The organism is Rossellomorea sp. LjRoot5, assembly GCF_964253455.1.
In the GTDB taxonomy this organism is placed as follows: domain Bacteria; phylum Bacillota; class Bacilli; order Bacillales; family Bacillaceae_B; genus Rossellomorea.
Genome location: NZ_CAXUQN020000001.1, coordinates 2,409,401 through 2,467,071 on the forward strand (window position 1 = coordinate 2,409,401; position 57,671 = coordinate 2,467,071).

The following is a 57,671-nucleotide window of genomic DNA, read 5'->3' on the forward strand; positions in this document are numbered from 1 at the left end:
CTTCCCTTTGAATCTGAAGGAACTCATCCTGTATCTTCTCACGGATGATCGGATCGAGTGCCCCGAACGGCTCATCCATCAACATGACGGGAGGATCTGCTGCCAGCGCGCGAATGACACCGATTCTTTGCTGCTGTCCACCGGATAATTCATGGGGGTATCTTTTTCCGAATTTATCCCCGCTCAGCCCGATCATATCCATCAACTTGTTGAAGCGTTCCTTTTTCTCTTTCTTCCCCCACCCTAACATGTCAGGAACAATCATAACGTTCTCTTCTATCGTCATATTCGGAAACAGTCCGTTGCTTTGAATGACATAACCGATTTTTCTACGGAGCTCAATCTGGTTTAATTCCATTGAATCCTGTCCGTCGATGATGATTTTCCCATCGGTAATCGACTCCAGTCGATTCACCATCCGTAATAAAGTCGTCTTTCCGCAACCCGATGGTCCAAGCAGTACGACGATATGACCTTCTTCCACAGTAAAGTCGACACCTTTAACCGCCGTCACTCCGCCTTCATATGTCTTTGTAGTCTGATCAAACGTAATCATCTCTTCACCTCTTTTACTTTATGCAATGCTTTTTGGTGTATAGCGTTTTTGTATCCACAACAAGATCGCGTCAGCAATCATGGCAAGTATCGCAACTGCAACAGATCCGCTGATGATCAAGTAATTGTCGCCTCTGGAAATCCCCTGAGTGATAAGAACACCGAGTCCTCCCGCTCCTATATAAGCTGCGATTACACCAATTCCGATATTCATGACAACCGCAGTACGTATGCCTGCCATAATAACCGGAAAGGCATTTGGAATTTCAACTTTTAACAGACGTTGGTGGGTCTTCATCCCAACCCCTTTCGCTGCATCTCTCATCTCGGGATTCACATTCCGGATCGCCGTATATGTATTCCTTATAATCGGAAGCTGGGAATAGAGTACCAGTGCCACAAAGGCAGGAACAAATCCAATTCCCTGATTGATGATAGAAAAGATCGGAATCATGACTCCAAACAAGGCAATACTCGGAATTGTCAGCATAACAGATGCAATCTGGAGCACCGTCTCCGCAAGATAATCGTTTGTCGTTAAATATATCCCTAAAGGTACCCCGATCAATAATGCTACGATGATGGCAAGTCCTACGAGAACCGCATGCTCTATCGTGAGATCAAGTATCCGAGGGGCATTGACCTCGAGGAATTTCATCCATTTCTCCACAATTTCACCCTCCTCAATATATGTATTTTTGGCCAAAACAAAAGCCGTCCAGGATCTATAATCATCCTGACGACCCACGGAGTTAGTATTACCGTAAAAATGCGCCAACATTCCTTTACCCTTATTGTCGATTTTTGAAACATTTTGTAATGAAATAGAAATAAAGATAAACCAATTCCTTATTTATTGACCATCCGCTCATCCAAATGGACCAGAAAATAGTCCGGGAAATGCTTCCTCCACAAAACAGCTCCTTCCCAATCACTCGGGAAGGAGCTGTTTTTCTAACTCTTCAGCTTCCATTCTTAAATCTTCCGTATCCATTAATAACCGGAATAATCCTTTCAAGACCAATTTGTCAGGATCTGATTCCCTGCATTCCCCTGAAATCCGGTTTGCTATGTCCATGTAATAACCACTATTATCCATACCGTTGATCTTTCCATACAGGGATTTCCAAGCTTTCTCCCTTTTCTCAAACGATATGAAGGCTCCTTCCCTGTCCATACTGACAGAAAAGGATTTCATCATGTCATCATTCAATTGCGGAGAGCTTTCCCCAATTAGGAAGTCATTTGCAAGAAGTGTAATCTGCCTTACTAAATGTGTCCCAAGTCGTGAGGGCTCAAGGGTATCATCCTGTGATATCATCAGCATCATATAAGACGCATAAATGGACTGAGTCATCCACATCAGATCCCATTTGTATGGCCTGATTTCTTCCCCGTATACATCCAGGAGATTTTGTTCAAGCCAGCTGAACAGACGTCCCCTCATTCGGTGCTCCATGGCCGCCAGTTTTTCACTATTTTTCGTGGACTCCCCTCTCATGTGCATCTTCATATAAGACTTGTACTCCAATATCCCTTCGAATTGCACTTGGAACTGTTTCGCGAATCTCTCCATAGGAGACAGATTCCCATCCAGTCCTACCACGAATGCTTGCTCAAATACAAGCTGTTGATAATGTTCATAGATGGATATGATCAAATCTTCCTTCGATTGAAAATATGAGTAAAGGGAGCCTTTTGATATGCCGACACTTTCAGCGATTTGTTGCATAGACGTCTGATTGTAACCATGAGCTCCAAAGAGTTCCACTGCTGATTCGAGTATTGCATTCCGCTTATCCATTTTCTACACCTCAATATCCAGAGAAAAATATCCCTTTCTCATTTTAACCATAACCAGTAAAAATGAGAAGAGCATTATTTCTTGACTAGATAATTTTTTTAGGTAAAATGACTAGTGAGTCAACGAAACAGATGACTGTTATATCAATGATTAAACTCTTATAAAAATGAAAAAATGACCCACAAGTCAAATATTATCAAGGGAGGATTAAACCATGTTAAAAGCTATTTTAAATCGTTCGAAAATCGTACTGATCTTCATCTTATTATTTGTGATTATCGGAATTTTCACCTTTTTGCAGCTGCCACAACGGGAAATACCCGAAACCAGTGTCAATATCGGTACAGTAACAACTGTTTACCCCGGGGCTACCGTTGATTCCGTTGAAAGGACCATTACAAATCCGATAGAGTCTTCCCTTCAATCCATTGGAGGCATTAAAGAAATCAGCTCCTCATCTTCAGCCGGTTTCTCTACTATTATTGTAGAGGTTGAAGACGGGGAAGACAAAAAAGAAGTGTTCGGTGATGTGCGGCAAGCCGTCTCAGATGCTTCCACCTCGTTTCCTGAAGAAGTGTTCGATCCTGAAGTCAATGAATCTACCGTTAAGATGCCTATCGTATCATACCATTTGATCAGTGATGATAAGGAATCACTCCTTGATATGGATGATGAGGTAAAAAGATGGGAAGAGGAAGTAGAGGATTTAACCGGCGTTTCGAGTGTCACGGTGAAAGGACTTCCTGAAGAAGAAATTATCATAGAATTAAAGAAGGATGAACTCAAAGCATCAGGACTTAATCCTTCTACGGTCATGAGTGCCATCAATGACGAATATTACCCCACTCCCTTAGGAAAACAAGAAGTGGATAAAGAAGTGGTCCAACTGACTGTTGATCATTTTACCACGCTGGATGAAATGAAGGATCTCTTTGTTGGGAAGAATCCAAAAGGAGAATCGATCCTACTCGGAGAGATTGCAAATGTGAAAGTTTCTCCTAAAGAAGTCAAAGATATTGTGACGTTTGAAGGAAAACCTTCTATATCATTTACTGCTTTTGTTCAGCCTGGTGAGGATATCCCAACGGTCGATGAAAGAGTCAGTGATAAAGTGGATGAACTGTCAGACTCGCTTCCAGCCGATGTAGAACTTGTACCTTACTATTCTCAAGCCTCAACTGTAACGGACATTTTCGATGGATTGTTTAAGTCCCTGGGTATTTCCGTTGTGGCAGTTATCCTGACTACAGCTCTTGGACTGACAATTTCCGGTGCTTTTGTAGTGGCTCTTGCCGTACCTATTTCCGTTTTAATGGGGCTGATCCCCCTCCCGTTTGCAGGAGTGGATCTCAATCAGATTTCGGTTATCGGAGCCATCATTGCCCTCGGGATCCTGGTCGATGATTCCATCGTTGTAAACGATAATATTCAACGCAGATATAAACTCGGAGACGGTGCGCTTATGGGCGCCATTACCGGTGTGAAGGAAATATGGGTCTCAATCGTGACTTCCTCCCTTGCCATTGTGTTCACATTCCTTCCGCTCATATTCTTATCAGGCGGAAACGGGGCGTTCATCAGGGCTTTACCAACAGTGTTGATCACAACCATCATTGCATCCACATTGGTGGCTCTGATATTCGTTCCTATCATGAGATACTTTCTTTATAGCAAAACGAAGAAAAAAGTTTCCGATGCTCCAGGGTTATTGGGAAAACCTTTAAATAAACTTGCGGATTTCTATGCCGATACTGTGCTGAAGAAATTCTCGAAAAGGCCGTTCGTCGTGTCTGCCCTAGGCCTCGTGTTCACGACTGCGATCTTTGGTCTGATCGCTCTGACACCTTTTGAATTCTTCCCCTCTGCCGATCGTGAAGAAGTGACAGTCGATGTTACGTTACCGATCGGTACGCCGATAGAAGAAACATCAAATACTCTGGAAGAAATAGAAAAGATATTAAAAACAGATGAAGGTGTCTATGAAACGTCTTCCTTTGCAGGTACAGGATTACCGAATCTGTTCAACAGTTCATTATCCAATTCTGGTCAAAATACTGGTCAATTGGTTGCAAGGGTTGATCGAAAAAACCAGACTGCCCAAGGATTGATCGATGAGTGGACGGACAAATTGCGTAAAGAGTATCCTGAAGCCAAGATCTTCATGGAAACAATCCAGCAAGGTCCGCCGGCAGGGGCTCCTGTCACGGTGACTGTCTCAGGTCCGGAAATGGATCGATTAATTCAGCTCAGGGATACCATTTCCGATAAGATCGATTCGTTGGATACAGAATTAGTCGTTGATAATGTAGGGGAAATGGAACCTACGATCGTGTATGAGCCTAACCGGGAGAAACTTGAAGAAAATGGCATCACAATTAATGATGTCAGTCAGCAGCTGCGCTTGGCTACTGAAGGCATCCCGATGAAATCTTTCGATAATGGTGTGACTAAACGCGATATGACTCTCTTACTGGAAGGAAACGAAGGTGAAGTCGATCTTACTTCCCTGGAAGTTCCTGCTGAAGCGGCTAACCCTGCCGGACCACCGAAATTGGTTTCACTTGATGAACTGGTGACTCCTGAGAAGAAGGAAGAGCTTCAACTCATCCCTCATAAGGATGGAGAGCGTGCCATTACGATACGCGCCTTCCCTGGTGAGGACGAAAATTATAAAGAAAATGTACAGGAAATCGTGAAGGAAGTCAGGAAGAATCTTGATGACAATAACTACTCCATTACATTAGGTGGGGAAAATGAAGCACAAAATGATTTCTTCGCCGAAATCACCATCCTGTTTATCATCGTGATTTTCCTGGTGTATTTATTAATTGCGCTTCAGTTCAATTCTTTATCTCTGCCATTCCTGGTCCTGGTTGCGGTATACCTGGCGATCGCAGGTGCGATTCTCGGATTATTCGTCACTCAGACTCCAATCAGCTTCCTTGCCGTGATGGGGATGGTTTCCCTAACCGGAATCGTCGTACGGAATTCAGTGGTGTTAATTGAGTTTATCGAACAAGGATTACAAAGCGGAATGAGCGTGAAAGAAGCAGTCGTTGAATCTGGTCGTACCCGACTTCGACCTATCCTGCTCACCGCCCTTACCTCGATTGTCGCACTGATTCCAGTGGCAGTCAGTGGTGATGCATTATTCACCCCATTGGCCGTCACCATCATATCAGGTATTTTGTTCTCAGCTGTATTAACGCTGATTATCGTTCCTATGATGTACATGGTTTTTCATCGCTTCAGAAGAAAAAATGTGAAGCATAATTAACAACATCCTGAGGGGAGACACGGTCTCCTCTCCTTTTTATTTTTGGGATGATTGAAAAAAACGTCTTATGTATCCTTTATTAATTGATACGTGACTCTTTAGGATGACTTAAACTTTCCGCTTGAGATATTTCCTATCATCAAGCATTATAGATAAGTGTTACATTTTATACTTATTTTTGGAGGAACAACATGACAAATAAACTAAATTCAAAAGCAATCCTCACAACCTTCATGATCGGTGCTTTTTTTGCCATATTAAATGAAACGTTATTAAATATCGCCCTCACAGAATTAATGGCCGTCTTTAACGTGGATGCCCCCACCGTTCAATGGCTTGCGACAGGTTTCATGTTGGTGATGGGTGTGTTGATGCCCATCTCTGCCCTGTTGATTCAGTGGTTCACAACAAGACAGATGTTCATCGGTGTCATGAGTGTATTTCTCCTCGGCACAGTCATCGCAGCCTGCGCCATTAGCTTTCCCATGCTCCTTATAGGAAGGATGATTCAGGCTGTTGGAACAGGTTTGTTGATCCCGGTCATTATGAACGCCCTGCTGTTGATTTACCGTCCGGAAGTCCGCGGGAAAATCATGGGTACCTTTGGTTTGGTGATCATGTTCGCACCAGCCATCGGACCGACTCTGTCTGGAGTGATCGTCGATTTCCTTGGGTGGAGATGGTTGTTCATCACCGTCATTCCATTTGCCGTATTTTCCATTTTGTTTGCTATGAAATACTTACAAAATGTCGGTGAAGTTTCCCGTCCCGCTGTCGATGTATTTTCAATCATCCTCTCTTCCATAGGGATCGGCGGGATCGTATACGGCTTTAGCGCGGCAGGCGAAGAAGAAGCAGGATTTACGTCGGTGAAAATCATTGCCATCATAGCCATATCCGTGATCAGTGTCGTTCTCTTTGTCCTTCGACAATTGAAGCTTGATCAACCTCTCCTTGATGTGAGGGTATTCCGTTACAAGAGCTATACGAGGGGTGTAACCATCTTCGTCATCGTCATTATGGCCATGTTTGCCTCAGAAATTGTGATGCCGATGTACCTCCAGGGTCCTCTGGGGTTCTCTGCAAAAGCAGCTGGATTACTGCTGCTTCCTGGGGCATTGCTGAATGGCCTGATGTCTCCTACCATGGGCTCCCTTTTCGATAAATACGGCCCTAGGAAACTCATCATACCAGGCACGCTCACCTTGTTGGGAGTCATGATTTTCTTTAGCGGCATCAATCCGGCTACACCGATTTGGTTATTTGTACTGGTCTACATGATTCTCATGTTGTCGATATCCGCTATTATGATGCCTGCTCAAACCAATGGATTGAATGAACTCCCAAAGCACTTATACCCACACGGAACCGCCATTGCCAACACCTTGCAGCCGGTTGCCGGTGCACTTGGAGTTTCCATCTTTGTCAGCATCATGACCCAAAGTCAGAAAGGATACATCGAAGAGCAAGCAGGTGAGGTAACGGAAGGAATCCTTCACAATGCCATGACCTATGGTGTTCATCATGCCTATTGGTTTGCCCTTGCATTGGCTGCAATTGCATTCCTGATTTCATTGTTTATCCGCAAAGCGATTGCACCGGATTTTGACGAAGTGAAGTCAGAAGCTTAATAGATCGAATATCAAACGAACGGGAAGATCGCTACATAGGCGGGCTTCCCGTTTGTTATTCCTACTAATCAAACACGTAAAGTGCTATTACTGTACGTAACCCCTCTCCAAGAGTAAAATGAGCTTGAACGAAAGTATGAGGAGGATTTTGCATGGAGAAAGAAATAAAGATCATTGAAGATATTCGTTCTGAATTATTAAATAGTGTGAATGACTTAACAGACGAGGAATGTAACCAAGAGTTGGAAGAAGGTCGTTGGACGATCATGCAGGTATTGGATCATCTTTATTTAATGGAGAGATCCCTTACTAAAACGATTCAGTTGACCCTTGAAAAAGGCGAAGAACAGCAGGTGGACTCTAAACCGGTTCACTTTGCGGTAAATCGATCGACCAAGGTAGATGCCCCTCCTTTTGTGGTTCCTTCAGAAGAAATGCAGACTCTTCAGCAAATGAAGGAAAAACTGGAAGCGTCTCGAAAAGATCTTCTCAATTTTCTTGGAACAACGAGCAAGGAAGATTTACAGAAAAAAGCGTATCCTCACCCTATTTTCGGGCATATCCGTTTAGATGAGTGGGTACCGTTCATTGGTTATCATGAGAAGAGACACTTAGAACAAATTGAAGAGTTGAAATCAAAATTACAGACCTGTATGAATAGGATCTGTTTCTGTTTGAAACAGATCCTTATTAATTAAACCGATCTCTACAATTTTAGATCTCGTTTTTCAAAAAATAAAAATGTCGCAAAGCTCAAAATGACGATCAACGCTAATGATATCCCCACATAAGCAGAACCCAATCCTCCTCCATACATTACACTTTCAGCTTCAAAGTACTTAAAGGGTGTGAGATATTTTAAAGCCTCGATTTTTCCGTTCAAATCAATGGCGAATGACAGAATGAATGTCAGTAATAATACGCCAGTTGCGACTGCTGCTGATTTTCCAGGCTTTTTACTATAAGCTGCCACCGCCGTTCCAATCAATAAAAATAGTACTTGTAATATAATCATTCCGACTACCGTTACTCCAATATCAAAAGCTACCGACACATCACTATAATGACCTACAATCAACAAGGAGGAAATCCATGTGATCAATGCGAGTATCCCGATTTGAGTGAAGGCTGCTGCAAGCTTAACCCCTATGATTTTCTTCCTTGTAAGGGGTTTGACAAATAGAAACTCGGCGGTTTTATCCCTCTCTTCCTTGGAAATGATGGTCGCACCGGTCAAGGCTGCGTGGATGGTTGCAAGTAATAAGATATAAAGAAAGAGCACTCCGTAATATCCACTCGCTGTCGCCATATCAAGAGTACCAATTCCGAGAATGGCTTGCATAGGCTTAGGCAGCCCCTCCATCAATTCGTTCATGGATTGACCTGACGACGAGAAGCCTGCATACTTCCCCAGCCCAGATCCAATCAATGCAATCATTCCTGTGCACCAGATGATTAGGGATTTACGATGAGCCCTCATTTCTCGTACATATACATTCATGACATCCCCTCCTTTTATACCGTATGAATGTCTTTTTTATTATAAATGATGAAGCTTAAGACCATGGCGACGACGATCAGTGTGATCCCTGCCACAAGGAATGACCACTCATACGCAGCGTGAACCATAATATAAGTGTAGTCAAAGTACTTAAAAGGTGTAAAATAACGCCCTGCTTCTTCTGTTGCAGCTACCATACTAATAACAAAAAAGGCGAATACGATGCCAAGTGAGAGCGTAAGGACAGATTTTACCCTTGACCATACGACCGCGATGATCATTCCTAAGGCAAACATGATGAATTGTGTGAGTAAGAGAGTAGTTGAAATCAATAAGAATATAGTAAGACTGAACCATTCCACCTTTACCAGGTTGGCGACAATGATCGCCGAAATCACGTAGACAATATTCGTAAGCAGGAGAGAAACAAGAGCTGCCAATACTTTCGAGTAAAGAATCTTCGTCCGGGTCACAGGCTTAGTCAGAAGAAAGTCCGCCGTCTTTTCCCTGATTTCCTTCGAACCAATCGAAATGGCCAGATTCATTGCCTGTATGGCACCGCATAATGTTATATAAAGAAAGAAATACGAATAATAACCGTTTAGGGATCCTATGCTATCAATCTGTATTCCCAATGCTTTTCGAACCCCCTCCGGAAACCCCTCCAGGAGCTTTTTGAATTCGTCGATTTCTTTAGAAATGGACGGAAACATGGACATGAACACAATCATCAATGAAGTAAGGGCCAAAGTCCATAAAATAGTCGACTTCCGATAAGACTTAAGCTCATAAAGAAAGATATTCATAGAGCATCAAGCCTCCTTTTTATAATAGTGCATAAAGATTTCTTCTAAATCAGGCTCCTCGATCCATAGATTCGTTATTTCAATATCAGCAATCTTCTTCATGACCTTGTTGATATCCCCCCTGAAGAGGAAGCTGATTTGGCGATCATTTATTTCCAGTTTACTTACGCCCTCCACCTCAAAGTAAGAAGATTCGTAATCCCCTTTCGTCTCTATCTTGAATTTTTTATGATTCTTTTCTTTTAGCGTACTGATTTTCTCAACTTGAACGATCCTTCCTTCTTTTATGATTGCGACCCGATCACACATTCGCTGAACTTCACTCAATATATGTGATGAAAATAAGATGGTAGCTCCTCTCTTATTTTCATTTTGAAGCAATTCAAAGAATTTCTGTTGCATGAGGGGATCCAATCCTGAAGTAGGTTCATCCAATAAAATCAGCTTAGGTTCATGAAGCAAACCCTGGATGATCCCGACCTTCTTCTTATTACCAAGGGATAGATCATCAATCTTCTTCGTTACGTCCAGATTTAACATATCGGCCAATTCCTTGATTCTTTTTGTACAATCCTTTTTATAAAAGCTGGCAGAATACTTAAGAAGATCCATCACTTTCATGTTGTCATAATAAAATACTTCAGAAGGCAGGTATCCCACTTCCTTTGCAATTTCAGGGGCAAATTCAATGCAGTCCATACCGAAGATCGTTGCGCTGCCTCCGGACGGATGGATCAATGAAAGCAAGGTCCGGATGGTCGTTGATTTCCCCGCGCCATTAGGCCCGATGAAGCCAAAGATCTCTCCTTCTTCTACATGAAAACTGATGTCGCTGATACCCCTGGATTTCCCATAGTTTTTAGTCAAAGAATGAATCTCAATCACATTCATCACATTAGCCTCCCTTTATCTTTCTATTTATAAAAAGAAATCTTCAACAATTCGATGTAGGCATCGATTTCCGCCATCACTTCTTCTTGATTGATTTCATCTACCGATAGTGATATCGCTTTCTGCTGTTGTTGATTGGCCATCCCTTCAAAGGTCCAATAAATAACCTGGATCGATTTATTTACGTCGATCCCTTCTTTGAATCTGGAGGTGTCGATGTTGGAGAATAAAGTGGCAAAGCTACTCTCCACCATCCTCGTTTTATACTTCTCAATTTCGTCTTTTACTTCGGGAGCCTCTTCTGAGAAGGCGCTGGTAAGGAAATTGATCAGATCAGGATAGACAGAAAATAATTCAAACTTGATCAATGTCACTGAACGGATCGTAACGAAAATGTCATGTTCATTCCAGTCGAGTCTTTCATATATTTTTTCTGTGAATAATTCCGAGAGATGTTCATAAAGAGAAATATACAGTTCCTTTTTACTATTAAAATAATGAAACAGGATCCCCTTGGAAATCTTCGCTTCCTTTACGATGGCATTTGTCGAGGCTTTCTCATAACCATTTTCGGCGAAAACCCGGGTTGCGGCTCTAATGATTCGATCCTCTTTCTCTGAATCGATTTTCAACGACTTAAACAATCTTGTTTGACCTCCTTTTAAAGGATAAGTGTTTGACCACTGTGGTCAATTTCATTTTAATCCTTTTGACCATTGTGGTCAATACTATTTTTATATAATGGCTGACTTCGCTAATTTACTTCTTTTTACCCTGAACAATATGTAATCTTGGATTAAAAAAAAGCTCAGGTGAGTACCTGACCTTCTTAGTGAGTTATATTAACCTATGAGTTGCCGTCTCTTCTTTACACCCTGCCTAAAGCCATTCCCCCAAAAGCGAATAAGATACCAATTGAATAGCTGAGCAGGAGATAAGTAATCAGGGGCTTCCATTTTTTATCGGAATGAAGTTGAATGTTTTCCAATTTAAATGTGGAAAATGTCGTAAAGGATCCAAGAAAACCAGTCCCAAGGAGAAGAATGCCTGTTTCTGCGATCTCCGACCCGATTAAATATCCAAGAAGAAAAGACCCAACCAGATTAACGAATAAGGTAGCGTATGGAAAATCAGAGTGATCATATTTCTTGAACAAACGGCTGATCCCAAAACGGGACATTGCCCCAAAGAACCCTCCGATTGCGACCATCATACCCTGCATCATCATCATTAGACCCCCTTTCGCTTATACAGATTCAATTGCTGCTTTCCAATCGTAAAGCCTGCCCATGACATAAACAAACCACCGAACATGCTTCCTAGTACATAAACAAGTGCCAGAACCAAATGTGAATGAGTAAGAAGGTCTACGGTTTCGACACTAAATGTGGAAAAGGTTGTGAAAGATCCAATCATCCCGGTCCCAATGGCTGTAGCTGCCATTGAATGGATCTTCTTCATTTGAAATATATATGTTGTTACATATCCCAATGTGAAGCTTCCAATCATATTGGCCAGAAATGTCCCCATTGGAAACGTATAATCCCACCATCCTCCGGCAAATATCCCAAGATAATATCTCAGCAGGGCACCCACCATACCGGCTGCACCGACTAATATATAGATCATATTTTTTCACCTCTGACATACTATTTCATTCATGAAAGAGACTCCTACCGATACATAAGTCTCGGTAGGAGCCTTTCACTTTTAAGTCGTAAAGCTAACTCCCTTGACGTTCACTGACTATTTTACCACAAGAAATATGTTGACCAAATCCGTTACATCAATTTTGTAATAAACATGGTGGCAATTCCAAAATAGATAAGAAGGGAAAGAATATCATTAATTGTGGTGATCAAAGGGCCGGATGCAACGGCAGGATCTACGTTAAACTTATACAATATGAGGGGGATGATGGTTCCTGCCAATGTCCCAATAATTAACGTAATCAGTAATGAGCTTCCCACCACGAGTCCAAGAACAATATTGCCCTGCCACACAAAGGCAATCAGGGCGATCATGACAGCACAAGTCACACCGATGATGATGCCTACCCATAGTTCCCTAAAAACCAGCTTTATGACTTGTTTTATATCCAAATCATACGAGACCAGTCCTCTGACGACGACGGCCAATGATTGCGTACCCGTGTTCCCGGTCATCCCCGCAATCATCGGCATAAAGAACGCAAGTGCGACAACCTGTTCCAAGGTTGCAGAGAATCTGTCAATGATACTTCCCGAAACGAGTCCGATGAACAGCAGTAAAACTAGCCATGGAAGACGGCGATAGGCTGCAACAAATGGTTTAGTCGTAAAGTCGATGGATTTACCCGATGCAGATAACTTCTCAATATCTTCATTGGCCTCTTGAATGACAACATCAATGATGTCATCGACAGTGATGACCCCGACAAGCCTTCCGTCTTCTTCAATGACAGGAAGTGTGATGAAATCATAGCGGCTGATCAATTTGGCCACTTCTTCCTGATCGGTATGGACATCCACCTTAACCACACGGCTGTACATGATATCTTCAATTTTATCTACTAATTCACTAAGTAATAAATCCTTGTAGGAAATGACCCCTAACAATTTCTTTTCGTCGTCGATGACATAGAGATAGTTCAAATATTCGGCGAGTTCTGCGAAATGCTTCAGTTTATCCACCGCTTCACGGACCGTATAATGTTTAGGTATCCAGACATACCGGTTGTTCATGATCCGGCCGGCTGTCTCCGGTTGGTAGGTCATGAGGTTCTGTACGACCTGAGACTCTGCCTGATTCATCTCTGATAGCAATTCCTCTATCTTCTCGGGCTCTAAATCCGTCAGCAATGTGGCCAGGTTGTCATTTTCCATCAAGTCGAGAACCTTTGTAGATTTCTCAATCCCCAGTTTTTCCAGTACGAGCAATTGGTCTTCCCTTTCTATCTCCTGAATGAATTCCGTTAGTTCTTCAAGAGGTAAATACAAAAGGAATTTATTCCGGTGCTTGGACGGGATATGTAGATATTGCTGAGCGATATCGTATGGCTGAAGCTCTTCGATGATATCTAAAAAAATGCTTTTCTTCCCATCTTTCAAACTTTGGATAATAGCAAGGGTGATTTCATTTTCCGTCATGGCTAATGTCATTGAGGGTGCTCCTTATCATATGTTTCTTTCAGATGGCATGAGGAAATACCGAGAAGGGTACTCACCACCCTACTAGTATCTCCCGAATCCTGTGTTCATGCCAATTTCTATTCAACTGTTTGTTGATCTATGGATAAGATTTCCTTCAACTCCTCTTCGGTTAAGGTTTGTACCATCTTTTCATCAGGGGTCATGATATCCCGGATCAGGTGCCTCTTTTTATCCTGTAGCTCGTTCATCTTCTCTTCGATTGTTCCTTTGGCAATCAGCTTCATCACTTTCACCGTATTTTCCTGTCCCATCCGATGGGCCCTGTCCGCTGCTTGTTCCTCTACTGCAGGATTCCACCATGTATCATATAGAATGACCGTATCGGCACTCGTTAAATTCAGCCCCGTTCCACCTGCCTTGAGGGAGATGAGAAATAGATTCCGTTCTCCTTCATTGAATCGACTGCACATCTTAACCCTCTCTTCTGAAGGAGTCGCTCCATTCAAGTAAAAATAGGATTGCCCTTTGATTGTCAGCTCTCTCCCGATCATCTCAAGCATTTTCGTAAATTGTGAAAAGACCAGGACCCTTCTGCCTGACAACCTGGATTCCTCCAACAACTCCATCAGCTCTAAGAATTTTGCTGATGAGCCATGATAACCATCTACAAATAATCCGGGATGGCAGCAGATTTGTCTTAGGCGGGTCAATCCGGCGAGAATTTTAATTTTGTTTTTCCTCAGCGTGTCCTTATCCAAATGCTTCATCGTATCGTGTTTCAGCTTGGCGAGGTAAACTGCATACAATTCTTTCTGCTGGGGCAGGAGCTCTGAATAATGGGTGATTTCTTCTTTTCCGGGAAGTTCAGATAACACGTCTTCTTTCATTCTGCGAAGAACGAATGGTTTGATTCTTTTCGCTATATCTTTTCTTGTTAAGCGGCTGTAATCCTTAAGTCCCTTGAATAATCCAGGAAATACAACGTGGAAGATGGACCATAATTCTTCAAGTGAATTCTCTACAGGTGTTCCTGACAAGGCGAAGCGATTATTCGCTTCTATCTTCTTCACACTTCTTGCCGTTTGGGTGAGTGGATTTTTGAAGGCCTGTGCCTCATCAAAAAAGACCGTATGGAATTTCTGTCGTTCATACCATTTACTGTCGCTTCTCAGTAAAGGATAGGAAGTGATGATTACATCCGCATCCTTCATACCTTTCTGTTTCTTCTTTCGTACAGCCTGATTACCGTCCATGATGAGGACATTTACGTCGGGGGCAAATTTCCCACATTCGCTTTTCCAGTTATACGTCAGGGAAGAGGGACAGACAATCAGGGCCGGAAGCTTCTTTTCCCTGATTTCTTCAAGAACCGATACGATAAACGTGATGCTCTGAACCGTTTTCCCAAGCCCCATATCATCAGCGAGGATCCCGCCCAACCCATAATGGGAAAGAGTCTTCATCCAGCGAAAGCCTGTCTTCTGGTAGTTTCTCAGCTGCTCGTCTAATAGGGAAGGCACCGAAATCTCCCGGCTGTCTGGGTTCATAAGATGCCCGTAAAATTCATGGAAGGAATGTTCAAGAGTAAAGGAATGCCCCCCATCAACTGTATCCAGCAAATGTAGGCTTTGATGCATTGGTAGTTCGAGCCCCTTTACGAGATCATTCTTCTCTGCCTGTGAGGTATGCATGAAGCGCTGAATATCTTGAAATTCCTTTGAGTCCAGTGACAAGAGTGATCCGTTTCGCATCCTGTAATACTTCCGTTTTTCTTCCAGTGCCCCGAGGATTTCCATTACCTGTCTATCCGGGATGCCATCCATTTCAAATGTGAATTCCAACCAATTCATTCGTTCCTTTTTTACTTTGACCCTTATTTTTGGATGATGATTCCCTCTGGAAATCCTGTTTCTTACGGCGGTGGTGGCATAAATTTGAACATCCTTTTGAAGCTTCGTCACTCCATAGGTTAAAAACTCATATTCTAACTCTTCATGGTGTAAGTAGTAACCACCTTCTGTTTTTCCGAAAGAAAACTCGTCCATCCATTCCAGAATGGTATTTTCTTTCTCTACATTTCGTATTAGAAGAGAACCTGATGGCGCTTCCCGATTTTCAAGAGGATGAATAACGATTTGATCATAATGGAATTCAAGTCCTGCTAACAATCGGTTTTTCACCCGATCGAGATAAAGCTTCGCAACAAGTGGAGCAGTTTCCAGCTTTTCTGCAATGTCCTCTGATATTTGTACTTCCCCTAATTTCTTCAATCCAACAGCCACTTTTTCAAGGAAAAAGCCGATCTGATCTGGAGAAATCGGGATGTACCGTGCCCCTGAATGGTCCAACAGTCTCTTTAATTCAGTTAGTCTTTTACCATCCATGCTGCCAACCTGGGTAAAAATACCATCATGAATGACGGTTTGATATTCATCCATGACCGTCATATCATTCAGTCCAGAGATGTATAACCTGTAACCACCTGCGTCGGCATGCTTAAATTGGAATTGTATTGGAAGAGGCAGTTCCCCTTGCCTAAACCCTTTATGGACTCTTGCATTATGTTGCACTTTAACGTCTTTAGCACGTAAAAGTAATGAACTAACGTCCTCCCATGACGCTGGAGGGATAAGCAAATGGTCATCATCGTTTTTTTCCATTACTGAACCCTTTGACACCTTCACTAGATATTGAATGACAGCTGCCGTATCAGTTTCAAAATAATGAAACTCAGGATTGAATATGAATGATTCTGAAACATGAAAGGGTTTCCCTTCATTTATATATTCCAAAAAGGATCGAATCGGCATTACCATATTTCCATCTATCGTACATTCAATTCCAAGCATGTATCCCCCGTCTTGGGTAGATATGGGTTTAATAAGAAATTCACATGGCACAATCTGTCTGTTTTCAAAATGGCGAAGCTTGGCGGGGGAACGAAAGGTTTCCTCCTGGAACAATGTGAAAAATTTGTCTGTTACGCCTTCTTCATTCCTTTTTATTTTTTGCTCTTCATTCTCAAGTTTCAAAAGCACAGCTGCTATATGCTGACAATCCTTATCAAATGAAGCAAGCTTGGGGCAGCTGCAACAAGCTTCGATTTCACCTTTTGCGTCCTCCTGAATGGTAACGTGAAATTCTTCTTCCCCCATCACAGTTCCTCGACAATAATGTCTCGAATATTCGTCTAATTTCACCTTATTGGAGCGGTAATATGCCTCTCCCCGTTTGAAGGAAACGGTACCGCAGCGTTCTTTTATAAGTTTTTGATGTATAGCCTTCAAGGATCTGATTCCTTCCATGAATATGTATAGTAATGACCGATCAAATTTTTTGCGTTGAACATTCTAATGATAACAACAATTTTCGGATTTAGAAACATCCTGAGAGGATTAGTATTTTCATAGAAACGTATAAAGAAGAATAAAGCCACATAGAATATAAAGGAAACAGAAAAAAATCCGCACTATGAGGCCAGTCATAGTCCGGAAAACGTTCATGTCTTTTTCTACTTATCGATGTGGTTCAGTAACGAAATGAAGAAGCTGCCGGCTTGAAAAATGAGCATGAAAATGAAATATTCTTCCATCCTTGTCACCTCCTGTTGAGGGAAGATATTTGTCCCCACTTGATATCTATGTAAGATTGACTCAGTTCATGCGTTATTTTGTTGTGAATTGGATATTCTGATAGGGGAAAACAAAAATCCCGGATGATCATTCAATGATTATCCGGGATTTTGTATGAAAGTTTCGCTTACATGATATTTTCTATTGCATACCCACACTTTTTTATGTAAATTAGTCAAGTATGTTTAATAGGAGGTATCATCATGAATCACACACAAACCACTCAACGGGTTCAGATCACGACAGCTGATCCATCCGCACTTGGACTTTTCGGACTGGCTATGGTCACCCTTGTAGCTTCTTCTGCCAAACTTGGATGGACTGACGGTGTATCGTTCGTCTTGCCTTGGGCGATTTTCCTCGGAGGCATTGCTCAATTGATGGCAAGCTTTGGAGATGCAAAGCACAATAATACATTTGGTATGACCGCATTCGGTGCGTTCGGGTTATTTTGGCTGGGGGTTGGGACTTCCTGGTTGATTTCATTCGGGGTCTTCGGAGAAGCCGCAGCGGCTGCCATTGATCCAAGTCAGCTTGGCATTGCATATATCGGCTATCTGATATTCAGTATCTTCATGACAGTTGCTGCCATGGAGACTCATAAGGTCTTATTCATCATTTTTGTCCTGATCGATTTCTTATTCATCGGTCTTTCCCTGTCTACACTGGGAGTCGCTCCTGAAGCCACGCACAAATTAGCAGCGATCTCTGAACTGTTCATTGCCCTTTTCAGCTTTTACGGTTCAGCTGCAAGTGTATTGAATACACACTTCGGGAAAGAAACGCTTCCTGTTGGAAAGCCATTCGGAATTTTTAAATAAGCACAAAGAAGAGATAGATGAGTGACTCATCTATCTCTTCTATTTCACTATGGGGATCAGAATATTAGTGGTCTTGTGGTCTTGCTAATCCTCTCTCAAATGCAGCTAAATGATTCTGTGAAGCATTTCTCAATTGTGTGAAGACGATCCTCACATCCTGAGGCAGATTAAATGTCAAAAACCGATCATACATAGCGATATTATCAATCTCCCCTTGAACCCCTGCTGCATAGGCACTTTTTAGTGAATCCGGAGTGGTCGTATACGATTGGGATTGATCTTCAGGCAGCGCCAATCCGTAGCGTTGGAACAAAGTCTGCAATGCGGTAATATGGCGCCGCTCTGCTTCTTTAATCTGTAAAAATGTCCTTACATTCCCGAAATTCTCTAAAATCCGATCGTATCGTGCCTGGGCAAGGTATTCGTCCTGCATGGCATAATTGAGCATCTGGGGAACTGAAAGGAGAGAGGCAGCAAGTGCCCCTTTTGCACCGTAGTCCACTTGTCTTAATGCTCGCCTGCTTCCTTTATTCTGCATGATATAATATAAAAACCATACGGCGTGATTCTGTTCGTCAAAAGCTGCACGCCGAAATGTCTCTTTTATAAAGGGATCCTGTACCTCATCTGAAACGCTATGATAAAAATCCACCGTATCCTGCTCATCCCGAAAGGCAAATTCCAATCCCTTTTTATACGAGTTTGGACAGCCTTCCTGTAACCCAGGACTAGACTCCATCCCTGTCAAATTTCTATAGATGTCAGTGAATGACTTCAAATGTCTTTTTTCGTCCTTACGAATTTCAAGAATCCGTTGTCTTTCATCCTCAGTAGGGGCCAATTTCGCAAGTTTTTCATAACAAATAATGGCGCTATATTCACCATTGATGGCTTTTTGAAGATTTGATTCCAAAGATTGATTCCCTGGTGTCCGGGAATAGCCATCAAGATAAAAAGGTTTAAATTGACGGTAAAATTGATATGGGTTCATTCTAAGTAACACCTCTTTTATTCAGTCAATACATATGATATGTCTGACTGAATAATGGGTGTCTGTATAGTTTATTCTTTCTTTTCCCCCTGGAACGATCTGTACGCTTCCATAAGATCTTCCACTGATATGCCATTGATCTTCATACCGGTTACATCACTGTTTGAAATTTCAGCATGGTTCAAATTGCAGTTATCAAACTTACTACCATGAAAGTCGCAGCGTTCAAACCTGATTGGCTCATTTTTTTCTCCGAGGTTTGTGTCATGAACGTGAACGCCACCCAGTGTGACATGACCCATTTCACTTTGAGACAAATTAAGGTCTGCAATTAACGCTTTTTGCAGATTGATATTTTGAAAGCGGGATTCACTGAGATTGCAATTGTTGAACTGGACACCCATCAGGTTGCTGTTGCTAAAAGTGGAGTAACTTCCATTGATTCCATAGAAATCGATGTTTTTCAGGTTGCTATATTCCACCTGTAGTTCAGAAAGGTCCCCTTCGTTTAATGTATCGCCATGAACGGTAATCTCCCTTGACTCACCCTCTACAACAACCCCTTCTTTCATTTTTTTCTCATAGCAGAATTCATCATCCGCTTCAAAGATCTTTTTGTACCCCATTTTCTCATAAAAATGGTGATTATTCAGTTGTCGACTTGAGGTTTCAAGCTCCCATGTCATCACTTCTGGATACTCAGATTCCATACATTCCATAACCTTAGAGCCGATCCCTTTTCCTTGGTATAAGGGATCGACGAATATCCGGTCTACTCTTCCGTGGCGTTTGCCGACCACTGTTAGAATCAATCCCCCTACAAGTATCCCTTCATAATGGATCTTAAAATAATTCAATTCCCTGATCATGTACTTAGTCATTTCGATTGAATCATACCCTGGTGGCTGGATATTAAAATCAACGATATCTTCCTGACCCCGTAGCCACTTTTCTTTTTCCGTGTCGAAAACGTTCTTTTTTAGTCCGGTAAGGATTAAAGCATCTTCAATATTAGCCTTTTCTATGTTAACAGTGCCCATTGTTGTTCTCCTTTAATCTATTGAAATAGCTTTCTATCAATTTCATAACAGCGAAAGCCCCTGAGCTCTCGTTTGAGAGAATAACTGTCTTTATATTCTTTTCAGGATAATAGGCAGAATGAAAGCTCACCCCTGGGTCATACCCCATCACGTGATGCTTATAGGGTAGATTCAACCACATTCCATACCCATAGTTCACACCTTCTTTGACTCTAACATGGGGTTCTGAAATGAGCCTTGTACTCTCTTCATCAAGTAGCTTATTTGATAAAAGAGCCTCCCAAAATGAAAGCATATCAGGACCCGTGACATATGCCCCACCGTCCGCCCCACCCTGGATGGGAATGGAGTACATATTGGTTCTCCATGAGCGGCCTGGCTCATCAATGTACCCGTAAGCCGTATTCTCAGGTAATTGATCCAGACGAAAATACCCAGATGCGTTCATATTCGCCGGTTCAAAAATATGCTTATTGATGTACTCTTGCACCGTCATCCCAGAAAGCTTCTCGATCATCAACCCCAGAATGATGTATCCTGCATTGTTATAATGAAACCTTTCACCAGGAGAAAATTTCATATAGCTATTTTGAAAGAACGGAAGAAAATCTTCCCCTTTTCTCATTAAGTACATTGGGGTCTGCTTCCACAAATCTTCAAAGTCATCCATCTCTTCCTCATCAAAATAGTCTGGAATCCCCGAGGTGTGGGTAAGTAAATGATGGATGGTCACATTGTCATCTAAATGTGGGAATGTGAAGTTCAAATATTCTTTTATTGGCGTATGAAAAGAAGCCTCTCCCTTTTCTATAAGTTGACAGATGGCTACAGCAGTAAATAATTTACATCCGGATGCAATACCAAATCGTGTATCTAGGGTATTTTCTCTTTCTTCACTGCGATCGGCAGACCCAAATGCCAATTCTAAGAAGCTCTCGCCGTCTCTCTTTACCATAATTGTTCCAGAAAAATGCTCCGTTTCTGCATGTTCTTTGATCATGTTATGTAGTTCATTCATCGTAAACACCCATTCTATTATTGTCTATGTGGAAAATTATAGCATATATAATTAGCCATGAAGAGTCCCCCCTTGACTCCCCATGACCATGTTTCCAGCTGAGTATCATTATCAATCTTACATTTCTTCTTGCACTCTTAACCGTATGAACTTTCTCTTCCCTACCTGCAAAACCATCCCATCTTTAATCTCTACGTTCGACTGTACATCCAGAACCTTTTCTGAATTGATCCTGATGCCTCCATTTATTATCATCCGCCGTGCCTCACTTTTAGAGCTTTGCATGTTTAAGGCTACAAGGAGATCGACTACCGACATGTTCTCTTCTCCCGTCCACTCCTCCTCGGGGATATCTTCAGGAAGTGCCCCTTTTTGAAAGACCTCTTTGAACTGATTCTCTGCCTGTTCCGCTGCCTCTTTTCCGTGATAGATCCTTACAATCGTTTTTCCCAGAAGAATTTTGGCATCCCTCGGGTGAAGGGCACCACTCTTTACTTCAACGGCTAACCGCTCCTTTTCTTCTAACGATAAATCGGTGATCAAATTGAAGTATTTTGTTATCAGCTCATCAGGGATCGACATCGTCTTCCCAAACATTTGATTGGGATCTTCATCAATTCCGATGTAATTATGTTTCGATTTAGACATTTTATCAACGCCGTCAAGCCCTTCAAGTAATGGCAATAATATGACCACTTGTTTTTCCTGGTTGTAATGCTCCTGAAGATGTCTCCCCATCAGGACATTGAACTGCTGATCCGTACCCCCAAGCTCCACATCACTTTCGAGGGCGACGGAATCATATCCCTGCATCAAAGGGTAGAACAGTTCGTGAAGTGAAATCGGTTTTTTTTCTGATAACCGTTTGGAGAAATCGTTTCGCTCAATCAATCGCGCGACTGTGATCTTTGAAGACAAGTGAATCACATCTTCAAGGTTCAAGGATGATAGCCAGCTTGAATTGTAGTGAAGCTCCACTTTTTCCTTGTCCAGGACCTTTCCGAATTGTTCAAAATATGTCTGGGCATTTCTTTTCACTTCTTCATCCGTCAGTTGCTTCCTTGCAACAGATTTCCCTGTGGGATCACCGATTTTACCCGTGAAATCCCCGATAATCAGCTGGACGATATGTCCGTTTTCCTGAAACTGTCTTAATTTATTCAGTACCACTGTATGTCCGATGTGAACGTCTGGAGCAGTTGGATCCAGTCCCAGCTTGATTTTCAAAGGATGGCCAGAAGAAATTGATTTCACCAGCTTTTGTTTCAACTCTGTCTCTGGAATGATTTCATGCACTCCATTTTTATATTGCAGGAGCTGCCTTTCGACTTCGAGCTGTTGAACTTTTGAAAGAGATTCCCATTTGTGATCCATTATTGTTCCTCCTTGATTGATGATGGAAATAAGCAGTTTTTTGGATTCACCGTTATAACGGAATATCCGCCAATAAACCAACTGATCTACTCCTTCCATTTCATAATGTTTAAGCCAAAAACAAAAAACCACGCCCCTTAATAAAGGGACGTGGTTTACGCGGTACCACCCTCATTGAAGATCTCTCTTCCACTCGATTCGGATAACGGACCGGCCGTTCTCTGCTACTTTTATGTTCACAAAGAATGTTCAAGGAGGTAATTCGCGCTTATCTGTGTGCTGATTTCCACCAAGCATCAGCTCTCTAAGACAGGGAGATAAGTCACTACTGATTCCTATCATGACATGTATGATTTAGAATTTTCATTTATTTTACAGAAAAAAGGTGATCATTACAATAGAATTTATATCTTTATCTCACTATCCCCATTACAAATCCATCGTACCCCTTCGATCCGACTGTTTGAACGACTGTTGAATCGATTCTGTCTTCTTGAGACAACATCTCGGCAAATGACCTGACACCTTGAACGCTTTCATCTTCACTGTTTTCGTCAATCACCCTCCCGCCACGAACCACATTATCTGTAATGATAACTGTCCCAGGCTGGGCCAGTTGAAGTGCCCACTTTAAATAATTGGCATTGTTTTGTTTATCGGCGTCTATGAAAATGAAATCAAATGAACCTTTAAGAGATGGCAGTGTATCAAGAGCCGCACCCACTTTGATCTCCACCTTATCTTCTACCCCTGCATTGCGAATATTTCGTGCGGCAACCTGCGCATGTTTTTCACTGAACTCAAGGGTGACCAGACGTCCATCTTCCGGCAGGGCCCTGGCAAGCCAAATCGTGCTGTACCCACCCAGAGTCCCTATTTCAAGAATGCTTTTTGCCCCTTTAAGCTGGGCAAGTAATGATAGGAACTTCCCCTGATTCGGAGATACATCAATCGCAGGAAGTCCGGCTTCACTATTTTCTCTCAGGACAGAGTCCATAATGGAATCCGCTTTTTGTAGTTTACTAGCATAATATTGATCGACTTGTGTCCAAGTATTTGTTGACACTATTTTCTTCACTCCCTTTAAAATCCTCTTGTTATCATAGCATAATTTTCCATTTCAGGATATTAAATTATGTGCATCTCTTATTAAATTCATCAGCAGCTAAATTTTGTAATTGGAACAAACTCATTCGGGAATAGTAAGAAAAACGTGTCTTGGAGGGTTCTTTCTTGGAAACAAATGAGCAGGGTTTGACTATTTTTGCACTGGGTGGACTGAATGAAATCGGAAAAAATATGTATGTAATTAAATATGGTGATGATATCATCATCATTGACTGCGGGGGGAAATTCCCCGATGAAAGTCTCTTAGGGATCGATTTAATTATTCCCGATGTTTCCTATCTTGAGAAAAATAAAGACAAAATCCGAGGTCTCATTGTCACGCATGGTCATGAGGATCATATTGGCGGGATTCCCTATCTCCTCAAAAAAATCAACATCCCTATTTATGCTACTCATTTTACATTGGGATTAATTGAATTAAAGTTAGAAGAACATAAGCTCATCCGGGATACAAAACTTTTAACGATTGATTCTGGGAGTTCAATCCATTTGGGATCCATCGATGTATCTTTCTTCAAGGTCAGTCACAGCATACCCGATTGTCTGGGGATTGTCTTTCATACGCCAGAAGGGAAGGTTGTACACACAGGCGACTTTAAATTTGATCTAACTCCTGCCAATCACCAATATGCAGATATTCATAAGATGGCGCGGATTGGCGATGAAGGTGTCCTGGTACTGCTTTCTGAAAGCACAAATGCAGAACGGCGCGGGTTTATGCCTTCCGAACAAATGGTAGGTAACCATATGGATGAAGCATTCTTTAAAGCACTTGGTAAAATCTTTGTTTCCACTTTTGCTTCCAATGTGAATCGTGTACAACAAGTGGTGGACTCTTCCATCAAGACGAATCGGAAGCTGGCATTATTAAGTCGAAGCATGATCAATGTAGTATCTGTCGCTTTGGACCGAGGGTATTTGACGGTTCCTGAGGGCATGCTGATTGATGCAGGTGAAATCGATGCATTACCTCCAGAGAAAGTAACCATTTTATGTACAGGGAGTCAAGGGGAAGCCATGGCTGCACTCGGCCGATTATCGACTGGGAATTTCCGCGGGGTATCCATTTATCCTGATGATACGGTCATCCTTGCAGCATCACCCATACCCGGTAACGAAAAAGACGTCTCCCGCATCATTGATAACCTCTTCCAACTGGGTGCCAACGTCATTTATGGAAGTGGAAGCTCTACAGGAATGCATGTTTCCGGTCATGGTTATCAGGAAGATTTAAAACTCATGCTGACATTGATGAAACCAACTTACTTTATCCCCATTCACGGTGAATATCGGATGCTTCACCATCACCGTTTACTTGCCGAATCGGTGGGAGTGGAGAATGGGAAGACGTTTATCATCAAAAACGGGGAAGCCGTGGATATTAAGAATTCCATCGCTCGTCAAACTCGATCTCATCCAGCAGGTGATACCTATGTGGACGGCTTGAGTGTCGGGGATATCGGATCCATTGTTTTACGTGATCGCAAGCAGCTTTCAGAGGATGGGATGCTGATCATCTTCGTTACCCTCAATAAATCGGATCATACCATTATTTCAGGTCCTGATACGATCTCTAGGGGATTTGTATTTGTTCGTGATTCAGAGGAACTCCTTAAAGATATTAACCAGTTAGTAAAAAAGGTAGTCGATGATTTGACCGAAGCGAATATCCGGGATTGGAAAGAAATGAAACAAGCAATCAAAAAAGACGTTGGTCAATTTTTATTCAAGCAGTTAAGAAGAAAACCTGTTCTATTGCCGATTATTATTGAGATTTAGTTAAGAGGCACTTTTATAAATATAAAAGCACCCAGCTCATGCCGGGTGCTTCTCAAGTAAGTTATTATTTTTCTACCTTATTTCCCTCATATATCTTCACATCTAAAGGAGCTGCTAAATACTCTGGTGCTCTTCCAACGAATGATGTGAAATGTTCGCTCGTATTATGACTCTCAACAGCAGATGGGTCTTTCCATACCTCTACCATTGTATAGACACTTTCTCTCTCTGTATCCTTCATTAAATCATAAGAAATGTTGCCTTCCTCCGCTCTGGATGAAGCGACAAGTGGGCGGATCTCTTCTAAAAATGCCTGTTCTTTCATTGGATTGATCTGAAATTCTGCGTGTATAATAATCATGTCTTTTCTCCTCGTTTATTTATTTCCATTCTGCAATGGATTCGATTGGTAATCTGACTGATTTGTACCCCGCATCGGCAGCTTTCCCGATAGAAATCAACATAACCGGATAATAACGTTCTTTGTCCATGCCATATGCTTCAGCAATCTGATCTTTTTCATATCCACCTATCGGATTGGTATCATATCCGTGGGCACGTGCAGAAAGCATCAATTGCATGGATACTAATCCTGCATCAATAAGATTCATTTCCCTGAACTGATCTGCAGCCATCGTTTCAAGTAAACCTTTAATGGCTGGCAGTTGTCTGTCTCTTACTTCTGCAGGCATTAGTCCTTCTTCGACAGCTTTATTGTAAATTTCATCTGCATAACCAAGGCTGTTCATATCAACAAATACAGCGATGACTGCAGAAGATGTTTTCACTTGGGTTTGATTAAATTTGGCAAGTGGTGCAAGGGTTTCTTTTCCTTCTGCACTGTCGATTACAACAAAACGCCAGGGCTGCAGGTTAACAGAAGACGGTGCAAGTGTTGCCTCCGTAAGAATTTCTGTCATTTCTTCTTTACTGATTTTCACGGATGGGTCATAGTTTCGGATGGAACGGCGACCTGTGATAATTTCATTGAAATCATTAATTTTTGTTGTATTCATGATGCATTCTCCTTCATGTGTTTTGATTAGTATTCGATTTCTTGAACATTGTCCTGAATTCGATTCAGCATGCCCGATAAAATCGAACGTTCTTCTTCAGTGAATTTCTTGAAGACTTTAGAGATGAAAATCTCTTTCTCTTCCCTGTAAGCCTCAATCTTCATTCTTCCTTCTTCTGTCAGTCGAACATAAGTAAAACGGTTGTCCGCAGGATTCTTACGACGGGAAACCATTCCTTTTCCTTCAAGTTGTTTCAAATGCCTGGTCACGGCGGCACTGTCAATATTCACTTCACGTTGAAGGGCGGTCTGGCTGATTTCTTCCACTTCAAACAGTCTGTGCAATAGGTCCAGTCGCGATTGACTGATACCTGTACAGCGCTCAAATTTCGGACTCATTTGCTTATATATATCATTGAGTTGAACAATGATCTTCTCTTCCTCACGGCACGAGTTGGACAAAGCATCCTCCTCCTATTAATTAAATGATTGACAGGTCAATTATTGACCCGTCAATTAATATAATATATTTAATACTGAGAGTCAAACATTTAGATCCAGACGAAAAAAAATGCCGGCTAAAAGGATTTCTCCTTAGCCAGCTTACTTCGTTTCTACACTGATTTCACTATATGCAGATGTCAATTCCCTCAACTTCCTAATAATTTCCCCTTCATAATCTCCTGTAAGTGGGATTTGTTCATCAGCAAAGCTCGAAAGTCCTTCATGGTACCCTATCATGACAGCATGTCTTGCTTTCTGGAACATACTGATATCATTGGCATCATTACCAAAAGCAATAAAGTCTTCTTCATCCACTCCAAATCGCGAGAGTGCGCTCCACTTATGAATATTGGAAGGGCTGATATCCACTACGTTTTCATTCGTATGTATGTTTACGACGATATCCAAGTCTTGCAATTCATCAATTAATCCCTGAAAGTTAGATGCTGATAACAATAATATCTTCACAATTGAGTTCAGTGAAGCGACTGGATGCCTCTGGGCAAGATTGTCAGGATCAAGGAAATCAAGGATTGGATGATCGGCAGCACCTGTATAAGCGTAATCCCACTCGCTATCGATTAAATAGGTTGCCTCATATTGATGGATGAGGTCATGGATCCTCTTAAGGTCTTTTTCATGGAAAGAAGTTGCATCAATCACTTTTCCTTGATGATAAAGAAGAGAACCGTTCCCACCAATCAAAGGAAAAGAATGCAATCGATTATCCAGTACAGGGATCATATCCCGAATCGGTCTGGCAGATGCAAAAATCACTTCGTGGCCATTCGATTTCAGCTCAAGTAAACATTGGACGATTCTTGTTGAAATCGGTTTTCCTTTAAAGCAAATGGTTCCGTCTAAGTCAAATACGAATTTCATATATGTACACCCTTTCACAATATGTATGATTTTACCATATAAGATAAAAGCGAAGAACCATTTCATAAAAAAAAAGACTTACTCCTTTGGTAAGTCCAATGCCTGATACGCAGCCTGAAATTTCCCACCATCCGCAACTTCCGAATGATACAAGGCTTTAAGGGCAAATGTTCTCTCTAAATTCATGTCTTCCATCAATACTTTCAGTCTTCCTTGTAATTCTTTATTATCTCTGACTAACAGTTTCATTTGTGACTTCATATATCTCATACGGCTTTTATTCCTCTCTTCCAGATGCTCATTCCATCAAGTATATCACTGATACCCATAGGACTAAAGGGATTTCTGTTTGAACATCAATTTTCGTGGCATTTCCTGCTGGTACACATTCTTCATCTAAAAATAAAATCACTCGATACAGGTTTTTCCCTGATCTCCCTTGCCCACACGGATAATTGCCCGATATGATGAATTTCATGGGTGACGACATGCTGCATTATTTTTTTGTATGTAAAGGTATACGTTTTACCTGACTTTGAAGTCATATTGAATTCTTTCTTATCATAGGCTGGTGTCCATAAAGATAGAAAGCTCTCGGTTTGTTGCCGTGTCAATTCCGAAAATGCGATGACTTCTTCCAGTGTAGTAATAGCATGGATATCTTTTTCCATGGGGGGAATCCCCTGCAATTGATTCATCCATATCTGTTCACAATCAGCTACATGAAAAAGATTTTTCAGAATGCTCCCCATCCCGCCTGTCCTCTCTTTATTGAGTTCTACAGAGTTCATTCCTCTACACCATTCAAACCAATCATCCCTCACTTGCCAGTTATATGAAAAAAGTTCTAACATCTAATCAACCTCCCCTTCATATATAATGTATTTAACTATCTGCTTATTCTTTTTCTATGGAAATCTAGTACATTTAAATCATCTTTATAACATCCCTAACTATAGAGTGATAAAACAAATAGGAGTCCATCGACTACTGAGAGACATACTAGCGTGATCAATAATCTTTTTCTCCCCCACGTTTTTTTAAAATATAAATATAGCAATCCAAAATAAACGAATCCAACAGTGAACAAGCATAAAAAGAATTCCCTCATAATCTTTCCGTTAATATGAATGCCATTCACATGAACCCATTCGAATTTTTCATTAATATTCAATGGGACTGTGAAGAACATAACCCCCCACCCAAAGAAAATAAATATTCCCAGCAATCGAAGGAAAGAATACATACTCACCTGCTGTTTGGTTTGATTGTATACTTCCTCCTCATAATCAATACCGGTTTGATTTACTCTCAATCCCATAAAAAAATCCTTTCTGTCTGTTCTTTTCTACTAATACGAAAAACAGGCAAAAAGGTTTCAATTTTTCCTAAATTTATCATTTATTGGAAGCCTATCGACCGAAATATTTCCCTAGATATACACCGCTTGCCGCGGCCTGCGACAGGGAATGAGTTTCTCCCGAACAATCACCAATCAGAAAAAGATTTGATATATCCGTTTCAAAGTTTTCATCCGTAGGTAATTTCGGTTCATGAAATTTCGCATCCAACCCGTACAGAAGCGTATCAGGGTGGATCGGTTCCCCAATAAGGGTTTCCATAGAAACTAAAAACTCGATAAGCGCCCTCCCATACAATTCCGGGACCTCTTTTCGCATATTTCCGCATTCCGCATTGAGGGACGGACCTATCAAATTCCCCTCCAACGATTCAGTACGTCTATGGAGTTTAAAGTCTTGCAATCTCTGAACGACAATCCTCCCTCGTCCTTGATTGATTCCACCTATGATGTCCCCTGCATATTTCATTGAATCATCATGGGATTGAAAATAACGCGGAATGAATAAGCTGAAGTTCAGGTTCGCACTCGGTGTGTCCTCTTCACGGGCATTTTGTCCGTCCGGCATCACTAAACCATGCTGGTGCTTCCGGATAATCCGCCCTTGTGGATTCATACAGTAGGTCGTGGCATTGAATGAGTCCCTTTCGATCTTAAGCTTTGTTTCAAAGGTATCTTTTAATATCGATTGAAGTTGATCACCTTTCATTTCTAGGCGTATCCCCATATCCAGACGCGTTTTTCCCGGAAAAAGTCCAAGTGATGCTGCTTGTTCTTTAAGCCATTTGCTTCCACTCATTCCTGTGCCGATCACCAATTTTTCTGTGGTGAATTGACCGCTAGTCGACTTTAAAAGAAAGTCCTTTCCCTTTTTTGCAATGGTCTCGACATGTGTTTCAAAACTGAAAGTAACACGGTTTTGAAGAATCTCAAACATCTTTTGAAAAATCTCGCTCGACAGCCGTGTTCCTAAATGACGGACCTCCGTGGAAAGAACCTTCAAGCCCGCCTCATTGCCCCTACTTGAAAGCTTCTCATTTTTCGTACTATATGTGTGAATGGTATCACCGCCAAATTCACAGAGAATATGGTCTACTTCCTTCATCAAGTCAAGCGTGTTTTGCTGTCCGATTTTCCTGCCAAGTTCTCCGCCAAAATCAGTCGTATAATTAAATTTGCCCTCGGATTTCCCTAGGCCTGCAAACCCTATGTATTTACTGCACACACCTTCACACGTGCAGCTTCCTCCCTCATCCAATCCACATGTACGTTCACTCAGTTCCTTGCCGAGATCAATCATGTGGATGGAAACATGTTCATTGAGGTTCATCAAGGTATAAGCAAGAAAAATACTGCTTACTCCTGCTCCGATGATGGTGATCTCATGGTGATTCGATTGCATCCCCTTTTCCCCTTTCTACGTTCCCCGTTATTTCATAACGATTAAACCGATTTTATTCATTACTATCTCAATTATATGCTATTCCCATCCTACCATAATGAACTTATGAGGTCCGTCCCTCTTCTAATCTTTCAAACTATGATGGAGGTAGGGGATGGAGGCGAGTGTCGAGATCGCACCGGCAAGCACGATGGTGAGGTTGGTTCCCATTGCTTCTGCCAGTATTCCTGCCAGAAATGCGGCGATGGGCATGAGGACCCACGTCATGAGACGACTCGTGGCCTGCACCCTCCCCAATAAGTGATCGGGGGACAGCGTTTGTCGGATTGTAATGATGCAGGGACTCATTATCGAAGCACAGAAGGTCCCTACTGCGTTCATGATAACGAGCCAGAAATACGATTCCATCAACCCGAAAGAAAGAATTGAAAGTCCTCCAATCATAGAGGCCGAAAATAATATGCTTCTATAAGAAAACCGTTTCCGCAAGAAATTCGACGTCACCGCACCTATAATCGCACCCACTCCGCCAGCTGATAACAACCAACCTATCATAACCGTATTTATATTCAGGGAATCTTTTAAGTGAAACACTAATAATGTAAGGAACAACGTTGTTCCGAATACGGAAGATACCATGGCCAGATTTGTGTACAAAATTGGTTTGGTCTTTAGAACGAATTCAAATCCCTCCCTGATCTCTCCCCAAATGGAAGCTCTTGATGAATCTCTCTCATTCCGCATCATCCTGAGACTCGCAATGGCAAGAAAGGATACCAGAAAGCTGACGCTATTCACCAACAGGGCATATCCTGGATTTAAAAAAGAAATGATTAATCCACCTATACCTGGTGCTAAAAAAACAGCTGAATTAAACATCCCCGAATTCAGTGAATTCACAGCTTGAAGGTCTTCTCTTCTCACCAGATTTGGAACTGAAGCAAATTGAGAAGTATTATAGATTTGACTTAATGATCCAATACCAAACACCACGGGGTATACCATCCACATCTCCAGAGTACCGATTATAAATAGAATCCCGATCATCCCGACAAGTATGCACCGTCCTAAATCGCATAAAAGGAGCAGGCGCTTTCGGTTGAAACGATCGGACAAGACACCCGCGAAAGGCTGCAACAGAATCGGTAACCTCTCAAGTGCCGCTACAATCCCCATGCTCACAGGTGAACCTGTTAAAGATAAAACCATAAGTGGAATGGCAATTAAATAGATCTGATCTCCGAAAAATGAAATCAGATTTCCACCCATGAACCTGAAAACAGGATAATTTTTCTTTAAAGGCGGGAAATCTGCCATTTGACTCACCGTGACCGCACGCTCTCCCATTCTGGACACCCCTTTACTCCTCTGTTAAATAGTGATTCAATTCATTCGATAACGATTGAACAGTATGCTCTTTCAGGCGATACTTCCCATTCCGGGTTTCGACGAGCCTAGCAGACCTGAGAATTTTCAGATGGTGGTGGACGGTGGATTTCCCCATGCCCAGTTCATTGGTGATTTCCTGAAGAGTCCGTTCTGATCCCTTCAAGAATTTCACCATTCGTAAGCGGGCTTCATCCCCGAGTGCCTTATGCTTCTGGACAAGAAAATAACTTGGCATATTCTTATCATCCGGATAAATACTTTCATTGGCTACAGGGTAATAAAACACCTTCACTCCTTCAACATCCCCTTCGACGTTCCAAGGACGGTAAATGGACTGGGGAATGAGGAGTACTGTGTGGACAGCCGGCTCGGGCAAATAAGTGATGCCGCCTGTGGCCCATTCCACCAAAGCCTCAGGATTTAGCTTTTCACTCATCTCTTTCTTAGACTGTCTATCCCTAGTCAATATTCCAGATAGTGTCTCTTGTTCAGGTCGAATCACTTCTTCATACCATCTGGTCATTACACTCATTAAGTGCTTCTTAAGGTTGAGGACATTTGTGGTGCAGATGAATTCAATATAGCCTGGATAATATGGGTTATCATCCGTCTGTTCCTTTAATCTGTTCCTTGCTGCCACATCCCCCTTTGATGCAAGCTTTCGAAGTTCCTGAAATTTAAGCCCTATGTAGGGAATGCAATGATATTTGACTTCTTCATCATCAAGGTCATCCATGTACGTGATGAAATCTTGTAAGGTTACAAATTCTCTTTGATGCAATAATAGAAGAAGGGATTTCCACGTATTATTCTTTTCTACATATTCCAAATCCTGGATCAATGAGTTGCTTAGAGACTTTTTTAACTTGTCCCATGATGCATTGGTTTTTTCTAAAGTATCAATGAGCCTTGTGTTGGTGATGGCAGCAATCCCTAAAGCACATTCCCATAGCAGGGAAGATTCAACCCTTACTTCATATGTCTCTCTTTTTCGACTGGTCATATGGAGCACATCCATATTCACACACCTCTTTTCCAAAAATTTCTTCTTAATAAATATTCTATAATTATTGCATATTAAATTCAATATAAATCGAACCTATATTCAAAAAAGTTCCCGGTTCTCCAGAAAACGTGGATTTTCATTATCATTTTTAAAAAATGAGATCCAATATGATGAGTTTCAGTAGGGTATTCACAACAAAAAAGCACATAAATCCCAATCAGGAATTCATGTGCTCTATTCATACATATTACGATTTTACTTTATCCTTCTTGATCTGCTTACTTCTCAACTGACCGCATGCTGCATCGATATCTGTCCCCTGCTCCACACGTACACCACAGTTGATGCCATGTTCAAGCAATGTCCCGTAGAATTCAACGATCGCTTCTTTTGTACTCCGTTGATATTGATTGTGCTCGTCGACCGGGTTATAAGGAATCAGGTTGACGTAAGAAAGGTGACGCTTATTCTTCAGCAGTTTCGCCAACTGAAGGGCTTCTTCCTTATGATCATTCACATCACTCAACAAGATATATTCAAATGTTATACGTCGATTTGTTTTTTCTAAATAGTAATCAATCGCTGGCATTAATTTCTCGAGCGGATACGCACGGTTAATCTTCATGATCCTTGTACGCAATTCGTTGTTTGGTGCGTGAAGAGAAACGGCCAGGTTGATTTGAATATTCTCATCGGCAAATTTGTAAATCTTATCAGCAAGTCCACTTGTGGAAACGGTAATATGGCGCGCTCCGATGGAAAGACCCTTCTGGTCATTCACGACACGGAAGAAGTCCATCATATTATCGTAGTTATCGAACGGTTCACCAATTCCCATCACGACGATGTGACTGACACGTTCCCCGTTTCCTGCTTCATCTAAATGATGTTGAACATTCATAATCTGTTCGACAATCTCGCCGCTGGATAAATCACGGTTCTTCTTCAAGAGTCCACTTGCACAGAATGTACAACCGATGTTACAGCCTACCTGTGTCGTGACACACACACTCAGGCCATAGTTAAAACGCATCAGAACGGTCTCGATCAGATTTCCATCTTCAAGTTTGAACAAAAATTTGATTGTACCGTCCTTCGATTCCTGTTTAACCTCTTGTGTGAGCGTATGAAGATAGAAGTGATCATCCAATAGCTGTACACAGTCAGCGTTCAAATTCTTCATATCCGCAAAGTTTGTCACTCTCTTTTTATATAGCCAATCCCACACTTGAGCCGCGCGGAATTTCTTTTGTCCGTTTTCAACAAGCCAAGTGGTCAGTTGATCTAATGTTAATCCATATATGGATTTCTTCTCCATTTAAAACCCTCATTTCAAAACTCTACAATTTTCTACTTATCTATACTACTTAAAGTATGGGAATGTTTCAAGGGATTTATAAGTGTTGAGAAGAATTGGAATTCCGTAATATAGTAAAAAGATAAAAAATATACGCCGGGAACTTTGCCCGGCGTATGGTGTCTTAATGATTGATTCGTTGGATGAAATCATCCAATTTCTCTTTATCTTTCAGCTTTCCATTACATTCACCACTATCCTGACAAATATAATTGCCTTTCTTTACAAAGGTTCCATGTGCAGACGTTTTGGATTCGGAAAGGTAAAATCCTATGCTTCCAAACGTGTTACATATCGTACAAAGCCCTTTTTTACTACTGCTTTTGAACGTTCCTTTGAACCCTCTAAACTTCCCTTCGTATTCTGCAACAATATATTTCCGTTCCTGACCGTAATCATTCCAACCCAGATAGGAAATGTCTTTTAACTCTATTTCATCCAATGCAGGTGTTTTTAACTTTTTTACCTTAGGGAATAATTTTTTCACTGCAGAATCACTCAATGCAGGAAAAGGGATCACGAATGACTTTAGTCCAATCAGAAAGTCCTCAGCTTGCTCTGTATCCCGGATAGTAATAATCGTTTCAAGTTCCTTCAGCTGCAGTGGGGATAGGTCTTCAAATAGATTCATCACCTTATCGTACACGAGTCCTCTCAATGCTTGGAGAACACCAAGATCATTTACCGTTGAATATCCGTTAATCAGCGCCTGTGTTTGATACTTGATGAAATTGTATTGATCATTTCGAATAAATGGATCCATCGTTATCGCTCCTAAATCTAAAACATTTTATACTCTTTTATCTTTTCAGCCATGCAGATAAGCATGTACTCTCTCATATACTATATACCCTTATTATGCTTTCTGGATATGTAGAGTTTCACTTAGAATTAATATATACACTGAAAAAAGCACTGATACAACTCAGCGCCTTTTATAAACGATTTTCTTGATTGTTTCACTTGAAAGGTAATGTTCACCGGCTAATTCATGAATCGACTTTCCATTTGAGAAAGCTGCTTTGATTTTGTCATTTCGTTCATCAATGATCCTTCTGCTTCCGGAACGGCTCCCCCACTTCCGGTATTCCGCTTTCGGTTTTGGTATATAGAGGGTTTCCCCCTGTACATATTTTTGAATTTCTTTTACTAATGATTGAGGTAACACGCTTTCCGCTTTTACATATTTCATTTCAGTCAGCCCCTTATCTTCTACCTGAATTCAGTCAATAAGGTGCAAAGCCGACTTACTAGAAATGGACTTTCAGGGCGATCAAATTAGATACCATCCCATGCAAAGTGTCGCCTTTCTAATAATAGGCTTTGCATGAGACGCTTGGGACTCTGGCAAGATCGATCTCATTACCACGTCACCACCTCCTTCAACTATTTTCTTCTATTATAAAACAAATCCCCTTTATATCCATAAATTTTATTCATATATAAACGAATCAACATCACAAATATGTTATAATCTTCTAAATATAGTAAAGGAGATGTTCCCATGTTTTCATTTACCGTAGATAAAGAGATTTCAATCGAGCTATTTCAACAGCACCATAAGGAGGAATTATACGAGCTGATTGATTCGAACCGGGATCATCTTCGCAAGTGGCTTCTGTGGGTAGATAAACGCCGATCACCAGAGGATTTAGAGCCGGTCATCCCTATTTGGATCCAGAATTATGCGGATAACAACGGATTTGATGCAGGGATACGTTATCAAGGGAGATTAGTCGGTATGATCGGACTCCATTTTATAGATTGGAAAACCCGTAGCACGAGCATTGGATATCTCCTCAGTGAAGAAGCACAAGGTAAAGGAATCATCACACGGACCGTTTCTTCCCTGGTAAACTATTTATTTAACGAATTGGATCTTAACAGGGTGGAAATCCAATGTGTCGTCAACAATGAGAAAAGCATAGGGATTCCAGTACGTTTAGGGTTTGCAAAAGAAGGTATCACACGGGATGGGCAGTGGTTATACGATCATTATGAAGACATTGTGACCTATAGTATGTTAAAAAAAGATTGGCCGGTTTCATGAAATCAACTGAATAAAACCACCCGTTTTCCTGAGAAAACGGGTGGTTTTATGTTCAGTCCGGACTAATCACTTAATACTCCTCTTTACCTCTTCCCCGATCTTGTTTATGGCTTTTTCCCAATCAGCCCATTTACCAGATGCATCCTTACAGTGAAGCAGCAAAAAAGAATACCAGTTGTCTGTTTAAGTCTCAAACCAAGTACCCTCCAAGGCTCTTACGTAACGGTCGGCAGACTTCTGTACTCTCTCATGCGCATTTTCCTTTACAACGCGATGAAAGGCATTGTATAAACGGGCAAACTTCATTTCATTCACTTTTGAAGCGATCTCTTTTACTTTTGAAGACGGAAGAGGAATAAGGTTTGGATAACTGTACATGAAGCTGACCCACTCCCGGTCTGCTACTACCTGGATAATGTCCCCTGTGAGAAGGATGCCTTTACCATTAAAACCTGATTCCCATTCCAGGACGGCACCCCCTTTGAAGTGTCCACCAAGTCCATGAATGGTGATTCCGTTATGTAAATGAATAGATTCACCTGACCAATAAACGATGTGATCGCTTTTCCTCATTACCCATTCCCGGTCATCCTCGTGAATATAGATGGGCACGCCGAAAACTTCCGCCCATTCTACTTGAGTAGAATAATAATGGGGATGGGATAATGCGATGGCGTCCAAGTCTCCCAGTCTAGTGATCTCACTGATTGTTTCTTCATCAAGATATGAAATGCAGTCTGGAAATTATTACATTATTATTCTCTAGAACGGTCCTTCCATTTGCAATTCGATTCAATCATTCGGAAATTTTCCCGTACACACATGTATCGGTTAATCGTTCTCCATCGACTGACAGATCTTCATTTCGAAGGATCCCCTCCAATTCATAGCCGATTCTTTCAGGAACCGCCCTGCTTTTGTCATTCGTCGATTCACATCTTATCTCCACTCTTTTTCCATTCAGCTCATTCAAAGCGAATTCCGTTAATTTCCCGACCGCTTCTGCCATATACCCATTACCACTCATTCGGGTATCGATCCAATATCCGATTTCAAATTTCGGAACACTCCAATCGATGTTGTGAAAACCTGTTGAACCGACGAATTCATTGGTATCTTTCAAAAAGATCAAATACCTCAGGCTTTCCCTGGTAACAAACTTGGCGTGCGCTTGACGGGTATTCGTCTCCGTTTCTTCAACAGATGGGTTACTTCGGGCAAAGCCGAGCCACGGCTGTAATTCTGATAAGGAAGCCTTGATCGCTGCATTGACTGCACGGCCGTCACCCGGTTGAGGCATCCTTAGTTCCAGTCTTTCTGTTTCGATCATTGTAGGAACATCAATTAATACGGTATTCATTTCAAAACACTCCTTTTTAATAAAATAAAAAACCCTCCTCCTCAAGAACTAAATCCTAAGGACGAAAGTCATCACCTCAGTTATCTGCATTTGTACGTTTCCAGCCTTAACGAATTCTCAGTAATGGGATTCCAGTACGTAATTTCTGTATATATCAGATTTATGCAATGCTCCGATCGAGTCGTTTAATTGGAAATATTTTAAATTATTGAAATTATAAGGGAAAATCCACTTCTTTGTCAATATACCTGGTATACTATTATTCGCCTATACTAAATATGAATAATACTCTATACTAGAGGAAAAAGATTCAACTGGAGGATGAAAATGACTCACCATACAATCACCACATCCATTGGGGATCAATTGATTGAAAGGAAACAGGAAATCGCCAACTCGATCTTCTCTGAACTTGCAACATCTTACCCTGACCTATATGTCGAAGAAAGAAGAAATGACAATCTGCCATATTTTGTCCAGCTGATTGAACTCATTAGCAATGGATTACTGAAAGGAGAAAGGTTTGAGAGTCATTCAAGGCACTGGGGAAAAGAGGTTGGAAGACTTGCTTCCGGTCAAGGAATCCCTCTCAATATGTCAATAAGCAAAGTTTCTCTCTATAAAAAAGTGGTATTAGAAAATATTGTTCTTCATAATGATGACACTTTGACGAAAGAGCTCCTCCTGCAGATTACCCATGATATCGACGAATCTTTTACGACGATGATTTCCGCTTTTTGTGAAGCGTATAGTGAATATGCAGATGAGCAGTTGAAGATCTCTGAAGAAAAATATCTATCCTTATCTACACCGGTTGTCCCCATCTTCTCGGACCTCGCTGTACTGCCTTTAATAGGTCAAGTCGATGAAGTTCGTGGAGAAATGATGGCAGAGCATGTTCTACTCGAGTGCAAAAAGCTTTCCATACAACAATTGATCATCGACCTTTCCGGTGTGTATGAAGTGAATCCGTTATTTCAACAAGGAGTCATGAAACTGATTGACAGCCTTAAATTACTTGGAATTGAACCGATTTTATCAGGAATGCGTCCCGAGATGAGTATCGAATTTGTTCAAATGGGCATTAATATTTCTACAATTAAAGTCTATCAAACACTTAATAAAGCCGTAGAAGCTCATTAATCGCTTCTATAACCATGAAAAAGGACATCATTAGCTGAAGTCCTTTTTTATATGTATATGAGATAGCTAACGTAAGTTTAAATTAGCCGATCAGGCTGTTTTCCTTGATATGATAATAAGAAATGATGGTCTTCGTTCTTCATTTTTCAAACTCGGCATTAGTTTAATCCCTTCCTCCGTGGGCAGAGGCTCATGCATTTTTTCTAACATGAAACCATGACTAATAAGCCCATTAACCAAGGTCGGTATTGTCCTGTGATATTTGATCACTCCGTCTACATACCAATGCTGTTCCCGTTTCCCTTCTTCCCGGTAATGATCAATTGCCCAGTGCAACCGGTCCCCATCTGCATTTTCCCACCAATTTTTCATGTCCTTTCGTGCGGTTACGACAGGGTGCTCAATTGAGTAGATCAACAAACCGCCCGGCTTTAAAAAGGTATGGAGCTTTCGAATCAGAGATTCATAGTCTTCTATATAATGGATCGCCAGTGAGCTTACAATCAAGTCAAAAGGTTCTGTTGGAAATGTTAGGTCTTCAATCGGACTGCAAACGTATTTAATATTTTCGTCTTTATTTTCCTGTAATGCCCTGGTGATCATCTTCTCAGAAATATCCACCCCTACGACAGCTGATGCACCCATTTCAATACAGTATTTCGACAACTCCCCGGTTCCGCATCCAAGATCCATTACCCTTTCCCCCTTCAGATCTGGAAGTGCATCTCTCATTGCAGGCTGTTCAAGAAAATCATTATAGGTCATTTTGGAATCGCGCAAATTCATATACCCTTCAAAAAATGTAGGATTGTCATAAATATTTTGCTTCATGGTTCTCCTTCTTTCTCTTATTATTCATTGGCTTTCAGATAAATCGGCCAGGCTCAAAGACCCGTTTCATCAGGTCCATATTAAAAACATAGGCGGGCTTGGTACCCAGCACTTCCATTCTTCCACTCTTGAATTTTAGACCGGTCTCTTCACTCAGGGCTATGACAGGCTTACGGTATGCCTGAATAAACTGATGGATCAGTGGGTCATTTCCTTCCTCGTAATGGCACCATATCGATAAATCATTGAGAAAAAACAACCCATCTCTCGTCATCAGCTGAACATTATTTTTATCCATATGGATGCACGTTGCTATATTACTACCCATCACAATCGCACCGGCACTCCCACCGTAGATAATCCCGCCTTCTTCTTTGTAAGCCGATAAATGCACGTGGAAATCCGATTGGAAAATGTGATGCATTAAACTGAACGTGTTTCCACCTCCTATATACACAGCAGAGTATCTCTTAAGGTCATCCAGGGTCCTCCCCCTAAGATCCATCCACATCGTAATGTCATTAACACCAAAAGGTGCAAACACACTCTTAATCCATTCATAACACGCCTCATACGAAATATCACCCGGATCCATAGCCATCGGCAGATATAATAATGATTTCCTACCTGCCAACTCACCTGCAAACTCCCTATCAATAGCCCACGTCTGATCCCTATCGCCACCGCCAGAAAGATACAATGCACCCAATCTAACTACCCCTTCCTACTGGAGGGACGGACCTCCAATTTCTCCCACCCAATTATCATAATTATAGCAATAATCAGGATTTGTTCCATCATCTATCATAATATTGGAGGTCCGTCCCTCTATCAAGTTGAAAAAAGAGAAGCTGCTCATGAGCTTCCCTAATGAGGACTTATTATTGAACGAATACCTTCCCAGTTGAATCAACATAAATCGTTTTGATGAGGGTCCGTTTGAATCTTTTTTTATCTTTTTCAGCGTCTATATCAATGGTTACGTTATAAACGCCTTCGCCCAGTTTCGGTAGTTTCAGTGTACCGTCCTTAAGTTTCAGCTTGCTTTCTTTTAACTTACCATTTTTATAATATTCGATTGTGGTTTCTTTTTGGAGCTTTATCTTACTGTCCTGTTTCTTAAAGCTGATTTCATCCTCATCAACGTTCACCTTCACAGCATCATTCACTGTACTCTCAAATGAAACATTCATAAGATATTTCTCTGAATTTGAAGAGGATGATTGGAGAGTCCACTCGCCAGGAATAGGGTTTGGAATTGTAAGAGTATAATGATAAGCCCCGTTAAAATACTCCCCTTCGTCTTTTTTTACTTTGAAGGAAGAATGTATTGTCTGTTTCGGATCCTGCAGGGTTATACGAGAGGAAGAACAATTACTTATCCAATCAAAGGTGACCGAATCAGCACCTTCTTCAACCAGGACTTTTTCTTGTTTTTTCCCGTTCGTTTCTCCACCTCTGACATACGAGGCTGCGTAAGTATTGAAGGATGTAGATTGCTCACTGCTTTGAATTTGAACCTTTTCACCTGATGAATTGACCGTGCTTTCATTTAAATAATCCCTGAATAAGTTGAAAGTGGAGGATCCTTCTTTGATGGTGAAATGATTCCAGTCACCCACCCTCAGCTCAGTGGCATATGGAAGTCTGGAACTATTGACCGTAACGGCTCCATCATTGCTTCCATACCCCCAAAGATATAATCCGCCCCAATAAAGAGAACTACCAAAGCCCCCCCACTTTGTCCCTCCGAACGTATAGATTGGATTTTTATTTACATTCACATGCTGATCGGTTTCCGACCGGAAGTATGCCATATAACCCGTTTGCAGGGAGTAGGTGGCATCATTCTTACTGCCAAGGATGCCAGCAAGCCAACCCGCCCAGCTGCTATAAGCCAAGTCCGCCAATTGTGAGCCGTGATGAGGTGTAGAAAGGGTAATCACTCTTGATACATAAGGAAAGGCACCATAGTGAACGAGAGCCGATTGGGTATCGATTCCTCCTTTACTATGGGCGACAACCACCACTTTCTCTCCGTAGTAATTGTAAATCTCTCGTATTTTTTGCGCCAGGAGCGCGCCGTTGTCCCACATATTTTTTGTAGGATACAGGTCGATAAAAGCGGTCTCATACCCATTTTGATAGGCAGTGTCGTACATATTGTTATCGTTCCACCATGTATTTGAAGAGCTATTCAAACCGTGAACAAAAAGGATCGGTTGCTTTGAAGGAGCAACATACGAAGGAGTCGTACCTACATACCACTGCCCGGGAACTCCTGAAGGATCTTCATTTCCGAAAGATCCCGCCTGACTCCATGATGGCAGGAATAAAAAGAGCGCCAAAATCGTCATACTAATCTTTTTGAACATAACCTCTCTCCTTTACCGTTGAACTAAACCTGTAAAGTATATCGGCATGAATCAGAAGATATGCCCGGATTGAGCAATATGTGAAGAAAGGTCTAATAAGTGATGAGAGATTAGTAAGAATGACTCAGATTGAATTTCACTATTAAACTAAATTAAATAGTCTAACATTCCACTAATATTAAATTTGTGTAAATCTATGTGTTCTTTCTTTTGTTACCGTAAATCCTATGCTATAGTAGGATCGTCCGATTTCGGTTATCGATATCGTATCTCAATATCAAGTGGAGGTGACTTAAGTGGAGGACAAAGTCTTACGAAAACTATTCCTCGGTTTCATTCAAATACACATTCTTCATCATGCCAAAGAAGAGCCCATTTATGGGACATGGATGCTGGAGGAACTGAGAGAGCATGGATATAGCATCAGCTCTGGCACTCTGTATCCGATCCTGCATTCGATGGAAACCGACGGCCTATTGATAAAAGAAGATAAAAACGTAGACGGGAAAATCAGGAAGTATTATTCCATCACCGATAAAGGAAGTGGAGTTTTGATTGAGGCTCGTCACAAAGCGTTCGAGCTCTTTAGAGAAATTAAAGATTGATAAGAAGGTGAATAATAATGAAAACAGCAATGAATCTTAAAACACTTTTGGAAATTCTTATTATTTCAACCAGACTTGGCTTCACCTCATTTGGCGGGCCGGTTGCCCATCTTGGTTATTTCCATGAAGAATATGTTCGCAGAAGGAAATGGATGGATGAAAAAAGTTATGCCGATCTCGTGGCCCTTTGTCAGTTCCTGCCTGGACCGGCAAGCAGTCAGGTTGGGATGGGGATAGGCATTATGCGTGCCGGAGTGCTTGGGGGTATTGTTTCTTTTCTCGGATTTACTATGCCTTCGGTCGTTGCATTAGTTCTCTTTGCACTCGTCCTTCAGGGTATGGGGGTGACGGATGCTGGGTGGATACATGGATTGAAAATCGTTGCAGTTGCAGTGGTAGGTCATGCGATCTTAGGAATGGCACAAAAGTTGACGCCGGATTTAAAGAGAAAAGCCATTGCGCTATTCGCTCTGGTTGTCATTTTGATGTGGCAGACCGCCATCTCCCAAGTTGCAGTGATCCTTCTGTCTGCTCTAATCGGCTTCCTACTGTATAAACATTCTGCTTCAGATCAGGAAGCAAGTGTGAAAATTCCGATTTCCCGCAGATTAGCGGTGATTTGCTTATTGATATTCTTTGGATTATTAATTCTTCTGCCGATTGTCCGGGAAGCAACCACATTGGAATGGGTGGCTCTCTTTGATAGCTTCTACAGATCAGGGTCACTGGTCTTTGGTGGGGGGCATGTTGTCTTACCGTTGTTGGAACGTGAATTTGTTCCGACAGGTTGGTTAACCGAAGAACAGTTTCTAGCAGGGTATGGTGCAGCACAGGCAGTTCCGGGTCCCCTTTTCACCTTTGCAGCTTATATTGGAGCGGTAATAAACGGATGGAAAGGTGGGATGCTTGCGACGGTGGCCATTTTCCTTCCTGCATTCCTGTTGATTACAGGGGCCTTGCCGTTCTGGGATTCCCTTAGGCAGAATCCAAAGATAAAAGGCGCATTGATGGGAGTAAATGCAGCAGTCGTCGGGATTCTGATAGCGGCTTTTTATCACCCGATCTGGACATCATCAATCCTCACACCTGTCGATTTTGCTTTTGCAGCGATTCTGTTCAGTATGCTGGTGTTCTGGAAGCTGCCGCCTTGGATGGTAGTAATTGCAGGGGCACTTGGTGGTCTTGTAATTAGGATGATGTAGTAGAATACAGAAATTAGCCAGGCGATCATCGCCTGGCTAATTTATAATTATTACCATCTTATGTCTTTAAAATGTAAGAGAAAACTTACCTTCTTATAAACCGGTACGCCAGATAAGCAATATACAATGGCGTTGCAATGTAAATTAAATAAGGAAATTCTTCATATGTCCCTTTAAAGATTACATACAATAATGCCCCGATAAAGATCGTCACAATCGTCCCATATTTAGGTAACGGAACTTCTTTCAGACTCGGTATTCTGATCCTGCTGACCATCAGAAAGCACATCGCTGTAAAAATGACCGTTGTCACGATATTCGGAATCCAGTTACCGAACAATGTTAGAATGGCCAGGATCCCGCCCGCAGCCGTTATAGGGACGCCGACAAAATAGTGAAGAGATGATTTCGGCGGACTTGTGTTGAATCGCGCAAGACGGTACGCACCGAATAAAGGGAATAACCCAGTCACGATGAACCCTAATAATCCGAATTGAAAAAAGTATGTATAATACACAAGAAATGATGGTGCGACCCCGAATGTCACGATATCGGCCAATGAATCCAATTCCTTCCCCAGAACACTGTCTGCATTGAGCATTCTCGCAAGTCTACCATCCATACTATCGAGCATCATGCCAATAATGATTAAAACTGCTGCATTTTTAAATTGCCCGCTTGCTGCAAACCCGATGGATAAGAATCCGCAATATAAATTCCCCAAGGTTACCATATTGGGGATTTTTTTCGTTAGTTTCATTTTTAGTCCTCGCTCCGCCAAATATTCTATTAGTATTAGAATACCATTTTATTCATCTTCATAAAGCTGTGTCATAAAAAAAGTTCAATTATTCCTATAAAAAAGTCCATTTTCAATTTACAAACCTCAAAATTAGACATACTATAAACAAGGATGATACTAACACAAATTGAACGGAATAACATTCTAATAATATATGGTGATGATCAAGTGATTAGAAAAAAACTAAGAGAATTAAAGTGCCTGACTTTAAAACTATTGCGGCTTAAAGATAATGCTCATAGCATCGCATTAGGATTCACGGTTGGCTTATTGATTAATTTCGTGCCATCCTTCGGAATCGGTCCTGTCCTTTCTACAGCCAGTGCAAAGATATTCAAAGGAAACCCTTTCGCCGGTTTAGTTGGCGGGGTCTCTTTAATCTGGGCTTTCCCTTTCTTCTTTTACTTAAATCTTGTCGTAGGACATCTTTTCTTTCCACTTGATTCCTCGGGTGATGCAGTAGGGGTCGGATTGCAAATAGGAAAAGCTTTCTTTACAGGAATGATGATCAACATCCCATTATGCGGGATTCTAACCTATGCCATCATGAATTCTGCCGTTAAAAAATACCGAGGGTCATTGCTGACATTTGTTCAAAGAAAGTGGAACGTATAACCCTCCCACTTTTTGTTGATTTACTGGTCATCTCCACTCTATTACTTTCAAATTTTTGAAACTCTTTCTTGGATTCATTCGTATATACTTTTATAATGACTGCTTACTTATGATTACCACATTTTATACTATTTCATCTCGCACTTTGTTATAATTTAACTATTACAAGTCCAGCATAAAATGAGAAAGAGGAGGATTGAAATGACTGGAACCATAGCTGTAATCATGATTTTTTCCATACCCATTCTTGGTATTATTACAGACCATTTCCAAAAACAATCCAAGTTGAAACAAAAAATGATAGAAGATGAACTCGAACTTGAAAAACTCAAACATGAAAATTTCGTCATAGAAACCCAAAAAATGCGGCTTGAATTAGAAAAAATGAACCTCGAAGATCCCAAGGGGAAAACGCATACGATTTGAAGATATGTAGTGAAAGAGCCGGTCACATAGTGGCTGGCTCTTTTCCATGATTATGTTAAATATTCCTCCGCAAGGGATGGGTTGAGATACCTTGCCATTCCCGTCTTCAAACTTTTCATACCGTGTTTTCTATAGAAATCTTCATTGCCTGTAGTGGAGATCAATATGACACAAGATACATCCGCCAATTGCTCCAATAAATCCTTCATTATAAGAGTTGCAATCCCCTTGCGTTGATAACTACGATGAACGACCACATCATAGATCGTCGCATTGAAGACACCATCCGTCAGGGCTCTACCCACTCCGACAATACGACCTTCTAAAACTGCCAAAGAAACGATATCACTTCTGAGAAATATTTTGGATATCACCTCATTTGTATGCTTAAGCCACCCTACTGAACGGTATACATCTTTCATTTCATTCAGCCTATCCGGTTCAAATCGGTTCAGAATCCTGACGTTCACCGTTTCCCCTCCTTACTTTCTGTTATGAATGTCATATTTCATTTTCAAAAATTCATCGCTGCTGCCATTTGTTTGTAGGGTGAATGTTCCATTGGCTTTGAAGCCCACCTTCTTATAGAAATTTTGTCTCTTCTTGATTAATCAACGTTCCCTGTTTCTGTCCAGAGCAAATTTTTTTCATGATTCCTTCCTGATTAAAGTTAAAGATATGAACAGGTAGTTTATAATCACGAGCTAGTAGGAGCGCTGACTGATCCATGACTTTGATATTGTTTAAAACCACATCATCATAGTTTAAATTCTGATACATCTTCGCCTTTTTATCTCGTTTGGGATCAGAAGTGAATACACCGTTGACTCCTTGTTTTGCTACAAGGATAGCATCACTGTTTGTTTCAATCGCACGTTGGACACTGGGATAGTCTGTAGTGACGAAAGGCTGCCCATTGCCCCCTCCGAAAATGACAATATACCCTTTGTCCAGATGATGGACTGCCCGGAGGCGGATATAAGGTTCAGCAACTGTCGAGACAGGGATTGACGTCATAACCCTTACTTCTTTGTCCGTTTTACTTTTTAATACACCTCTCAGCATCAAGCTGTTGATGATCGTTCCAAGCGTTCCGATACTATCGGCTTCCACCCTTTCAATTCCCCAGATATCTGCTAAACTCCCCCGAAAGATATTCCCTCCCCCCACTACTATTGAGACTTCGATACCCATTTCTACAATGGATAAGATTTCGCTCGCAATATGCTCAAGCTCTGCTGTTCCAAAATTATTGCCTTCGTTATCTGCCAAAGCTCCACCACTTAATTTTATTAATACTCTTTTATATCCCAAATTGATTCCTCCATGACATGAAAAAAGCCAAAAAGTAAGTGCATACTTTTTAGCTCTTGTATAGGAAAGAAGAAATAAAGCGATATTCCAGATTAAATGTGCCCATTTCTTCTCCCCCTTCAGTATATTCAGAATTTTCCTTCTGTTAGTTTATAAAAAAAACAGGAAATGGTCAAGTGAATATTGAATATTTTTCCACCATCCCCCAGCAACCAAAAGGAATCCATATGGTTACCGCATCTCCTCTTTCAATTTTTGAATAACCTCACTCACTTGAAGTACTCCCACGTTACCCTCCTTCCTTTTTCTGAGTGACACCGATTGTTGCTGGATTTCTTTATCGCCTACGACCATCATATAAGGAACTTTTTGTATCTCGGCATCCCTGATCTTCAACCCCGTTTTCTGAACTCGATCGTCCAGTTCCACCCTGAATCCTTCTCTTTCCAGGTGGGACTTTACTTCTTGGGCATAAGGGATATGAGCTTCAGAAATAGGAAGGATTTTCACTTGATGGGGAGCTAACCAAAGGGGGAAATCTCCTCCGAAATGTTCAATGATAATGGCCATGAACCGTTCGATCGACCCGTAAATGGCTCGATGGATCATGATCGGTCTCTCTACCCGGTTATCCTCACCAAAGTATTGACACTGGAATTTTTCAGGCATTTGAAAATCAAGTTGAACCGTTCCACACTGCCAGCTTCTACCCAGACAATCCAGAATGTGAAAGTCGATTTTCGGTCCGTAGAATGCTCCATCTCCATGATTGATATGATAATCGACCCCCCTGTCCTCTAATACACGTTCAAGATCCCCTTCCGCTTGATTCCATAGGTCAACAGATCCCATATAATCTTCCGGGCGAGTTGAAAGCTCCACTTTGTATTCGAAACCGAATTTCCCATAGAAACGATCAATGAGATCGAGAACTTTATGGAGCTCTGCACGAATCTGATCTTCCCTTACAAATAGATGTGCATCATCTTGAGTGAATGAACGGACTCTCAATAATCCGCTTAACGATCCTGAAAGCTCATGACGATGGACCAATCCAAGCTCCCCATATCGGATAGGTAATTCCCGGTAGCTTCTCCGTTTACTTTTATAAATCAGGACAGCTCCAGGACAGCTCATCGGCTTAATAGCATATTTCTGATCGTCCACCTCTGAGAAATACATGTTTTCATGATAATGATCCCAGTGACCTGACTTCTCCCATAATTCCTGTTTCATCATGATTGGTGTCCTGATTTCCTGATAGCCTGCCTTCAGGTGCTCTTTTTTCCAAAATTCCTCCAGCTCATTCCGCAAGAGCATCCCCTTGGGTAAAAAAAACGGCATCCCTGGTGCATCTTCCATGGAGATAAACAATTCCAGCTCTTGACCCAGTTTCCTATGATTTCTCTTTTCTACCTCTGATTGAATAGACATGTCTTTTCCTCCTTAAAAATTTGGTATATAAAAAACCGCACCCATCCCTAACCAAGGGACGAATGCGGTCGTGGTACCACCCTAATTCCGAAGGACAAAAATTCACTGGTCCCTCGCTCAAGTAAGATAACGGTTTTCCCGATTGTGGATACTGTCATTTCTCCACAATAGCTCCAAGGTGGTAAATCATTTCTCTTTCTTCAGGGCTTGCAGCCTGATGACCCTGTTCTCTGGTAAGAAAGTGGAAATGATCCGTGTCCTCTTCATAGCGCACAGCTTATTTAAAATAAAAAACCGCACTCATCCCTAACCAAGGGACGAGTGCGGTCGTGGTTCCACCCTAATTTCGAAGTGTACAATAAAACGCTTCGCTTAAGTAAGATAACGGTTTTCCCGATTATGGATACTGACCTTCTCCATAATAGCTCCGAGGTGGTAAGACATTCAATTCTCTTCGAGGGCTCTCAGCCGGTGACCCTGTTCTCTGATCAAGAAAATAGTGAATGAATCATGTCCTCTTCTTTGCTTTCATATAGTATATTCTCATTCTGAAAAAGTGTTATTGAAATTATATGGGAGTATTTTCTACCTGTCAAGTGTATATTATACAAAAATAAGTAAAATAATGCCCACCAGAATAAGGCGGTAAATAGCAAATGGGATTAACTTGACTTTATTGATCACTTTTAAGAAAAAGCGGATCGATAAATAAGCAAACAGGAATGCGCTGATGAATCCAACAAGTAAAAAAGGCATGAACTCAGCATTAAAATACATCCAGTTTTTCATCAGGGACAGTGCGCTTGCACCCAGCATGATCGGTACAGCCATAATAAAGGTGAAATCAGACGCAGCACGGTAGCTTAAGCCAAGTAATACACCACCTGATATGGTAGAACCAGACCTTGAGAAGCCCGGCCATAATGATAGACATTGTATCAGACCAATCATCAACGCTTTCTTGTGGGTGATCCCATCAACAGTTTCCACCGTCTGTACCTTTGGCCGGAACACATCGGCAGCAATCATAAGGAACGCACCTATGGCTAACCCTGCAAGGACTGTATTTAGTGAAAAGAGATGTTCATCGATATAGTCTTCGAATAGTAACCCAAGGATTACGGCCGGAAGCAACCCAACCAATATATGTGATAGTTTTAATGTTGATGATCTTTCTTCTTTACGGGAATTCATTCCTAATAAATCCTTGAATCTGTCCCGGAACACTATGACTACCGCAAGAATGGATCCAAGTTGAATGACTACTTTAAACGTATTGGCAGGATACTTCCCTAACACTTCTTTCGATTTGATCCATAGATCGTCCACCACGATCATATGGCCGGTAGAGGATACTGGAGCAAACTCCGTCAAGCCTTCTACCATACCGAGAATAAATGCTTTAATCAGTATTACGAATTCCATGGTTATGTTCTCCTCTATTGAAGATGATAATTTTTGTGCTGACTCGTTAAACGGATGTTCCTCTTTGAATGTTCGGTATCTAAAGAAAAAACGAGTCCTTTCTTCATCTCAATCTAGATAATAGTACTACAAGTACATGCGGACGACAATAAGTATATGTTCATAACCAAATACAGAAAGCCTATTAAGTGTTGGGACACATTCTGCTTGGTGGGACTTCACACATAAAAAAAGCAAAACCGGGAGTTATGCCGATTCTGCGCATTAAAATGTAGTATTTATATCGTTGGGCTCAATGGATGTCTTTTTTCTTAAACCTTCCTCCTCTTACCTCTGCGATATCAGCTATCGCCAGAAACGCGGAGGGATCATGCTCAGCTACGATGTCTTTCAACTTTGCCTCCTCAAGTCGTGTGATGACACAGAATATGACCTTTTTGTCATCTCCTGAAAAGGCGCCTTCTCCCTTTAAGTAAGTGACACCCCTGCCTAACCGATGAAGGAGGGCGTCTCCAATCTCTCCGTAATACTCACTGATGATCCATACGGATTTAGATTCATCAAGACCCTTTATCGTAATATCAATGAGCTTAAAAGCAACATAATAAGCGAGTAGAGAATACATGGCCCTATCCCAGCTGAAGACAAAGCCTGCACTGGCTAAAATGAATAGATTCACAAACATGATGATTTCCCCTACAGAGAAAGGGAGCCTTTTACTTGATAAAATGGCAAGGATTTCAGTTCCGTCCAGGGAACCTCCGTATCTGATGACCATGCCGACCCCTATACCGAGCACGATGCCTCCAAATAAGGATGCCAACAGAATATCTTGTGTAAATGCTGCGACAGGATGTAGAAAAGTTGTAGAAATCGAAAGAATGATAATGCCATAAAGCGTCGAAAATGCGAAGGTTTTACCGATTTGTTTATAACCAATGAAGAAAAAGGGGATGTTTAAGATAAAGATAAAAAGTCCCAGCTTAATGCCTGTTATGTGTGAGAGCATAATGGAAACGCCGACAATCCCTCCATCGATGACCTGATTGGGGACAAGGAAAATCTCAAGACCGATAGCCATGATAACAGCTCCTATAGTAATCAGGAACGCCCTCTTCACCACTTCTTTCAATGGGATTTTCTTATGCATGATCTTCACCTGCTGCCGTTGATGCAAGACCTGTCCTTCGATCATCTTCATTCCTCCTATTCCGTACTCAAACGCAACGGCCGAACTATTCTATGCACTTGGCAACACCAAACTATGTATCATACCCTTATCATCCAATTCCCGAAAATAAGGCCTGTATATCTTATATATTCTATTCTCCCTGCTAAATTACCTGCTTATAGAGAGGGACGGACCTTGGAACAAGTCACATTTTTGATCTCAAACTTACTTGTAACATGCTTCACCACTACATTTTATTAAAATGATTGGTTAAAAATGCAAGCAATTCAGAGGTCCGTCCCTGAAATTTGACTAAAAAGAGGAAATGAAGTATTTTTAATATTTGTATGTTCATGTGTTATCAGACAGGGAGCCTTTCGTGGCCCTTTAGTCAAATAGTGTTGGGGGCTTTTCTTTGATTACATTAATCAAAACTCTACTGGTCAATATTACGATATTATTTTCTTTTACTTATAATGCAAATGTCTTATTTCCATTCAAAGAAAAACAGGATTCTATTTTCAAACATAAAATCACGTATGGGTTGGTTGGATCATTTGGGGCACTTTTGTGCATGTTGTATCCCATCGAAACGCTTGGAGCCACCCATTTTGATTTACGAATGATTGCGATCCTGATTTCAACTATATATGCAGGATTATTATCAGGTTCTATCGTGCTCGGCTGTGTCATCATATTCCGTTATTTAATCGGAGGTCCGTACGTTGCAGTGGGTATCGCCGTTTCAGTATTGGCTCTTGTGATGGGAATGATCTTCCGTAAGATGCTATTAAAGACTCAATACAAATTTTTAGGAAGCACACTTATCTTTCTAATCCACTCAACTTTCTACATTACGATTATTAATGTATATATTCCAATTCTACATTTGCTTCTCGGATAACGGAAAGGGAATGACCGGAGATGAGTTAAAGAAGATTGGCTTACCCTTTTATACAACGAAAACCAAAGGGACAGGATTGGGAAGTATGGTGACAAATAAACTTATTCGTGAAATGGGCGGGATGATTGAATATGAAAGTGAATTGAACAAAGGAACTGTTGTAATAATCAAACTTCCGCTTCTTCCTTAATATGAATCTTTGAAAAGAGCTTGGGAGCCCAAGCTCTTTACTTATGGTGTTTTCCCCCCTTCCCTCGAAAACTGTGATAAACTGATTTTATCAGCATTTTCCAATTTTTTTGAAAGAAGGAATCGAACAATGAACAAAAGATTGGCGTTTCTTTTTGTTATGGCAGTAATCGTTGCACTAAGTATTGTTACGATTCTCAACAGACCGACGGAAAAAGATTTTGAAAAGTGGCTCCAGGAAGAGTATATGATCGATTGCAATGAAGATTGTTCCATCATCGAATTGAATAGTGATAGTGGAGATATTACCGAGAGGATTAAGTATACTGATGTAAGAGGTGCCTATTCCCCGGGACTATTCACTTTACGTATAAGCAAACAGTATAAGAGACTCGATGATCCTTTGCACATCATACATATCGACGTGATTGGTTTCAATGGTAGATTTTATCCCCTTCATACTGACGGTGAACTATAAAGGATCGCGGATTTTTGTTTACATAATAAAATTATGGTCATTACATATTGTTTCATATTAAGAAACCCCCGGCGCTCACCTAAGCCGGGGGTTTCAATTGCTTTTCTATTCCAGGAATCTCAATAAATCTCCATACAAGATGTCATCTGACATCCTCAGCTCTTTTCTAACCGTTTCCTTAAATGGATCGCAGAGGGAATCATTGACAGACTCCTCGCTCTTTTTATTGTAGCAAACATTATCCTGGAAAATGTACTCATCTGTAATGAAATCCCCATCACGAAAAATAACGGGATGATTTTCATTTCGTGTGAATAGGCTATGACCAAATGAGAGAGCATTCTTTGTGTCTATCCCCAATAAATGCAGGATTGTTGCCCGGATATCAATCTCTCCTCCAATGGTGTCGATCGTCCTTGCCTCTTCTCCTGGAACATGGATGATCACGGGAACCTGTTGAAGCTTGGCATGATTGACTGGAGTATCCTTCTGACCCAATAGCTCAAATACACCCGGTTCGTATTTCTCGGAAATCCCATAATGATCACCATAAAGGACCACAACCGTATTCTTATACATCCCATTTGCTTTAAGCTTTTCAAACAATGTCTTTATTGCTTCATCCTCGTAACGAACCGTTGTGACATAGCGGTTTACTACATCTTCACTCGTAGAAGCTGTATCAATGAATTGATCATCTTTTTCCAATAGAAAAGGGAAATGATTCGTCAGCGTTATGATACGGGTATAAAAAGGCTGTGGGATCTTCTCAAGATGTGAACTTGTCTGTTGGAAAAAAGGAATGTCCTTTATCCCATAATTGATTGAATTATCTTCTGTGACCGTATAGTCCCTTTTTGAAAAATAGCGATCGTACCCCAGGGACTCATACATCATTTCACGGTTCCAAAATGTCCGCTCATTTCCATGAAAAACAGCTGCATAGTAATCTTTCTTCCTTTTCAGCATATGTGGAAGGCTGGCGTAGGTATTATCCGGTTTTCTCACAAAAGCTGACCCGCTTGATAATGGGTATAACCCGGTATCAATCATAAACTCGGCATCCGACGTTTTCCCTTGTGCCGTCTGGTCGTAAATATTATTGAAATAAAAACTGTCCTTAATAAGGGAATTCAAAAAGGGTGTGATTTCTTCTCCATTCACTTTTGCATTGATAACGAAGTTCTGGGTGGATTCCATGCTGACTAAGATCAGGTTTTTCCCCTCAGCAACCCCAAATAAGTCAGAAGGGTCTTGCTTGGTTGATTGAGTATACTGCATGGATGCCTTGGTGTCAGATTTGCTAGCAAGTAGATGGGAAAAAGGGTTCGTTGCGGCAATCCCGATGTCATACATATGATAATTATATGGCCCAACGGATTTCACCATTTGTTCCCTATCATAGGACTCGGCAAATAAATAGGGGGATTTCATTAATCCCATTCCAATGGTAAGCACCAATAATGAGAGACTAATTACGATATAGGTCAATTTCCATCTGCGAGGCAAGATGTTAGAAGCCGCCCTGCCCTTCTTCAACAGCCATCCTGCAATAATGATATCAACCAATAAAAGGAGATCCCACGGGCTCATGAGTTCGAACGTGCTGGGTCCGATGCCCCCCACATTCTTAAATTGAAAAAGAATGGGAACCGTTACGAAATCCGAATAAAATCGAAAGTAAAGAAGATCGCCATACAGGAGACCTGTTGCAATCCCCATAAAAAGTATGACTAGGATCTTCTTAACCCTTTTAAAGAAAAAAAAGCTGAATCCGATTAATATCATTATGGAACCAACCGGATTTAATACTATGAGCAATAAGTCCAGAAAAGTCTCTATGTGGAGGTTGAACCCTATTAATGAGACCAAAATGGTTTTGACCCAAAGGGAAAGCAGGGCAAACCCTACCAGTTTATTTGTCTTAAATCGCGAAAAGAAATCTTTCATCCTACTCATTTCACTACCTTTGTTCCAATCATTCTGTTATGTTCTTCGATGAGCATTGTCATGCCATTCAAAACCTCTCGTTCTTTGTGTTCCCCCATTAGTGCCACCTGCACCCAATTCCTTTTAATCAAATATTCACTTTCATAGCTTAATAAGATGCCCCTACTTTTGCAGGCATCTCCGAATTGTCTACTACACTGTTCCCTATTTAGTGCAATGGTAATCACGCCGGGAGAATAATCTTCATCCCCTAAGATTTGAAACCCTTCATCGGCCAACATCCGTCTTACATTTTTAGAGATTTTTAAGGTCCCATCATAGTCAATCAACTGGAGGGCTTCTTTTAAAGCGATTAGTAGATTTGATGAGTGAGTATAAGGAACACTTCCATTCAATGCATACATGCCCACATCCAGATATCTAGGAATTGAAGCACTTGGATTGATTATTTCACGATGAAAAACGAGGGCGAGTCCCGGATATGATCCTAGTCCCTTTCCGCTTACTGAGGTGGCGAGAAAAACTTTATTAAAGTCGACTGGTACCGTTCCGACTGAACTGCATGCATCAATGCAAAGTTCTACATTATATTTTTGACAGAGTGAAAGAATTTCTCTTATATTATATAAATAACCTGTTGATGTCTCACAATGAACCGTCCACAGCCACTTTATAGCGGGATCACATTGAAGGACGGTTTCGATTTCTTCCACTGTAATATGTTCATCCCACTCCTTTTCGAGCGTATGAAAGGTTAAATCGAACCGTTTACCATGATCCATCAATCTGTTGCCAAATTCTCCGTTTGAAAGAATCAGACCTTTCCCCTGTATCTTTTTCAACTGAGCTGCCACCATATCATTAGATAAGGTGCCCGTTCCCACTGCCACCTGTACATGATTCGCACCCGTCATATCACATATACTCTCTCTTACAACTTCCATTTCTTGCAGAAAGGGGCTGCTTCTATGAGAAGTTGCGTCCCTTTTAAATGCGGCTTCCACTCTTTTATGACGCGGCACTGGCCCTGGCAGAAAAGACCGGGTGGTCAATGCGCCTGTCTTACGGATCATTAAGCGCTGAAACGCTTTTGTCGAATTCTCGAAGCTCTCACGGGTCAGATACATAGGTTGAAATCTTGCTTCCTCTTCTCCCACAAGTTCAGCAAAGGGGAGAAATCCAATCCGCTTATAAAGTTTAAGCTGACGTACCGTGCCGGAAATCAGCGCCATAGTATATCCCTCTTTCAAACAATGGGACACGAGGCGGTTACATAATTGGTAGAAAACCCTTGTACTTCTATACGCTTCCTTAACTGAAAGGAGCCTGACTTCACAGGGGACTGCTTGATCAGGTAAATACTCATCCAAATTGCTCAGCTTTTGATCTAACGAAAAAGGCCGTTCGGACCTTACGGCAATCATTCCGACGACTTCATCATCGGCTTTTGCTATCACATATGTATTCTCATCGTGAAATTTATCCACCAGCATACAAGTATCATTTTCTTCATGCTGAGGGATTTCTTCCACGAACGTTTGATAATTTAACGAATTTATTTGTTGAAATTCATCTTGTTCGCATGCAATTTTATATTGTAGAGTATCATTATTCATTCTCTTACCTCCTATGTTTGGACTGAATGATGAAAGGATCGGTTATGGAACAATAGGACCGTCATAAATAGAGCCCCCAGGCCAGCAGATATAGTGAATGAACCTTCAATCATATAGGCAGTTATCGGGATGGTACCCATTGAAAGAAAACCGGCGTATGTGTATCTCCTAATGATGAGGTATAATCCGCCCATCATAATAGCGAAAACACCGATACTTAATGGGCTCAGAAATAATGCTGAAGCCAAATAGGCTACAACCCCTTTTCCCCCGTGAAATCCGAGTTGAATGGGGAACAGGTGCCCAATCATGATCAATATCGAGCTTATGATCAGATAGCCCTCCCCATCAATCAGTATCGATGTGAAGAATAATGCCAGTATTACTTTGCCTGCGTCTATAAGGAGAGTCAGTAAAAACCCTTTCTTACCTGTCGATCTTCCTGCATTCGTAGCGCCGACATTGCCGGTTCCGATCTTACGAATATCCATGCCAGTGAGAAATTTTACTACATAATAAGCTCCTGTGATACTGCCCAATCCATAAGAAACCAAAACGATTACACTTAAGATCAATAGTTGACTCATCAAACCTGCTCCCTGCTTTATATGTTAATAGACGAATGAAACCAAAGGAAAGTTTCATATATTTACCTTACACCTTTCCGATTCTTCTTTAAAAGATAAAAAGGAGCATAGAGAAGGAGAAATAATAAAAGACTCACCCCTTCGAGTGAAAGGAGATACCAGGGATACTCCCCAAAATAATCGATCGGACCTGCGTTATACGGTTTATGCATTAGAAACATGTAATTTGCCCCGACTACTTTATTTACTGCATAAGCTATGACTGCGATTCCATTCAATGCCATAAATGCTCTGATCAGGGATCTGAAAGACAACTTGTAGCCTTCTATCCACACCATGTACAAACAAGATAGAACAATCGACAAATGGGCCGAAAAAAATTGAAAAAACCGAAAATGTGGAAAGCCAAAAAATAGTTCTGGTGTGACGATGGCAATAAAAGCCCCGGACATACTGGAAAAGAAACTAATTTCAAAAATTCTATAATTGTTACTTATAAGCATAAAGGTACAAAGATACAAAGACAACGAGCATAATTGAAAAGGTAAATTTATCGTTAGGTCCCACTGATCATTCAAACCATACCAAACCTGGAAAGACATTTCGCTCAATACGAGTAAAATAATCAGCAGCCATTTCACCCAACTCTTTGCACTACCCTTTAGACGATTTCTAAAGATATATAAGCCCGCCATGCATACTACAGAAACTATAATCGCTGCCAAATGAGAACCGGAAAACGCCTCAAACGGATACTCCTCATACCTGAAATTCAAAACCTCACGAATCAAATCCTCAAACCCCCCCCAACAAACACCCATCTATACTATATTCTCCCAACATGCCTCCATCTCCTTTAAAGGGACGGACCTTGATTTCACCACTTTCTTTCCTGATTTA

General features: G+C 41.3%; 56 protein-coding genes, 1 pseudogene and 2 other annotated features (1 of these 59 cut by a window edge). Of the genes and pseudogenes, 14 read left to right on the top strand and 43 right to left on the bottom strand.

What is annotated here, in order from left to right; genetic code table 11:
- From ACSQ2E_RS12470 to ACSQ2E_RS12480, 3 genes are all read right to left on the bottom strand, one after another.
- Positions 1 to 556: the 5' portion of an ABC transporter ATP-binding protein gene (locus ACSQ2E_RS12470; RefSeq protein ID WP_435990925.1), read on the bottom strand. 437 nt of this gene lie to the left of the window's left edge; 556 of the gene's 993 nt are visible here — the first part of the coding sequence; it begins with the start codon at positions 554 to 556; its stop codon lies off the left edge, out of view.
- An 18-nt stretch (positions 557 to 574) separates the two neighbouring features.
- On the bottom strand, positions 575 to 1,225 hold the full coding sequence (locus ACSQ2E_RS12475; protein WP_435990927.1) for an ABC transporter permease: 651 nt from the start codon (positions 1,223 to 1,225) through the stop codon (positions 575 to 577).
- Positions 1,226 to 1,486: 261 nt separating this feature from the next.
- On the bottom strand, positions 1,487 to 2,359 hold the full coding sequence (locus ACSQ2E_RS12480) for a TetR/AcrR family transcriptional regulator (RefSeq protein WP_435990929.1): 873 nt from the start codon (positions 2,357 to 2,359) through the stop codon (positions 1,487 to 1,489).
- A gap of 214 nt (positions 2,360 to 2,573) precedes the next feature.
- On the opposite strand from ACSQ2E_RS12480, the gene ACSQ2E_RS12485 reads away from it, so the two are divergent.
- The 3 genes from ACSQ2E_RS12485 (at position 2,574) to ACSQ2E_RS12495 (ending at position 7,965) form a co-directional block, all read left to right on the top strand.
- Positions 2,574 to 5,636, top strand: coding sequence for an efflux RND transporter permease subunit (locus ACSQ2E_RS12485; protein WP_435990931.1), 3,063 nt, complete (start codon positions 2,574 to 2,576; stop codon positions 5,634 to 5,636).
- A gap of 191 nt (positions 5,637 to 5,827) precedes the next feature.
- Complete coding sequence (locus ACSQ2E_RS12490; RefSeq protein ID WP_435990933.1) at positions 5,828 to 7,267, top strand: MDR family MFS transporter; 1,440 nt, start codon at positions 5,828 to 5,830, stop codon at positions 7,265 to 7,267.
- 152 nt (positions 7,268 to 7,419) lie between these two features.
- Entirely contained in the window at positions 7,420 to 7,965 is a 546-nt protein-coding gene (locus ACSQ2E_RS12495; RefSeq protein WP_435990935.1) for a DinB family protein, read from the top strand.
- Positions 7,966 to 7,973: 8 nt separating this feature from the next.
- Here the strand turns inward: ACSQ2E_RS12495 and ACSQ2E_RS12500 are convergent, their stop codons facing one another.
- The 8 genes from ACSQ2E_RS12500 to ACSQ2E_RS12535 all read right to left on the bottom strand — a co-directional run bounded on the left by ACSQ2E_RS12500 (position 7,974) and on the right by ACSQ2E_RS12535 (position 16,751).
- Positions 7,974 to 8,768, bottom strand: coding sequence for an ABC transporter permease subunit (locus ACSQ2E_RS12500; RefSeq protein ID WP_435990937.1), 795 nt, complete (start codon positions 8,766 to 8,768; stop codon positions 7,974 to 7,976).
- Between the two features lie 14 nt (positions 8,769 to 8,782).
- Positions 8,783 to 9,574: an ABC transporter permease subunit gene (locus ACSQ2E_RS12505; RefSeq protein WP_435990939.1), complete on the bottom strand. Its 792-nt coding sequence runs from the start codon at positions 9,572 to 9,574 to the stop codon at positions 8,783 to 8,785.
- A 6-nt stretch (positions 9,575 to 9,580) separates the two neighbouring features.
- Positions 9,581 to 10,465, bottom strand: a complete 885-nt coding sequence (locus tag ACSQ2E_RS12510; protein WP_435990941.1) for an ATP-binding cassette domain-containing protein — start codon at positions 10,463 to 10,465, stop codon at positions 9,581 to 9,583.
- A 23-nt stretch (positions 10,466 to 10,488) separates the two neighbouring features.
- Positions 10,489 to 11,109: a TetR/AcrR family transcriptional regulator gene (locus ACSQ2E_RS12515; protein ID WP_435990943.1), complete on the bottom strand. Its 621-nt coding sequence runs from the start codon at positions 11,107 to 11,109 to the stop codon at positions 10,489 to 10,491.
- 224 nt (positions 11,110 to 11,333) lie between these two features.
- Entirely contained in the window at positions 11,334 to 11,690 is a 357-nt protein-coding gene (gene crcB, locus ACSQ2E_RS12520) for a fluoride efflux transporter CrcB (protein ID WP_435994524.1), read from the bottom strand.
- Between the two features lie 5 nt (positions 11,691 to 11,695).
- A complete protein-coding gene (gene crcB, locus ACSQ2E_RS12525) occupies positions 11,696 to 12,094 on the bottom strand; it encodes a fluoride efflux transporter CrcB (protein ID WP_435990945.1) in 399 nt (132 codons plus the stop codon).
- Positions 12,095 to 12,246: 152 nt separating this feature from the next.
- The gene (gene mgtE / locus ACSQ2E_RS12530; protein WP_435990947.1) at positions 12,247 to 13,605 is read right to left on the bottom strand and encodes a magnesium transporter; all 1,359 of its coding nucleotides are present in this window, start codon (positions 13,603 to 13,605) and stop codon (positions 12,247 to 12,249) included.
- 107 nt (positions 13,606 to 13,712) lie between these two features.
- Positions 13,713 to 16,751, bottom strand: a complete 3,039-nt coding sequence (locus tag ACSQ2E_RS12535; protein ID WP_435990949.1) for an SNF2 helicase associated domain-containing protein — start codon at positions 16,749 to 16,751, stop codon at positions 13,713 to 13,715.
- A 680-nt stretch (positions 16,752 to 17,431) separates the two neighbouring features.
- Between ACSQ2E_RS12535 and ACSQ2E_RS12540 the strand changes: the two genes are divergently transcribed.
- Positions 17,432 to 18,049, top strand: a complete 618-nt coding sequence (locus ACSQ2E_RS12540) for an acetate uptake transporter (RefSeq protein ID WP_435990951.1) — start codon at positions 17,432 to 17,434, stop codon at positions 18,047 to 18,049.
- Positions 18,050 to 18,113: 64 nt separating this feature from the next.
- On the opposite strand, the gene ACSQ2E_RS12545 is transcribed toward ACSQ2E_RS12540, so the two are convergent.
- The 5 genes from ACSQ2E_RS12545 to ACSQ2E_RS12565 all read right to left on the bottom strand — a co-directional run bounded on the left by ACSQ2E_RS12545 (position 18,114) and on the right by ACSQ2E_RS12565 (position 23,541).
- Positions 18,114 to 19,040, bottom strand: coding sequence for a ferritin family protein (locus tag ACSQ2E_RS12545; RefSeq protein WP_435990953.1), 927 nt, complete (start codon positions 19,038 to 19,040; stop codon positions 18,114 to 18,116).
- A 71-nt stretch (positions 19,041 to 19,111) separates the two neighbouring features.
- Complete coding sequence (locus tag ACSQ2E_RS12550; RefSeq protein ID WP_435990955.1) at positions 19,112 to 20,080, bottom strand: GNAT family N-acetyltransferase; 969 nt, start codon at positions 20,078 to 20,080, stop codon at positions 19,112 to 19,114.
- Positions 20,067 to 21,098: a serine hydrolase domain-containing protein gene (locus tag ACSQ2E_RS12555; RefSeq protein WP_435990957.1), complete on the bottom strand. Its 1,032-nt coding sequence runs from the start codon at positions 21,096 to 21,098 to the stop codon at positions 20,067 to 20,069. Before ACSQ2E_RS12555 ends, ACSQ2E_RS12550 begins: the two co-directional genes overlap by 14 nt.
- Before the next feature lie 117 nt (positions 21,099 to 21,215).
- Positions 21,216 to 22,472 carry a tyrosine--tRNA ligase gene (tyrS, locus tag ACSQ2E_RS12560; RefSeq protein ID WP_435990959.1) on the bottom strand — a complete coding sequence of 419 codons (1,257 nt, stop codon included), beginning with the start codon at positions 22,470 to 22,472 and terminating at the stop codon, positions 21,216 to 21,218.
- 141 nt (positions 22,473 to 22,613) lie between these two features.
- Positions 22,614 to 22,823: a binding site (T-box leader), on the bottom strand.
- Positions 22,824 to 22,884: 61 nt separating this feature from the next.
- Positions 22,885 to 23,541: an O-methyltransferase gene (locus ACSQ2E_RS12565; protein ID WP_435994526.1), complete on the bottom strand. Its 657-nt coding sequence runs from the start codon at positions 23,539 to 23,541 to the stop codon at positions 22,885 to 22,887.
- 164 nt (positions 23,542 to 23,705) lie between these two features.
- On the opposite strand from ACSQ2E_RS12565, the gene ACSQ2E_RS12570 reads away from it, so the two are divergent.
- Positions 23,706 to 25,379, top strand: coding sequence for a ribonuclease J (locus ACSQ2E_RS12570; protein WP_435990961.1), 1,674 nt, complete (start codon positions 23,706 to 23,708; stop codon positions 25,377 to 25,379).
- A gap of 64 nt (positions 25,380 to 25,443) precedes the next feature.
- On the opposite strand, the gene ACSQ2E_RS12575 is transcribed toward ACSQ2E_RS12570, so the two are convergent.
- From ACSQ2E_RS12575 to ACSQ2E_RS12630, 12 genes are all read right to left on the bottom strand, one after another.
- The gene (locus ACSQ2E_RS12575; RefSeq protein WP_430336916.1) at positions 25,444 to 25,740 is read right to left on the bottom strand and encodes a putative quinol monooxygenase; all 297 of its coding nucleotides are present in this window, start codon (positions 25,738 to 25,740) and stop codon (positions 25,444 to 25,446) included.
- Positions 25,741 to 25,759: 19 nt separating this feature from the next.
- Positions 25,760 to 26,395, bottom strand: a complete 636-nt coding sequence (locus tag ACSQ2E_RS12580; RefSeq protein WP_435990963.1) for a nitroreductase family protein — start codon at positions 26,393 to 26,395, stop codon at positions 25,760 to 25,762.
- 26 nt (positions 26,396 to 26,421) lie between these two features.
- Positions 26,422 to 26,856: a MarR family winged helix-turn-helix transcriptional regulator gene (locus tag ACSQ2E_RS12585; protein ID WP_435990965.1), complete on the bottom strand. Its 435-nt coding sequence runs from the start codon at positions 26,854 to 26,856 to the stop codon at positions 26,422 to 26,424.
- 141 nt (positions 26,857 to 26,997) lie between these two features.
- On the bottom strand, positions 26,998 to 27,780 hold the full coding sequence (locus ACSQ2E_RS12590; RefSeq protein WP_435990967.1) for an HAD-IIB family hydrolase: 783 nt from the start codon (positions 27,778 to 27,780) through the stop codon (positions 26,998 to 27,000).
- Between the two features lie 78 nt (positions 27,781 to 27,858).
- A complete protein-coding gene (locus tag ACSQ2E_RS12595; RefSeq protein WP_435990969.1) occupies positions 27,859 to 28,050 on the bottom strand; it encodes a hypothetical protein in 192 nt (63 codons plus the stop codon).
- Between the two features lie 122 nt (positions 28,051 to 28,172).
- Entirely contained in the window at positions 28,173 to 28,634 is a 462-nt protein-coding gene (locus ACSQ2E_RS12600; RefSeq protein WP_435990971.1) for a DinB family protein, read from the bottom strand.
- A 558-nt stretch (positions 28,635 to 29,192) separates the two neighbouring features.
- Entirely contained in the window at positions 29,193 to 30,542 is a 1,350-nt protein-coding gene (locus ACSQ2E_RS12605) for an NAD(FAD)-utilizing dehydrogenase (protein WP_435990973.1), read from the bottom strand.
- Positions 30,543 to 30,665: 123 nt separating this feature from the next.
- The gene (locus tag ACSQ2E_RS12610) at positions 30,666 to 31,889 is read right to left on the bottom strand and encodes an MFS transporter (RefSeq protein ID WP_435990975.1); all 1,224 of its coding nucleotides are present in this window, start codon (positions 31,887 to 31,889) and stop codon (positions 30,666 to 30,668) included.
- Positions 31,890 to 31,902: 13 nt separating this feature from the next.
- Positions 31,903 to 32,949, bottom strand: a complete 1,047-nt coding sequence (locus ACSQ2E_RS12615) for an ArsR/SmtB family transcription factor (protein ID WP_435990977.1) — start codon at positions 32,947 to 32,949, stop codon at positions 31,903 to 31,905.
- A gap of 235 nt (positions 32,950 to 33,184) precedes the next feature.
- Entirely contained in the window at positions 33,185 to 34,255 is a 1,071-nt protein-coding gene (gene rlmN, locus ACSQ2E_RS12620; protein WP_034759748.1) for a 23S rRNA (adenine(2503)-C(2))-methyltransferase RlmN, read from the bottom strand.
- A 163-nt stretch (positions 34,256 to 34,418) separates the two neighbouring features.
- Positions 34,419 to 35,057, bottom strand: a complete 639-nt coding sequence (locus ACSQ2E_RS12625) for a FusB/FusC family EF-G-binding protein (RefSeq protein WP_435990980.1) — start codon at positions 35,055 to 35,057, stop codon at positions 34,419 to 34,421.
- Between the two features lie 162 nt (positions 35,058 to 35,219).
- On the bottom strand, positions 35,220 to 35,486 hold the full coding sequence (locus tag ACSQ2E_RS12630; protein ID WP_435990982.1) for a CD3324 family protein: 267 nt from the start codon (positions 35,484 to 35,486) through the stop codon (positions 35,220 to 35,222).
- Positions 35,487 to 35,798: 312 nt separating this feature from the next.
- Between ACSQ2E_RS12630 and ACSQ2E_RS12635 the strand changes: the two genes are divergently transcribed.
- On the top strand, positions 35,799 to 36,344 hold the full coding sequence (locus tag ACSQ2E_RS12635; protein ID WP_435990984.1) for a GNAT family N-acetyltransferase: 546 nt from the start codon (positions 35,799 to 35,801) through the stop codon (positions 36,342 to 36,344).
- A gap of 183 nt (positions 36,345 to 36,527) precedes the next feature.
- Here ACSQ2E_RS12635 and ACSQ2E_RS12640 read toward each other — a convergent pair.
- Both ACSQ2E_RS12640 and ACSQ2E_RS12645 read right to left on the bottom strand, forming a co-directional pair.
- Positions 36,528 to 37,082: pseudogene (locus ACSQ2E_RS12640) on the bottom strand (hypothetical protein); the annotation flags it as partial.
- Between the two features lie 58 nt (positions 37,083 to 37,140).
- Positions 37,141 to 37,704, bottom strand: coding sequence for a GNAT family N-acetyltransferase (locus ACSQ2E_RS12645; RefSeq protein ID WP_435990986.1), 564 nt, complete (start codon positions 37,702 to 37,704; stop codon positions 37,141 to 37,143).
- Between the two features lie 327 nt (positions 37,705 to 38,031).
- On the opposite strand from ACSQ2E_RS12645, the gene ACSQ2E_RS12650 reads away from it, so the two are divergent.
- Entirely contained in the window at positions 38,032 to 38,847 is an 816-nt protein-coding gene (locus ACSQ2E_RS12650) for an STAS domain-containing protein (RefSeq protein ID WP_435990988.1), read from the top strand.
- Between the two features lie 90 nt (positions 38,848 to 38,937).
- On the opposite strand, the gene ACSQ2E_RS12655 is transcribed toward ACSQ2E_RS12650, so the two are convergent.
- The 3 genes from ACSQ2E_RS12655 to ACSQ2E_RS12665 form a co-directional block, all read right to left on the bottom strand.
- Positions 38,938 to 39,678, bottom strand: coding sequence for a class I SAM-dependent methyltransferase (locus ACSQ2E_RS12655; protein ID WP_435990990.1), 741 nt, complete (start codon positions 39,676 to 39,678; stop codon positions 38,938 to 38,940).
- Between the two features lie 34 nt (positions 39,679 to 39,712).
- A complete protein-coding gene (locus ACSQ2E_RS12660; RefSeq protein ID WP_435990992.1) occupies positions 39,713 to 40,387 on the bottom strand; it encodes a Type 1 glutamine amidotransferase-like domain-containing protein in 675 nt (224 codons plus the stop codon).
- Positions 40,388 to 40,559: 172 nt separating this feature from the next.
- Complete coding sequence (locus ACSQ2E_RS12665; RefSeq protein WP_435990994.1) at positions 40,560 to 42,053, bottom strand: lipase family alpha/beta hydrolase; 1,494 nt, start codon at positions 42,051 to 42,053, stop codon at positions 40,560 to 40,562.
- A 296-nt stretch (positions 42,054 to 42,349) separates the two neighbouring features.
- On the opposite strand from ACSQ2E_RS12665, the gene ACSQ2E_RS12670 reads away from it, so the two are divergent.
- The gene (locus ACSQ2E_RS12670) at positions 42,350 to 42,658 is read left to right on the top strand and encodes a PadR family transcriptional regulator (RefSeq protein ID WP_435990996.1); all 309 of its coding nucleotides are present in this window, start codon (positions 42,350 to 42,352) and stop codon (positions 42,656 to 42,658) included.
- Positions 42,659 to 42,675: 17 nt separating this feature from the next.
- Positions 42,676 to 43,860 (top strand): chromate transporter, encoded by a 1,185-nt coding sequence (locus tag ACSQ2E_RS12675; protein WP_435990998.1) that lies wholly within the window; start codon positions 42,676 to 42,678, stop codon positions 43,858 to 43,860.
- Positions 43,861 to 43,945: 85 nt separating this feature from the next.
- On the opposite strand, the gene pssA is transcribed toward ACSQ2E_RS12675, so the two are convergent.
- Positions 43,946 to 44,620: a CDP-diacylglycerol--serine O-phosphatidyltransferase gene (pssA, locus tag ACSQ2E_RS12680; protein WP_435991000.1), complete on the bottom strand. Its 675-nt coding sequence runs from the start codon at positions 44,618 to 44,620 to the stop codon at positions 43,946 to 43,948.
- Between the two features lie 210 nt (positions 44,621 to 44,830).
- Between pssA and ACSQ2E_RS12685 the strand changes: the two genes are divergently transcribed.
- Together ACSQ2E_RS12685 and ACSQ2E_RS12690 are read left to right on the top strand one after the other, a co-directional pair.
- Entirely contained in the window at positions 44,831 to 45,277 is a 447-nt protein-coding gene (locus ACSQ2E_RS12685; protein ID WP_435991002.1) for a DUF2062 domain-containing protein, read from the top strand.
- Positions 45,278 to 45,478: 201 nt separating this feature from the next.
- Complete coding sequence (locus ACSQ2E_RS12690; protein WP_435991004.1) at positions 45,479 to 45,703, top strand: hypothetical protein; 225 nt, start codon at positions 45,479 to 45,481, stop codon at positions 45,701 to 45,703.
- Between the two features lie 50 nt (positions 45,704 to 45,753).
- On the opposite strand, the gene ACSQ2E_RS12695 is transcribed toward ACSQ2E_RS12690, so the two are convergent.
- The 5 genes from ACSQ2E_RS12695 to ACSQ2E_RS12715 form a co-directional block, all read right to left on the bottom strand.
- Positions 45,754 to 46,173, bottom strand: coding sequence for a GNAT family N-acetyltransferase (locus tag ACSQ2E_RS12695; protein ID WP_435991006.1), 420 nt, complete (start codon positions 46,171 to 46,173; stop codon positions 45,754 to 45,756).
- 112 nt (positions 46,174 to 46,285) lie between these two features.
- Positions 46,286 to 47,017 (bottom strand): UMP kinase, encoded by a 732-nt coding sequence (gene pyrH / locus ACSQ2E_RS12700; protein ID WP_435991008.1) that lies wholly within the window; start codon positions 47,015 to 47,017, stop codon positions 46,286 to 46,288.
- Between the two features lie 231 nt (positions 47,018 to 47,248).
- Positions 47,249 to 48,451, bottom strand: coding sequence for a threonine--tRNA ligase (thrS, locus tag ACSQ2E_RS12705; RefSeq protein WP_435991010.1), 1,203 nt, complete (start codon positions 48,449 to 48,451; stop codon positions 47,249 to 47,251).
- A gap of 51 nt (positions 48,452 to 48,502) precedes the next feature.
- Positions 48,503 to 48,727, bottom strand: a binding site (T-box leader).
- Between the two features lie 327 nt (positions 48,728 to 49,054).
- Entirely contained in the window at positions 49,055 to 49,876 is an 822-nt protein-coding gene (locus ACSQ2E_RS12710) for an undecaprenyl-diphosphate phosphatase (protein ID WP_435991012.1), read from the bottom strand.
- A 292-nt stretch (positions 49,877 to 50,168) separates the two neighbouring features.
- Positions 50,169 to 51,026, bottom strand: coding sequence for a YitT family protein (locus ACSQ2E_RS12715; protein WP_435994528.1), 858 nt, complete (start codon positions 51,024 to 51,026; stop codon positions 50,169 to 50,171).
- Between the two features lie 436 nt (positions 51,027 to 51,462).
- Here ACSQ2E_RS12715 and ACSQ2E_RS12720 point away from each other — a divergent pair, with 436 nt between their 5' ends.
- The 3 genes from ACSQ2E_RS12720 to ACSQ2E_RS12730 all read left to right on the top strand — a co-directional run bounded on the left by ACSQ2E_RS12720 (position 51,463) and on the right by ACSQ2E_RS12730 (position 52,618).
- The gene (locus tag ACSQ2E_RS12720) at positions 51,463 to 51,951 is read left to right on the top strand and encodes a LytS/YhcK type 5TM receptor domain-containing protein (RefSeq protein WP_435991014.1); all 489 of its coding nucleotides are present in this window, start codon (positions 51,463 to 51,465) and stop codon (positions 51,949 to 51,951) included.
- Between the two features lie 10 nt (positions 51,952 to 51,961).
- A complete protein-coding gene (locus ACSQ2E_RS12725) occupies positions 51,962 to 52,141 on the top strand; it encodes an ATP-binding protein (protein ID WP_435991016.1) in 180 nt (59 codons plus the stop codon).
- Between the two features lie 129 nt (positions 52,142 to 52,270).
- Positions 52,271 to 52,618, top strand: coding sequence for a hypothetical protein (locus tag ACSQ2E_RS12730; protein WP_435991018.1), 348 nt, complete (start codon positions 52,271 to 52,273; stop codon positions 52,616 to 52,618).
- A 105-nt stretch (positions 52,619 to 52,723) separates the two neighbouring features.
- Here ACSQ2E_RS12730 and ACSQ2E_RS12735 read toward each other — a convergent pair whose 3' ends face one another.
- The 4 genes from ACSQ2E_RS12735 to ACSQ2E_RS12750 all read right to left on the bottom strand — a co-directional run bounded on the left by ACSQ2E_RS12735 (position 52,724) and on the right by ACSQ2E_RS12750 (position 57,592).
- A complete protein-coding gene (locus tag ACSQ2E_RS12735; protein WP_435991020.1) occupies positions 52,724 to 54,577 on the bottom strand; it encodes an LTA synthase family protein in 1,854 nt (617 codons plus the stop codon).
- Positions 54,574 to 56,184: an aminotransferase class V-fold PLP-dependent enzyme gene (locus tag ACSQ2E_RS12740; RefSeq protein ID WP_435991022.1), complete on the bottom strand. Its 1,611-nt coding sequence runs from the start codon at positions 56,182 to 56,184 to the stop codon at positions 54,574 to 54,576. Before ACSQ2E_RS12740 ends, ACSQ2E_RS12735 begins: the two co-directional genes overlap by 4 nt.
- An 11-nt stretch (positions 56,185 to 56,195) precedes the next feature.
- Positions 56,196 to 56,771 (bottom strand): glycerol-3-phosphate acyltransferase, encoded by a 576-nt coding sequence (locus ACSQ2E_RS12745; protein WP_435991024.1) that lies wholly within the window; start codon positions 56,769 to 56,771, stop codon positions 56,196 to 56,198.
- A 62-nt stretch (positions 56,772 to 56,833) separates the two neighbouring features.
- The gene (locus tag ACSQ2E_RS12750) at positions 56,834 to 57,592 is read right to left on the bottom strand and encodes a YwaF family protein (protein WP_435991026.1); all 759 of its coding nucleotides are present in this window, start codon (positions 57,590 to 57,592) and stop codon (positions 56,834 to 56,836) included.
- Between the last annotated feature and the right edge of the window lie 79 nt (positions 57,593 to 57,671).

Coding starts and splice junctions, on each gene's coding strand:
- ACSQ2E_RS12480 (WP_435990929.1), bottom strand. CDS start 2,359: ATGGATAAGCGGAATGCAATACTCGAATCAGCAGTGGAACTCTTTGGA.
- ACSQ2E_RS12485 (WP_435990931.1), top strand. CDS start 2,574: ATGTTAAAAGCTATTTTAAATCGTTCGAAAATCGTACTGATCTTCATC.
- ACSQ2E_RS12490 (WP_435990933.1), top strand. CDS start 5,828: ATGACAAATAAACTAAATTCAAAAGCAATCCTCACAACCTTCATGATC.
- ACSQ2E_RS12495 (WP_435990935.1), top strand. CDS start 7,420: ATGGAGAAAGAAATAAAGATCATTGAAGATATTCGTTCTGAATTATTA.
- ACSQ2E_RS12500 (WP_435990937.1), bottom strand. CDS start 8,768: ATGAATGTATATGTACGAGAAATGAGGGCTCATCGTAAATCCCTAATC.
- ACSQ2E_RS12505 (WP_435990939.1), bottom strand. CDS start 9,574: ATGAATATCTTTCTTTATGAGCTTAAGTCTTATCGGAAGTCGACTATT.
- ACSQ2E_RS12510 (WP_435990941.1), bottom strand. CDS start 10,465: ATGAATGTGATTGAGATTCATTCTTTGACTAAAAACTATGGGAAATCC.
- crcB (WP_435994524.1), bottom strand. CDS start 11,690: ATGATGCAGGGTATGATGGTCGCAATCGGAGGGTTCTTTGGGGCAATG.
- crcB (WP_435990945.1), bottom strand. CDS start 12,094: ATGATCTATATATTAGTCGGTGCAGCCGGTATGGTGGGTGCCCTGCTG.
- mgtE (WP_435990947.1), bottom strand. CDS start 13,605: ATGACATTAGCCATGACGGAAAATGAAATCACCCTTGCTATTATCCAA.
- ACSQ2E_RS12535 (WP_435990949.1), bottom strand. CDS start 16,751: ATGGGGGAAGAAGAATTTCACGTTACCATTCAGGAGGACGCAAAAGGT.
- ACSQ2E_RS12540 (WP_435990951.1), top strand. CDS start 17,432: ATGAATCACACACAAACCACTCAACGGGTTCAGATCACGACAGCTGAT.
- ACSQ2E_RS12545 (WP_435990953.1), bottom strand. CDS start 19,040: ATGAACCCATATCAATTTTACCGTCAATTTAAACCTTTTTATCTTGAT.
- ACSQ2E_RS12550 (WP_435990955.1), bottom strand. CDS start 20,080: ATGGGCACTGTTAACATAGAAAAGGCTAATATTGAAGATGCTTTAATC.
- ACSQ2E_RS12555 (WP_435990957.1), bottom strand. CDS start 21,098: ATGAATGAACTACATAACATGATCAAAGAACATGCAGAAACGGAGCAT.
- tyrS (WP_435990959.1), bottom strand. CDS start 22,472: ATGGATCACAAATGGGAATCTCTTTCAAAAGTTCAACAGCTCGAAGTC.
- ACSQ2E_RS12575 (WP_430336916.1), bottom strand. CDS start 25,740: ATGATTATTATACACGCAGAATTTCAGATCAATCCAATGAAAGAACAG.
- ACSQ2E_RS12580 (WP_435990963.1), bottom strand. CDS start 26,395: ATGAATACAACAAAAATTAATGATTTCAATGAAATTATCACAGGTCGC.
- ACSQ2E_RS12590 (WP_435990967.1), bottom strand. CDS start 27,780: ATGAAATTCGTATTTGACTTAGACGGAACCATTTGCTTTAAAGGAAAA.
- ACSQ2E_RS12595 (WP_435990969.1), bottom strand. CDS start 28,050: ATGAGATATATGAAGTCACAAATGAAACTGTTAGTCAGAGATAATAAA.
- ACSQ2E_RS12600 (WP_435990971.1), bottom strand. CDS start 28,634: ATGTTAGAACTTTTTTCATATAACTGGCAAGTGAGGGATGATTGGTTT.
- ACSQ2E_RS12605 (WP_435990973.1), bottom strand. CDS start 30,542: ATGCAATCGAATCACCATGAGATCACCATCATCGGAGCAGGAGTAAGC.
- ACSQ2E_RS12610 (WP_435990975.1), bottom strand. CDS start 31,889: ATGGGAGAGCGTGCGGTCACGGTGAGTCAAATGGCAGATTTCCCGCCT.
- ACSQ2E_RS12615 (WP_435990977.1), bottom strand. CDS start 32,949: ATGGATGTGCTCCATATGACCAGTCGAAAAAGAGAGACATATGAAGTA.
- rlmN (WP_034759748.1), bottom strand. CDS start 34,255: ATGGAGAAGAAATCCATATATGGATTAACATTAGATCAACTGACCACT.
- ACSQ2E_RS12625 (WP_435990980.1), bottom strand. CDS start 35,057: ATGGATCCATTTATTCGAAATGATCAATACAATTTCATCAAGTATCAA.
- ACSQ2E_RS12630 (WP_435990982.1), bottom strand. CDS start 35,486: ATGAAATATGTAAAAGCGGAAAGCGTGTTACCTCAATCATTAGTAAAA.
- ACSQ2E_RS12635 (WP_435990984.1), top strand. CDS start 35,799: ATGTTTTCATTTACCGTAGATAAAGAGATTTCAATCGAGCTATTTCAA.
- ACSQ2E_RS12645 (WP_435990986.1), bottom strand. CDS start 37,704: ATGAATACCGTATTAATTGATGTTCCTACAATGATCGAAACAGAAAGA.
- ACSQ2E_RS12650 (WP_435990988.1), top strand. CDS start 38,032: ATGACTCACCATACAATCACCACATCCATTGGGGATCAATTGATTGAA.
- ACSQ2E_RS12655 (WP_435990990.1), bottom strand. CDS start 39,678: ATGAAGCAAAATATTTATGACAATCCTACATTTTTTGAAGGGTATATG.
- ACSQ2E_RS12665 (WP_435990994.1), bottom strand. CDS start 42,053: ATGTTCAAAAAGATTAGTATGACGATTTTGGCGCTCTTTTTATTCCTG.
- ACSQ2E_RS12675 (WP_435990998.1), top strand. CDS start 42,676: ATGAAAACAGCAATGAATCTTAAAACACTTTTGGAAATTCTTATTATT.
- pssA (WP_435991000.1), bottom strand. CDS start 44,620: ATGAAACTAACGAAAAAAATCCCCAATATGGTAACCTTGGGGAATTTA.
- ACSQ2E_RS12690 (WP_435991004.1), top strand. CDS start 45,479: ATGACTGGAACCATAGCTGTAATCATGATTTTTTCCATACCCATTCTT.
- thrS (WP_435991010.1), bottom strand. CDS start 48,451: ATGTCTATTCAATCAGAGGTAGAAAAGAGAAATCATAGGAAACTGGGT.
- ACSQ2E_RS12710 (WP_435991012.1), bottom strand. CDS start 49,876: ATGGAATTCGTAATACTGATTAAAGCATTTATTCTCGGTATGGTAGAA.
- ACSQ2E_RS12715 (WP_435994528.1), bottom strand. CDS start 51,026: ATGCATAAGAAAATCCCATTGAAAGAAGTGGTGAAGAGGGCGTTCCTG.
- ACSQ2E_RS12725 (WP_435991016.1), top strand. CDS start 51,962: ATGACCGGAGATGAGTTAAAGAAGATTGGCTTACCCTTTTATACAACG.
- ACSQ2E_RS12730 (WP_435991018.1), top strand. CDS start 52,271: ATGAACAAAAGATTGGCGTTTCTTTTTGTTATGGCAGTAATCGTTGCA.
- ACSQ2E_RS12735 (WP_435991020.1), bottom strand. CDS start 54,577: ATGAGTAGGATGAAAGATTTCTTTTCGCGATTTAAGACAAATAAACTG.
- ACSQ2E_RS12740 (WP_435991022.1), bottom strand. CDS start 56,184: ATGAATAATGATACTCTACAATATAAAATTGCATGCGAACAAGATGAA.
- ACSQ2E_RS12745 (WP_435991024.1), bottom strand. CDS start 56,771: ATGAGTCAACTATTGATCTTAAGTGTAATCGTTTTGGTTTCTTATGGA.
- ACSQ2E_RS12750 (WP_435991026.1), bottom strand. CDS start 57,592: ATGGGTGTTTGTTGGGGGGGGTTTGAGGATTTGATTCGTGAGGTTTTG.